The sequence below is a fragment of the Asaia bogorensis genome (assembly GCF_900465345.1).
GTDB classification, from domain to species: Bacteria; Pseudomonadota; Alphaproteobacteria; order Acetobacterales; family Acetobacteraceae; genus Asaia; species Asaia bogorensis_A.
The window spans coordinates 288232-345548 of sequence record NZ_UEGO01000012.1 but is presented as its reverse complement, the minus strand read 5'-3'; the positions used below and the strand labels follow the sequence as shown (position 1 = coordinate 345548).

The 57317-nt window shown below is 59.5% G+C and carries 54 protein-coding genes (2 of these 54 only partly in view); 21 read left to right on the top strand and 33 right to left on the bottom strand.

Going from position 1 to position 57317, the window contains the following annotated elements; all coding sequences use genetic code 11:
- The 6 genes from ED655_RS07220 to mtnK form a co-directional block, all read left to right on the top strand.
- A protein-coding gene (locus ED655_RS07220) for a hypothetical protein (protein ID WP_122049553.1) crosses the window boundary here: on the top strand, nt 1-270 show its end. It extends 918 nt beyond the left edge of the window; the window shows 270 of its 1188 coding nt (coding positions 919-1188); the start codon falls outside the window, past its left edge; its stop codon occupies nt 268-270.
- A 350-nt stretch (nt 271-620) separates the two neighbouring features.
- Nucleotides 621-2594, top strand: coding sequence for a discoidin domain-containing protein (locus tag ED655_RS07215; RefSeq protein WP_122049552.1), 1974 nt, complete (start codon nt 621-623; stop codon nt 2592-2594).
- Nucleotides 2594-4618: a discoidin domain-containing protein gene (locus ED655_RS07210; RefSeq protein ID WP_122049551.1), complete on the top strand. Its 2025-nt coding sequence runs from the start codon at nt 2594-2596 to the stop codon at nt 4616-4618. The genes ED655_RS07215 and ED655_RS07210 overlap by 1 nt, the downstream gene beginning before the upstream one ends.
- A 224-nt stretch (nt 4619-4842) precedes the next feature.
- A complete protein-coding gene (locus tag ED655_RS07205; RefSeq protein WP_122049550.1) occupies nt 4843-5823 on the top strand; it encodes an aldo/keto reductase in 981 nt (326 codons plus the stop codon).
- On the top strand, nt 5820-6536 hold the full coding sequence (locus ED655_RS07200; protein WP_122049549.1) for an NUDIX hydrolase: 717 nt from the start codon (nt 5820-5822) through the stop codon (nt 6534-6536). Before ED655_RS07205 ends, ED655_RS07200 begins: the two co-directional genes overlap by 4 nt.
- A complete protein-coding gene (gene mtnK / locus ED655_RS07195) occupies nt 6533-7726 on the top strand; it encodes an S-methyl-5-thioribose kinase (RefSeq protein ID WP_122049548.1) in 1194 nt (397 codons plus the stop codon). Before ED655_RS07200 ends, mtnK begins: the two co-directional genes overlap by 4 nt.
- Before the next feature lie 57 nt (nt 7727-7783).
- Here the strand turns inward: mtnK and ED655_RS07190 are convergent, their stop codons facing one another.
- Entirely contained in the window at nt 7784-8278 is a 495-nt protein-coding gene (locus tag ED655_RS07190) for a flavin reductase family protein (protein ID WP_122049547.1), read from the bottom strand.
- A 198-nt stretch (nt 8279-8476) separates the two neighbouring features.
- On the opposite strand from ED655_RS07190, the gene ED655_RS07185 reads away from it, so the two are divergent.
- The 3 genes from ED655_RS07185 to ED655_RS07175 are packed head-to-tail and all read left to right on the top strand — an operon-like array spanning nt 8477 to nt 10849.
- The gene (locus ED655_RS07185) at nt 8477-8794 is read left to right on the top strand and encodes a DUF2849 domain-containing protein (RefSeq protein ID WP_122049546.1); all 318 of its coding nucleotides are present in this window, start codon (nt 8477-8479) and stop codon (nt 8792-8794) included.
- Nucleotides 8791-10461: a nitrite/sulfite reductase gene (locus ED655_RS07180; RefSeq protein ID WP_122049545.1), complete on the top strand. Its 1671-nt coding sequence runs from the start codon at nt 8791-8793 to the stop codon at nt 10459-10461. Before ED655_RS07185 ends, ED655_RS07180 begins: the two co-directional genes overlap by 4 nt.
- A complete protein-coding gene (locus ED655_RS07175; protein WP_122049544.1) occupies nt 10448-10849 on the top strand; it encodes a DUF934 domain-containing protein in 402 nt (133 codons plus the stop codon). Before ED655_RS07180 ends, ED655_RS07175 begins: the two co-directional genes overlap by 14 nt.
- A gap of 72 nt (nt 10850-10921) precedes the next feature.
- Here ED655_RS07175 and ED655_RS07170 read toward each other — a convergent pair whose 3' ends face one another.
- The 5 genes from ED655_RS07170 to ED655_RS07155 all read right to left on the bottom strand — a co-directional run bounded on the left by ED655_RS07170 (nt 10922) and on the right by ED655_RS07155 (nt 16322).
- Entirely contained in the window at nt 10922-11569 is a 648-nt protein-coding gene (locus tag ED655_RS07170) for an alginate export family protein (RefSeq protein WP_408735660.1), read from the bottom strand.
- A complete protein-coding gene (locus ED655_RS15475) occupies nt 11503-12501 on the bottom strand; it encodes an alginate export family protein (RefSeq protein ID WP_162993421.1) in 999 nt (332 codons plus the stop codon). Before ED655_RS15475 ends, ED655_RS07170 begins: the two co-directional genes overlap by 67 nt.
- A gap of 131 nt (nt 12502-12632) precedes the next feature.
- Complete coding sequence (dctA, locus tag ED655_RS07165) at nt 12633-14012, bottom strand: C4-dicarboxylate transporter DctA (RefSeq protein ID WP_277302606.1); 1380 nt, start codon at nt 14010-14012, stop codon at nt 12633-12635.
- A gap of 367 nt (nt 14013-14379) precedes the next feature.
- Nucleotides 14380-15354 (bottom strand): glucokinase, encoded by a 975-nt coding sequence (gene glk / locus ED655_RS07160; protein ID WP_122049542.1) that lies wholly within the window; start codon nt 15352-15354, stop codon nt 14380-14382.
- 161 nt (nt 15355-15515) lie between these two features.
- Complete coding sequence (locus ED655_RS07155) at nt 15516-16322, bottom strand: SDR family NAD(P)-dependent oxidoreductase (protein WP_122049541.1); 807 nt, start codon at nt 16320-16322, stop codon at nt 15516-15518.
- Between the two features lie 80 nt (nt 16323-16402).
- Here ED655_RS07155 and ED655_RS07150 point away from each other — a divergent pair, with 80 nt between their 5' ends.
- A complete protein-coding gene (locus ED655_RS07150; protein ID WP_240993544.1) occupies nt 16403-17722 on the top strand; it encodes a GNAT family N-acetyltransferase in 1320 nt (439 codons plus the stop codon).
- A 145-nt stretch (nt 17723-17867) separates the two neighbouring features.
- On the opposite strand, the gene thiL is transcribed toward ED655_RS07150, so the two are convergent.
- Genes thiL through nrdR form a run of 3 tightly spaced genes read right to left on the bottom strand, consistent with a single transcriptional unit; the run spans nt 17868 to nt 19850 of the window.
- The gene (gene thiL, locus ED655_RS07145; RefSeq protein WP_122049601.1) at nt 17868-18836 is read right to left on the bottom strand and encodes a thiamine-phosphate kinase; all 969 of its coding nucleotides are present in this window, start codon (nt 18834-18836) and stop codon (nt 17868-17870) included.
- Nucleotides 18814-19347, bottom strand: a complete 534-nt coding sequence (nusB, locus tag ED655_RS07140) for a transcription antitermination factor NusB (protein WP_122049600.1) — start codon at nt 19345-19347, stop codon at nt 18814-18816. The genes thiL and nusB overlap by 23 nt, the downstream gene beginning before the upstream one ends.
- The gene (gene nrdR, locus ED655_RS07135) at nt 19347-19850 is read right to left on the bottom strand and encodes a transcriptional regulator NrdR (protein WP_023977360.1); all 504 of its coding nucleotides are present in this window, start codon (nt 19848-19850) and stop codon (nt 19347-19349) included. Before nrdR ends, nusB begins: the two co-directional genes overlap by 1 nt.
- Nucleotides 19851-19923: 73 nt before the next feature.
- On the opposite strand from nrdR, the gene ED655_RS07130 reads away from it, so the two are divergent.
- Nucleotides 19924-20406, top strand: a complete 483-nt coding sequence (locus ED655_RS07130; protein WP_152530107.1) for a copper chaperone PCu(A)C — start codon at nt 19924-19926, stop codon at nt 20404-20406.
- A 141-nt stretch (nt 20407-20547) separates the two neighbouring features.
- Here ED655_RS07130 and recQ read toward each other — a convergent pair whose 3' ends face one another.
- From recQ to ED655_RS07050, 16 genes are all read right to left on the bottom strand, one after another.
- Nucleotides 20548-22389, bottom strand: a complete 1842-nt coding sequence (gene recQ / locus ED655_RS07125; RefSeq protein WP_122049540.1) for a DNA helicase RecQ — start codon at nt 22387-22389, stop codon at nt 20548-20550.
- A gap of 17 nt (nt 22390-22406) precedes the next feature.
- On the bottom strand, nt 22407-22802 hold the full coding sequence (locus ED655_RS07120; RefSeq protein WP_122049539.1) for an OmpA family protein: 396 nt from the start codon (nt 22800-22802) through the stop codon (nt 22407-22409).
- Between the two features lie 99 nt (nt 22803-22901).
- The gene (gene cydC, locus ED655_RS07115) at nt 22902-24587 is read right to left on the bottom strand and encodes a thiol reductant ABC exporter subunit CydC (protein ID WP_122049538.1); all 1686 of its coding nucleotides are present in this window, start codon (nt 24585-24587) and stop codon (nt 22902-22904) included.
- Entirely contained in the window at nt 24584-26335 is a 1752-nt protein-coding gene (cydD, locus tag ED655_RS07110) for a thiol reductant ABC exporter subunit CydD (RefSeq protein ID WP_162993420.1), read from the bottom strand. Before cydD ends, cydC begins: the two co-directional genes overlap by 4 nt.
- A gap of 302 nt (nt 26336-26637) precedes the next feature.
- Nucleotides 26638-26952 carry a hypothetical protein gene (locus ED655_RS07105; protein ID WP_122049536.1) on the bottom strand — a complete coding sequence of 105 codons (315 nt, stop codon included), beginning with the start codon at nt 26950-26952 and terminating at the stop codon, nt 26638-26640.
- A gap of 131 nt (nt 26953-27083) precedes the next feature.
- Nucleotides 27084-27545 carry a type II toxin-antitoxin system RatA family toxin gene (locus tag ED655_RS07100; RefSeq protein WP_122049535.1) on the bottom strand — a complete coding sequence of 154 codons (462 nt, stop codon included), beginning with the start codon at nt 27543-27545 and terminating at the stop codon, nt 27084-27086.
- A complete protein-coding gene (lipA, locus tag ED655_RS07095; RefSeq protein ID WP_408735656.1) occupies nt 27545-28528 on the bottom strand; it encodes a lipoyl synthase in 984 nt (327 codons plus the stop codon). Before lipA ends, ED655_RS07100 begins: the two co-directional genes overlap by 1 nt.
- 8 nt (nt 28529-28536) lie before the next feature.
- A complete protein-coding gene (lpdA, locus tag ED655_RS07090; protein ID WP_122049533.1) occupies nt 28537-29940 on the bottom strand; it encodes a dihydrolipoyl dehydrogenase in 1404 nt (467 codons plus the stop codon).
- A 3-nt stretch (nt 29941-29943) separates the two neighbouring features.
- Complete coding sequence (locus tag ED655_RS07085; protein ID WP_122049532.1) at nt 29944-31206, bottom strand: pyruvate dehydrogenase complex dihydrolipoamide acetyltransferase; 1263 nt, start codon at nt 31204-31206, stop codon at nt 29944-29946.
- A gap of 12 nt (nt 31207-31218) precedes the next feature.
- The gene (locus ED655_RS07080; protein ID WP_122049531.1) at nt 31219-32565 is read right to left on the bottom strand and encodes a pyruvate dehydrogenase complex E1 component subunit beta; all 1347 of its coding nucleotides are present in this window, start codon (nt 32563-32565) and stop codon (nt 31219-31221) included.
- A 3-nt stretch (nt 32566-32568) separates the two neighbouring features.
- The gene (gene pdhA, locus ED655_RS07075; protein WP_023977373.1) at nt 32569-33591 is read right to left on the bottom strand and encodes a pyruvate dehydrogenase (acetyl-transferring) E1 component subunit alpha; all 1023 of its coding nucleotides are present in this window, start codon (nt 33589-33591) and stop codon (nt 32569-32571) included.
- Between the two features lie 104 nt (nt 33592-33695).
- Entirely contained in the window at nt 33696-34607 is a 912-nt protein-coding gene (gene trpC / locus ED655_RS07070; RefSeq protein ID WP_031239899.1) for an indole-3-glycerol phosphate synthase TrpC, read from the bottom strand.
- Nucleotides 34604-35722 (bottom strand): anthranilate phosphoribosyltransferase, encoded by a 1119-nt coding sequence (trpD, locus tag ED655_RS07065; protein WP_122049530.1) that lies wholly within the window; start codon nt 35720-35722, stop codon nt 34604-34606. Before trpD ends, trpC begins: the two co-directional genes overlap by 4 nt.
- Nucleotides 35723-36319 carry an anthranilate synthase component II gene (locus tag ED655_RS07060; RefSeq protein ID WP_122049529.1) on the bottom strand — a complete coding sequence of 199 codons (597 nt, stop codon included), beginning with the start codon at nt 36317-36319 and terminating at the stop codon, nt 35723-35725.
- Nucleotides 36320-36393: 74 nt separating this feature from the next.
- On the bottom strand, nt 36394-37872 hold the full coding sequence (locus ED655_RS07055) for an anthranilate synthase component I family protein (protein WP_122049528.1): 1479 nt from the start codon (nt 37870-37872) through the stop codon (nt 36394-36396).
- On the bottom strand, nt 37869-39788 hold the full coding sequence (locus ED655_RS07050; RefSeq protein WP_122049527.1) for a peptidylprolyl isomerase: 1920 nt from the start codon (nt 39786-39788) through the stop codon (nt 37869-37871). The genes ED655_RS07055 and ED655_RS07050 overlap by 4 nt, the downstream gene beginning before the upstream one ends.
- Nucleotides 39789-40042: 254 nt before the next feature.
- Here ED655_RS07050 and tpiA point away from each other — a divergent pair, with 254 nt between their 5' ends.
- The 5 genes from tpiA to ED655_RS07025 all read left to right on the top strand — a co-directional run bounded on the left by tpiA (nt 40043) and on the right by ED655_RS07025 (nt 44193).
- A complete protein-coding gene (gene tpiA / locus ED655_RS07045) occupies nt 40043-40792 on the top strand; it encodes a triose-phosphate isomerase (RefSeq protein WP_122049599.1) in 750 nt (249 codons plus the stop codon).
- A gap of 34 nt (nt 40793-40826) precedes the next feature.
- Complete coding sequence (gene secG, locus ED655_RS07040) at nt 40827-41183, top strand: preprotein translocase subunit SecG (protein WP_122049526.1); 357 nt, start codon at nt 40827-40829, stop codon at nt 41181-41183.
- A 91-nt stretch (nt 41184-41274) separates the two neighbouring features.
- Nucleotides 41275-42906: a CTP synthase gene (locus ED655_RS07035; RefSeq protein WP_023977381.1), complete on the top strand. Its 1632-nt coding sequence runs from the start codon at nt 41275-41277 to the stop codon at nt 42904-42906.
- Nucleotides 42903-43730, top strand: a complete 828-nt coding sequence (gene kdsA, locus ED655_RS07030; protein ID WP_062164444.1) for a 3-deoxy-8-phosphooctulonate synthase — start codon at nt 42903-42905, stop codon at nt 43728-43730. Before ED655_RS07035 ends, kdsA begins: the two co-directional genes overlap by 4 nt.
- Nucleotides 43720-44193, top strand: coding sequence for an OsmC family protein (locus ED655_RS07025; RefSeq protein WP_122049525.1), 474 nt, complete (start codon nt 43720-43722; stop codon nt 44191-44193). Before kdsA ends, ED655_RS07025 begins: the two co-directional genes overlap by 11 nt.
- On the opposite strand, the gene ED655_RS07020 is transcribed toward ED655_RS07025, so the two are convergent.
- Entirely contained in the window at nt 44181-44669 is a 489-nt protein-coding gene (locus ED655_RS07020) for a DUF3429 domain-containing protein (protein ID WP_122049524.1), read from the bottom strand. The genes ED655_RS07025 and ED655_RS07020 overlap by 13 nt on opposite strands.
- Nucleotides 44670-44769: 100 nt before the next feature.
- Between ED655_RS07020 and eno the strand changes: the two genes are divergently transcribed.
- Nucleotides 44770-46050, top strand: coding sequence for a phosphopyruvate hydratase (gene eno, locus ED655_RS07015; protein ID WP_122049523.1), 1281 nt, complete (start codon nt 44770-44772; stop codon nt 46048-46050).
- Nucleotides 46051-46182: 132 nt separating this feature from the next.
- The gene (locus ED655_RS07010; protein WP_062164442.1) at nt 46183-46512 is read left to right on the top strand and encodes an FtsB family cell division protein; all 330 of its coding nucleotides are present in this window, start codon (nt 46183-46185) and stop codon (nt 46510-46512) included.
- Between the two features lie 394 nt (nt 46513-46906).
- Here ED655_RS07010 and rpmG read toward each other — a convergent pair whose 3' ends face one another.
- Nucleotides 46907-47074: a 50S ribosomal protein L33 gene (gene rpmG / locus ED655_RS07005; protein WP_023977387.1), complete on the bottom strand. Its 168-nt coding sequence runs from the start codon at nt 47072-47074 to the stop codon at nt 46907-46909.
- 236 nt (nt 47075-47310) lie between these two features.
- Between rpmG and lexA the strand changes: the two genes are divergently transcribed.
- On the top strand, nt 47311-48024 hold the full coding sequence (gene lexA / locus ED655_RS07000) for a transcriptional repressor LexA (RefSeq protein WP_122049522.1): 714 nt from the start codon (nt 47311-47313) through the stop codon (nt 48022-48024).
- A gap of 980 nt (nt 48025-49004) precedes the next feature.
- Here lexA and ED655_RS06990 read toward each other — a convergent pair.
- From ED655_RS06990 to ED655_RS06975, 4 genes are all read right to left on the bottom strand, one after another.
- Entirely contained in the window at nt 49005-49460 is a 456-nt protein-coding gene (locus ED655_RS06990; protein WP_240993543.1) for a hypothetical protein, read from the bottom strand.
- Between the two features lie 189 nt (nt 49461-49649).
- Nucleotides 49650-50255 (bottom strand): CDP-diacylglycerol--glycerol-3-phosphate 3-phosphatidyltransferase, encoded by a 606-nt coding sequence (gene pgsA / locus ED655_RS06985; RefSeq protein ID WP_122049520.1) that lies wholly within the window; start codon nt 50253-50255, stop codon nt 49650-49652.
- A gap of 100 nt (nt 50256-50355) precedes the next feature.
- Nucleotides 50356-52263 (bottom strand): excinuclease ABC subunit UvrC, encoded by a 1908-nt coding sequence (gene uvrC, locus ED655_RS06980; protein WP_122049519.1) that lies wholly within the window; start codon nt 52261-52263, stop codon nt 50356-50358.
- A gap of 298 nt (nt 52264-52561) precedes the next feature.
- Nucleotides 52562-53551: a dipeptidase gene (locus ED655_RS06975; protein ID WP_122049518.1), complete on the bottom strand. Its 990-nt coding sequence runs from the start codon at nt 53549-53551 to the stop codon at nt 52562-52564.
- A gap of 78 nt (nt 53552-53629) precedes the next feature.
- Here ED655_RS06975 and ED655_RS06970 point away from each other — a divergent pair, with 78 nt between their 5' ends.
- The gene (locus ED655_RS06970; RefSeq protein ID WP_122049517.1) at nt 53630-54433 is read left to right on the top strand and encodes an exodeoxyribonuclease III; all 804 of its coding nucleotides are present in this window, start codon (nt 53630-53632) and stop codon (nt 54431-54433) included.
- A 141-nt stretch (nt 54434-54574) separates the two neighbouring features.
- Here ED655_RS06970 and ED655_RS06965 read toward each other — a convergent pair whose 3' ends face one another.
- Nucleotides 54575-55294: a response regulator transcription factor gene (locus ED655_RS06965; RefSeq protein ID WP_122049516.1), complete on the bottom strand. Its 720-nt coding sequence runs from the start codon at nt 55292-55294 to the stop codon at nt 54575-54577.
- A 201-nt stretch (nt 55295-55495) separates the two neighbouring features.
- Between ED655_RS06965 and ED655_RS06955 the strand changes: the two genes are divergently transcribed.
- Nucleotides 55496-55999 carry a L,D-transpeptidase family protein gene (locus ED655_RS06955; RefSeq protein ID WP_122049597.1) on the top strand — a complete coding sequence of 168 codons (504 nt, stop codon included), beginning with the start codon at nt 55496-55498 and terminating at the stop codon, nt 55997-55999.
- A gap of 37 nt (nt 56000-56036) precedes the next feature.
- On the opposite strand, the gene ED655_RS06950 is transcribed toward ED655_RS06955, so the two are convergent.
- Nucleotides 56037-57317, bottom strand: the 3' portion of a protein-coding gene (locus ED655_RS06950) for a cation:proton antiporter (protein WP_122049514.1). It continues 573 nt past the right edge of the window; only the last 1281 of its 1854 coding nucleotides appear in the window; the start codon falls outside the window, past its right edge; it ends in the stop codon at nt 56037-56039.

The following is a 57317-nucleotide window of genomic DNA, read 5'->3' as shown; positions in this document are numbered from 1 at the left end:
AAGTTCATGTGGAACGACCGAAGTGGTGCCGGGAATGCACCCAATCCCAGCCTGATATTCGGGCCAGACACAACCCGGCTTCTTGATCTGACACTTGTGGGTGACGGTCTGGACTCAGTCATGAAGCAGGCAAATGCCATCGAAACAGTGCCGGCAGATGTGGTGGATGGCGATTGTGTTGCAGTCGCCATTGTGCCGAATTCAGTCAATCCCGTGGTCAATGGTGCCGTCAACGTCGAGATACAGATCAAGGTCGTTTCCTCACCTTGATGCCCGACCCAAAAACAGAGAGGCTGTTCCCGGCTTTCGATAAAAACAAGTGCGCACAAGAGAATTCCACCACTCAGGTCGAATACAAATATAATGGCAGTTTCTCATCGCGCGATACAATATGCCCTCTCGACCCATTACCCATCTATGCAGGCATAACAGGGCCGGAACTCAAGGCATCAAATCCTGATCATGTCACGCATAGGTGTTTCATCATAAGTAATGTTCACGAACTTGCGTGATAAGCTGAGCAGGTGCTTTAATCCTCACAACATAGAAACACTTTCCCTTCACCTATAGGAGGGGTTTGGCGCGTTCATGTGGTTATTAGGGAAAGAGGGTCCTGCTTTATGAACGGAATATCCGGTGTCGCCACCATAACGGCAAGTTCGCATGGCTCTCCCAATCCTGCCAGCGGCTTCAGGTCCGAGCGGCAATGGTTTCCCTGGTGGCAGGTCGATCTCGCCAAGCCGATGCGTCTCGAAGGCTTCTCCCTCAAGGGGCTGCAGGGCGAAGACCGCCAACCTCCCCTGTTGACCATCATGATTTCCGATGACGGGGAACATTGGCTGCCTCTGTGGACGCAGGCGTTGCACGAGCCGGAAGATTCTCACAATTTCCAGGTGCGGTTCGACCGGGTTTTCGCTACGCGCTATATCCGCATACGGGCAGATGCGTATGGGTGCCTGGCGTTCAATACGGTTGTCTTTTCCACGCAGGAACTCCAGGGGCATGAACGCTCCGTGTCTGATGACATCACCATCTTCGAGCGTCAGGCAGATGATTCCAGAGTCGTATTCTCGACCCTCTTCAACGAGTCAGACGCGTTCCTGAGTCGCTATATTGACAATTTCCTGGCTTATACTTCCGAAAATATCTGCCTTGCTCTGAATTTCCCCAACGATCGCCGAATTCCTGATGACGCGCGTGGGCGCAGCCCGAGGATACATATCTTCAACGGTCAGACCAAAAGGGAGAAATGGGGCCACACCCTTCTGGTCGGTCATATCGAATCCTATGAAGAGGCGCGATCGGTCTTTCCGGACTTTCGTTACTTCGCAACCATGGCGTCCAATAGCCTCCTCGTCCGGCCCTTCGATGTCGCAGCTGCTATCATGCAGTTACCGCTCGCCTCTCCTGTTCCGGTCGCCTGCGAACGCGCCTATGAGCTCGACCAGGAGGTTGATCCGGTCAATCCGACCTATCACGGCACCTGGATGTGGCATCATCTCAGGAACAGCGAGGGGTTGGGTCAGTATCTCAGGAACAGCCTTGAGCTTGATCGCGTCTCGGTCACACAAATCGAGGGTCTGTTTGCCCGGCGTGAAGAGTGGGAACATATCCAGGAGAGGCGAAACCTTATCACCGGCCTGGAAAGATACATCTCTTTCGAAAACTTCATGGCTCTCGAAGAGCTGCTTCCCACCTCCATTTTCAACAAGTTCGGGAGTGGCGAATATACTCATATCTGCAGGGTTCTGTGGTCCGGAACCCGCCAGACGACGGTCGACGACCTCATCACTATGGTGCCCCATCTCCCCGCGCATCTATGCGCCATGAAATGGTTCGACCGGGCGCCGATTGCGCAGTCAACCATGGCGGTCACCACCGATTGGGGTCGTGCCCTCGTATCACGGACGCATCAGCAACATGCGACCCTTGCAAGCTTTCAGGAAACAACACTCATCACGACGCTCCTGAAAAGCATCACCAAATCGGAGCGTTTCGGTCCGATCACTGACAAATGGTGGGATTCGGAGACGCAGGGTCGACGCGGGTTTCACTGGTCGATGCGCGATATCGCCTGCGAGCGCCAGCAGATCTATCCCGATATCCCCGGTCTTCGGGACATGCGTGTCCCGCCTGCCATCCTGTTCATGGAAGCAACCGGGCAGCTGGTCTCACTCTCCATGTCGCTCTACGAGAACAGCGAGGGAGACACGACGCTAAGGCTATCGTGCAGCGCTGTCTCGAAAGATGGAGGTCCAGTCTCCGGCGTTCACCTGCAGGGTTACCTTTACCTGTCCGGAATGCAGGGCAGTTCCGTATTCCGTATGACAATCCGCAAGGATCGGTGTGTCCCTCATGATGTGTTCTCCCGCACCGTCTTCTATGATGAGTTCGGCTATACCGTCGATTATGCTGACAGGCTCGAGCGCGACCATGAAACCGAACGGCACTATTTCGTTCGTGAGGCACGCGGAAACGACCTCCAGGTCTGGATAGGTCTGCCCGTCTTTTGCAACGCTACGGCGGAAGTGTCTCTTGCTGTGGGACCCGACTTCAAGACCTGCCGTCAGAAGCAGAGCCACGAGGCAGAATAATGAGAAAGATAACAGACCTCGCGCTTGGCAAGCCTGCTACCCAAAGCTCGAAACATCCCGATTTCGTACTGCCACTGGAGCAGATCGCCAGTGAGGGCGTATCGGCACAGGACGCGTATTCCAGCTTCCAGACGGCGGCTGAATGGTTTCCCTGGTGGCAGGTGGATCTGGAACGCCCCTGCGCGATCGACAGTGTTCTGCTGGTCAACACCGATTACTGGCCGGTTCGCAGCCGCATGTTCACCGTCCTTGTCTCAATGGATGGCAATTCATGGGACGAGGTCTTTTCCAAGACAGACCACAAGGTTTTCGGTTGCAACGAGCAGGATGGTTACAAGGTCGAATTTCCCGGCGACGTATGCGCCCGGTTCGTGAGGATCAGACTGGATAACTGGGATCATCTCCATCTCAGAAGCGTCCGCGTCTTCGGTCATGAGCTGCAAGAGGCAGAGTGCCGTATCCAGCCGCGCCGACCAGCCATAGATCGGGCGCACAAGGTCGTATTCGCGACAAACTACAATGAGGAGGATGCGTTTCTCGCCGTCTATCTTCAGAACTTCCTGAACTACACCGACGAAAACTGTTCTCTCGTCGTGAATTTCCCGTCCGGTCGCGACATTCCCCCTCATCCCCTGCTATCTCACAGGCGCATCCATGTGTTCAATGGACGCGTGGAGCGCAAGAAATGGGGGGGCACGCTTCTCCTGGGTCACATGGAGTCATACGGCGAGGCGCTCCATGTCTTTTCCGGGTTCGACTACTTCTGTACCTGCGCTTCCAACGGTTTGTTCATCCGGCCATTCGATATTGCCAGGACCGTGGAGCATCTCACCTCAGGCAATGTCGCACCGGTCGGCATGACGCGGCACTATCTGATTGACGTACCACTCGAGAGCGTCCCCAAAGGTGAGGCCTGGGTTTGGGACAATCTGCAGGAAGCCGAGCCGTTTCGCCGCTACCTTATTGATGAGGCCGATATCCCCCTCATCTCGATCAATCAGATCGAAGGACTATTTGCAGATCGCGAGGAATGGGACGCGCTCTACCAGCGCATTGCCGTGCTCCGGCGATGCGATGGCTATTTCGCAAATCCGACACAGAAAACGCTCGCTCTGGAAGAGTTTCTGCCGGTCACGTTCTTTCGTCGCTTCGCCAAGGGACAGTTCACGAATATCTGTCATATGCTCTGGGAGCCGATCCGGGAACTCAGCTTCCCGGATCTGCTGGAATTCGCACAGAAGCTTCCTGCCCATATGTGTCAGGTCAAGTGGTTCAGCCGGAATCCCGACGCAATACCAACAGCCGCATTGTCCAATGCATGGAGCCGCGATCTGCTCGCTGATCTGGCAAAGCCCGGCTCGGCAAACACGCAGCATCAGCGCATTCTCGACCGCGCCCTCGCTGCGCATTTCAACGCAGCACTGCGTGCTTGCGAAACCTATACCCCCCTTACACGAGGGTGGCGTAGCGACGCACGCTGGGGGCGCGTGCAATGGATAGCTACCCAAACGATTGCCCATGCACCCCCAGGCGTGATCGGGGGCCATGATCTCTTTTCAGGTCTCCCTGTCACAGAATCCTCCCGAGGTGCGGCCTGGTTCCAGACCAAGCGCCACATTGACCACGAGACGCGAATACAGGCAGAGCTTGCCGAAGACGGGTCGACAACGACACTTCTCCTCGACACAGTTCCGGATTACGCCAACCCCGGGGATCACTGGTGGAGTGAAGTCTGGGCGGTTCTGTTCCTCTCCGCGCTCCAAGGCGAAAGGGCGGAAGTATTCCGCCTCACCCTGACGCGCCCCTTCGACCACGCTCATGAGCAGTTGCTCATGAACGTGAGGCGCTCAGATGGCAGTCATGACGAAGCGTGGCTTCCGATCCTTCAGGAAGACGAAGGCAACGAACGTCATTTCTACTTTCTGCGTCCGGAAAATCACAAGGGCGAAATCTGGCTTGGCGTACCCATGTTTGACAGGACCTCCATCAGGCTCAGACTGAGCTTTGGCGCTGTACCGGTTTGAGAATATCGAAAGGTATCGCGGCAGTGTCCCGATACCTTTCAGTCCGGGATGATTGTGCCTGAGAACCGGCACGCAGGTATTTTTCGGCCTCGTCACTGCATTCCACCCGGCCCGCCCAACGCGCTCCGTTGATTGCTTCACGTTTAAGGCCTTTCGCCGCCCCGCAGTGACCAGGATGGCCAAACGCAGTATAATCCTGCAAGACCAAGCCGCAGGAGTATCGTATGCGCTATCGCAGTCTCGGCCGATCGGGCCTCGTTGTGTCCGCACTCGGTCTGGGATGTAACAACCTCGGCGGGCGCATAGACCAGAAGCGGTCAAGCACGCTGGTCCACGCCGCGCTCGATCACGGTGTGACGCTGTTCGATGTGGCGGATGTCTATGGTCGACGCGATGCCTATGCGGGCGCATCCGAAGAGGCTCTGGGCAAGGCCCTGACCGGAAAGCGATCCGAATCCGTCATTGCCACAAAATTCGGCATGAAGATGTGCACGGGCGATGATCCGTCGGCCCGTCACTCCGGGGCATCGCGGCGCTATATTCTTGAGGCCGTGGAAGCCAGCCTGAAACGCCTCGGAACTGACTGGATCGACCTTTACCAACTCCACTGTCCCGATCCACGCACCCCGCTTGAAGAGACGCTTCACACACTCGACAGCCTCGTGACGGCGGGCAAGATCCGCTATGCTGGCGTTTCCAACCTGCCGGCGTGGCAGGTGGCCGATGCCTGTCATATCGCAAGGCGGGATAATCTTGCAGGCATCATCAGCTGTCAGGACGAACTCTCGCTTCTGGCCCGATCGGCCGGGAAAGAGCTTCTCCCTGCCCTGACGCATTTCGGTCTGGGCCTACTCCCTTACTTCCCCCTGGCCTCGGGCATGCTGACCGGAAAATATCGCCGGGATGCACCACCACCCGAAGGATCACGTCTGGCAGCATGGACCTATCTTCAGGAGCGCTATCATGATCCTGCCACATGGTCCCTTATCGAGGCACTGGCAGAGCTGGCAGCACGTCATGAACGTCCCCTGGCCGATCTCGCTTTCGGGTGGCTGCTGCACAAGCCACAGATCGGCAGCGTGATTGCGGGCGCCACATCCACAGCGCAACTCGAGGCCAACGTAACGTCCTGCGCAGCCCCTCTGGACGAACCGTTGCTCACAGCCCTTGAACATCTGCTCGAAGAACACGGAACATCCTCATGACCAGCGCCAGACACCCGGCAAACGCCCCATGGAGCGTTACCGCGCTCTCGACGGACATTCAGGTGACCTGCCACGAGGCCCCGACTCTGGTCGATCCCGAGCTTGAGATGGGCATCGAGGCAGTGTGGCAAGAGGCACTGGAGAAACATCCCAGGCTCTATAATGGCCGCGTATTCTGCCTCTCGCAGCTGCACCACGACCGATTGGACGGGTTCTGGTGCGAATATCGTTGGGTTCTGGCCCAGATGCGCGCGCCAGAACTGGCCGTCAGGCTTCAGCTGAGATCGCTCGCCGTCACCGGGCTCCTTGTCTGCCGCGACGGCATCGTTCTGGGCCGACGTAACCCGAACTCGCTCTATCTTCCCGGTTTCTGGCAGGGTGTGCCCGCAGGCAGTGTCGAGGCCCGCAGCGAAAAGGATCCGATCGACCTCCGCGCCCAGCTCCTCGCCGAACTCGAGGAAGAAATCGGCCTGACCGACGCGGTCACTCTGACCGGTCCGTTACTGGCCTGCGAACATGACACCACCCATATCGTCGATCTCGGCTTTCGCATCGATACCGATCTCCCCTTCGAGGCCATTCGCGAGGCCTGGCAGAAAAAGGCCAATGACGAATACGACCAGCTTGAATGTCATGCGCTGGATCGCATCGATCTGATCAGCCCGCAGGTATTGCCAACAACCCGCGCCATGCTGGAGCGCCTTGCCCAATGAGCACCTATCGCCCTCTAACGGCCTCAGGCCTTATCGATTATCTCGCAGCACACCCTGCCCTTGCCGCCCGCCTTGGTGGTGAGGCCGCAGGCTGGACAGCCCGCGAAGTCAGTGACGGTAATCTCAACACGGTATTCATCGTATCAGGGCCGGCTGGCAGCATGTGCTGCAAGCAGTCCCTGCCCTATGTGCGCGTCGATCCTGCCTGGGCCATGCCACTTGAACGAAATCTGTTCGAGGCGCGCTGGATGCAGAGCGTCACGGGTGCGGTGGGTCATCAGATACCGGCGCTCTATCATCTCGATGAAGGATTGTTCCTGATCGTGATGGAAAACCTCGAGACGCATCACGTCCTGCGTACCGCCCTGATTGCCGGTACGGCACCGGCCGGTTTCGCCGCCCGTATTGGCGAATTTGTCGGCCGCACCGGCTTTGCTACGTCATGGCGCGCCCTGCCCTTCGAGGACGTGCATGCCCTGCGTGATGTGTTCTCCCGCAATCTGGCCCTGACGCGCATCACGGTCGATCTGGTGCTGACAGACCCCTACCAGAGTGACTGCGCACGCAATCGCTGGCTTAGCCCGGAGCTCGACGACGCTGTCGCCTCGATTCAAAGCGACGCCAGCCTGCATGCAGCGGTCGAACGCCTGCAGGAGCGCTTCCTATCGACGGGGCAGGCCTTGCTTCATGGTGATCTGCATACCGGGTCCGTCATGATCAACGGCGACGATGTCCGTGTGATTGATGGCGAATTTTCGCTTTATGGCCCGATTGGCTTCGATATCGGGATGTTCATCGCGAATCTTGTGATGAATGCCTACGCGCAACCCGAGCATGATGAGTGGATGCGCGACGAGATCACCCTGCTATGGTCTGGTTTCAAACGCACCTATCTTGAGGCATGGAAGGCACCGGGAGCGAAAGGTGATCTCGGCGCATTGACTGGAAACCAGCCTGCAAGTGCTGAATATGCGCGGTTTTTCCAACAGGTCATGCACGATGCGGCCGGGTTCGCCGGTCTTGAGATGATCCGGCGCACCATAGGCTTCGCCCAGATCGATGATTATGACTCAGCGCCGGACCGTCAGAGCCAGGTCGAGGCCAGGCGACGCGGCCTGACGACTGGCCGAGGCCTGATCCAGCGCGCAGGGCAGATCGGAACAATCGAGACGTTCCTCGATCATATCTGACCGCCAGATCGTATAGTGGGCCAGACCAGGGCCCACAGACGAACCGAAGAGTCTCGATCAGGCCTTGCGATAGGCGCGGTCGAACCAGACAAGACCCGAGACCTCTTTGCGTGCAAACTCGGCGCAGAGGGGCTCGACGAAAAAGACGCTATGCGTACCGATTTCCTGTGTCAGGCTGATGCGACATTCCAGTGTGACCAGCGCCCCTTCAAGTAGCGGCATGCCGAGCTCGCCTTTGCGCCACGCGCCACTGGCGAAGCGGGTCTCCATGTCATAGCGCGAGCTACCGAATAGCGTTGAGAGCGCCTCCTGCTCGTGAGCCAGGATATTGATGGCCAACATGTTGTGACGCACCAGATGCGCATGAGTCGACGCCGATCGATTGACGCATACGAGCAGCGTCGCCGGGTCATCGGACACGCTGCATACCGCAGAGGCCGTAAAGCCATGACGGCCATTCTCGCCATCCGTCGTGATGATGGTCACGGCACTGGCCAGTCGCGCCATCGCATCGCGGAAGATTTCTTTGGACAGAGGGGCACGATCCGGCATCGTTCTGGCTCCTGGAATGTTTGTGTGAACCCGTATGCGGCAATTTCACGTGGCTGCAAGGGGGCAGAGCAGATTTCCACGGCCGGGTCACGGTTTGATGCCTTGCCCCCGAAGTGGTTCTCTGAGATATAATTACACGATCAGCGTGGATAGTTTATAAACCACGCCAGTCTCAGTTCAAGCAAGGCGGAATGGTGGATGAAACGGGCGATACGCATAGGCGCCGGAGAAGCTCTGGTGCTGACAGCCAACAGATTGCTGGATGGCCACATCGTATGGCGTGATGCCAGCGGCGCCTGGCAGCGTTCTATCGCTCATGCCGCCATTCTTGCCCCCGAGAACTACGAATCGGCGCTCGAAAACGCCATACAATCGGCACAGAAAGATGGCGTCGTCGGTGTTTACGAAGTCGTCGTGCGCCCGGCGAAGGTCGCTGAGCCAGTGAGCGTGCGCGAGCGTATCCGGGCCTTTGGCCCTACGGTTCACCCCCAGTTTGCCACGGAGTTGGACGCATGAACGCGCCTGTCGGTCTCTACCAGTATCAAACGGCTGATCGTGAGTTTCTCGCCTCCCGCATCGCGGAATTCGAAGGGCAGGTGCAACGACGCCTGAGCGGTGAGCTGAGCGAGGATGAGTTCAAGCCGCTTCGTCTCATGAACGGGCTCTATCTTCAGCTTCATGCCTATATGCTGCGTGTCGCCATCCCCTATGGCGTGCTGGATTCCCGCCAGATGCGCAAGCTGGCCCATATCGGCCGCCATTACGACCGCGATTATGGCCACTTCACCACGCGACAGAACATCCAGTTCAACTGGATCAAGCTGGAGAACACGCCGGAGATCCTGCGTCAGCTCGCTGATGTCGACATGCATGCCATCCAGACCAGCGGCAACTGCATACGCAACGTCACCTGCGACCAGTTTGCCGGCGCTGCCGCCGACGAACTGATGGATCCTCGTGTCCATGCCGAGATCCTGCGCCAGTGGTCCACGCTGCATCCCGAATTCACGTTCCTGCCGCGCAAGTTCAAGATCGCCATTTCCGGAAGCCCTCAGGACCGGGTCGCGGCGCGCTTCCACGATATTGGCATACTGGCGCGCCCCGGCGAGAATGGCCCCCTCTTTCGCATCTTCGTGGGTGGTGGTCTGGGGCGTACCCCGCTGGTTGGGCATGAACTGTTCGATGCCGTTCCCGAAGCGGATCTGCTGATGACCCTCGAAGCCATATTGCGCGTCTACAACGCCTATGGTCGACGCGATAACATCTACAAGGCCCGCATCAAGATACTCGTGCAGGCCCTGGGGGTGGATGGCTATCGCGATGCCGTCAGGCAGGAACTGGCCCGCATGGACCCCACCCATTATCGCCTTGCCCCGGAAATTGTGGCGGCCATACGGGCGCGCTTTGCAGCCCCCGATCTGACGGTCGCGCCAGGCGGAGAGGAAACACTCAGGCAGGATCGTGCCAATCACCCGGATTTCGATCGTTGGGTGCGCAGCAATACCATGCCCCATTTCGCCCCCGGGCGGATTGCCGTGACAGTTTCCATCAAACCGGCTGGCGGTATTCCGGGCGACGCAACCTCGGACCAGATGGACCGTCTGGCTGACCTTTCGGATCAGTTCTCTTTCGGCGAACTTCGCATCACCCATCTGCAGAATGTCGTGCTGGCCCACGTGGCGCAGGATCGGCTGCTTTCCCTGTGGCAGGCGCTCTGCGAGATCGGGCTCGGCGATGCCAATAACGAACTGATCGGCGATATCGTGGCCTGCCCCGGCCTCGATTACTGCGCACTGGCCAATGCGCGCTCGATACCGATCGCACAAAAGCTCAGCGCCCGTTTTGCCGATAACGCCCTTCAGGAAGAAATCGGCAGGCTGCGCATCAACATCTCGGGCTGCATCAATGCCTGCGGTCATCACCATGTCGGGCATATCGGCCTGCTTGGGGTGGATAAACGCGGTGAGGAATTCTTCCAGATCACCCTTGGCGGGCGCGATGACGACAAGTCGCGCACGGGCGACATTCTTGGCGCGGCCCTGCCGGAGGACGACATGGTGGACGCCATAGCACGTATCGTCGATCGCTATCTCAGCGTTCGGGAAAAGGGCGAGCAGTTCCTCGACACATTGACCCGTCTTGGTGACGCCCCCTTCAAGGAAGCGGCTTATGAAACTGTTTGAACTGGCCCCTGCGCGCCATCCAGCCCCCAAGACGCTTGATATCATCCCGGTGGCGGAGATGACGGAAGCCACGCGGGCCATCCGGCTTTCACCGGAATTCGACGTCGAAACGCTTGGCACCGCCATCGATCATCTTGATCTGATCATCGTCACCTTTCCCATTTTCAGGGACGGGCGCGGTTTCACGCAGGCGCGCGCCCTGCGCGAGTATCTCGGTTTTGCAGGCGAGATCCGTGCAGAGGGTCATCTGATCCCTGATCAGGCCCAGTTCCTGCGCAGTTGCGGCGTGGACAATGTGCAGCTTGCCGATGACGCCGACACGACACCGTGGCTACGGGCGCTCTCGCTCTTTCCCTTGACCTATCAGACCCGCCTCGGCCTGCGCTGAACACGATGCTGCGTCGGGGGAGGATCGCCCCCCGGCGCGCTTTGACAGACTCGCCCGGCAGCCGCCCTGCTTTCAGAAGCGGTAATTTGCCCAGCCAGCCACGAAATCCGAGCTGGTATAACCCGCCCGTGTCAGGGCAGGCCCTGCCTGAAGATGCTCATAACGCCCCGTGAAGCTCAAACGGGGTGTCCATGTCCAGACGGCCTGAGCGCGGGTAGACTGGGCCACGCGATAGGCCTTCGTGTTCTGCGTTCCCGAGAAGGCCGAGCCATTGGCCCGATAGACGGCATCGTTCAGGCTCGCTTTCCAGGCAAACTGATGCTCAAGCGTGAGACGCAGGCTCTCTATGGGTGAGACCGTGACGTTCGGCGCCAGCGCCACCAGATTGGTGGGCGTCAGGAAAAGCTGGTAGCTGTAGTAGATGTTGTTGCCAAACGGTGCGAGCGCACTGCGCAATGTGCCTTTGCCATAGGCCCCTCCGCCGCTCGCGTAATCGACATGAAAACCGATTCTTGGCGCGGTCGGCTTCGCCCCGAGACGCCATGTCTGCGCCAGAAAGAACTGCCAAGCAGCAATTGTACGGCCATCGTAATGGCCACCCTGATAATTCCCCACCCAGTCGATGGTCAGACGCTGGACATCTCCCCAGAGCCTCATACCGTAATACATCCGGTCCTCGCGTGCGGGGGCGCCGCCCCATACAGCGCGTCGGTTGCGCAGACGCCAGACAAACGGATCGAGATACAGCTTCGATTTTCCCAGAAAATCGTGGGGAATAACAAGCCCCCCGTCCCCCCTGAGAAGCGTATGCCGCGATCGATCACATCGTCTCGCGCTCCGCCCCGGCCGAGGCTTGTGTAGCGGAAGTCGAAAAAATCGCCGCGTATGATCTTGCCACGCACCCAGAACCGCGTACCGTTAAGGACGAAACGCAGCGTGTTGTTATCGCGCTGCGAGGTCATCAGGTTTGCGCCATCGGTAAACTCCTGCCGACCATATCGTGCCCCGAGATGAACACGGGACAGCGGCACATTCGCCTCGGCGAAATACTGCTGAAGCAGAAGCTTGTTACGCATGCTGGCAGCAGGCACGCCGATATTGGGCCCGGATACTCCGCCATGCGCCAGCTCGCCAAATGCGCGGAAATAACGCGTGACATGCAGATCGGCGCCCCCAACAAGGCGCATGATATCCTGTCTCTGCAGCGGGCCCTTCTTCAGATTGGGGTTGCTGGTCTGGTTGAGCCGAAGACGCATTTCCCCCGACAGGGTCAGGTAAATTGTCTGGGCAGGGTTAAGGGGCAGGAATTTCAGACGATCCAGCCAGTCTCGCCGGTTTTTCGCATAGCGCATCCGGCTCCAGTCCTCAGCCCAGCGCGACAGGTTGTAGCCCGAGGTCGTCAGCCCATCGCCCGCTGCGGGAGCAGGATAGGTGGTCACGGCAGGTTCGGCCGGTGCGCGGGTCTGGAAGGGGTCAGGTGCCGGGTTATAACCGACAGAGGGCGCTTGCACGGGAGCTTTCGGCGAGGATGTCTGACCCTGCTTCGCAACCTGTGCGCCAGCCGACGCCTTTGCCTGCGGACTTACCGGCGAAACGAGCCCCGAACTGCCCGTACTGGCATTATCAGCGTGCGACACCTTCACACGGGACATCAAGGGCTCATGCGCCTGCGGCTGAGACTGCGCCAAGGCAGGCTGAGCGCAAAGCGCCGACGAGAGACAAAGCAGGGCCGACAGACAGCGTCTTGTAGAGCCAACGCGTAGCATCACGAGGACAGCCCCGGTCAGTCGGTCAGCGCGGAGGAAGCGTTCGCCGATCCTCCACCGGGTTTGAGCGCCTCCGCCAGCTTGGCATCGTCCACCACGCCCTCCCATCGTGCCACCACGACCGTCGCAACAGCGTTCCCGATGAAGTTGGTGAGGCTGCGGCACTCGCTCATGAAACGGTCGACACCGAGGATCAGCCCGATCCCGGCCACGGGAATGGAAGGCACGATCGAGAGCGTTGCCGCGAGCGTGATGAACCCCGCACCCGTGACCCCTGCTGCCCCCTTGGATGAGAGCATGGCCATGCCGAGCAGCAGGATTTGCTGGCCGAGACCGAGATGGATGTCATAGGCCTGCGCGATGAAAAGCGCCGCCAGCGTCATGTAGATGTTCGTGCCATCGAGATTGAAGGAGTACCCCATGGGCACCACGAGACCGACAATGGCCTTGGGGCACCCTGCCCGCTCCATCTTGGCCATGAGGCTCGGCAAGGCGCTTTCGGAGGATGATGTGCCCAGCACGAGCAGAAGCTCTGCACGCAGATAGGCAATCAGCCGCAGGATCGAGAACCCGGCAAGACGGGCCACGACACCCAGAACCACGACAATAAAGACGATTGCCGTCAGGTAGAATGTAAGAACGAGGGTGGCGAGATCTGCTAGGCTCGATGCGCCGTATTTGCCCACCGTATAGGCAATGGCGCCAAACGCACCGATCGGCGCGGCTTTCATCAGGATACCAACAATTCGGAATGCCACGGCCGAAATTTCGTCAAGCACATCGAACATGCGCGCCCCGCGCTCACCCATCAGGGCCAGGCCGATACCAGTAAGAATGGCAACGAAAAGCGCCTGCAGGATGTTTCCTGTCGTCAAGGCCGAAACAAAGGTGTCCGGAATGATATTGAGCACAAAATCGACAAGGCTGCTCTCGTGAGCCTTGCCAATATAGCGCGCCACGCTTGCCGTTCCGGCAGGTGACGTATCAATCGTGGCATGAAGCCCAGCCCCCGGGCGTATGACATTGGCTGTTACCAGACCGACCACCAGGGCGAGCGTGGAGAAGAACAGGAAGTAGGCGAAAGTCTTCGCCGCGACGCGCGCCACCGCCCTCAGGTCACGCATCCCTGCAATACCCGTCACGATAGTCAGAAAGATGACAGGAGGGATGATCATCTTGACGAGGCGGATGAACCCGTCTCCCAGAGGTTGCAGGGCCTGCCCTGTCTGGGGAGCAAAATGACCGATCAGCGAACCGACGATAATCGCGACGAGAACCTGCATATAGGTATGCCGCCAGAGCGGAACACGCTTGGCATGCTCATGGCTCGGCTCGTCACCGTCTCGCCCGTGTTGACCCGTACCTGGGGTACCTGCGATGGAATTCGGCTTCATCATGTCTGGTGTCCGTGGCAAGGCGGCGGCGCAATTCAATATTACACAAATGTAATCAAGACAGCACTACGCTATCTCGTCCTGCACGCAATGCACAATTTTTTGACATAGGATGACAGTGCTGTCCCTGAAGGAACGATCACTTCTCGCAAGAGCGGTCAAAACAGCGAATACTGCCGGAGTTGAGCCGAACACTCATATAAGCGCTCGGAGGGTGCGACATCCGGGTTATCGGTTCGTATGACCCCAACCGACAGGCAGCAATCGGGAGAAGCTTCGGGTGCTGGGCATCGAAGCAGATGAAATCGGCTATTTCTTGTAGGAGAAAAGCGATGGTGCGCCCCGAACCACAGGGCGCACCCCATCAACCTCAGAGCGACGGATGGTCCGAGGCGAAGGCAGCGGCGGCACCGAACAGGCCGGGCTGAGGGTGAGTGATGATCTTGACCGGCATATCGCCCATCATGCTCTCGAAGCGTCCCTTCGCAACAAAGCGCTCGGCAAAGCCGGAATGGGGCAGACGGTCAGCCACGCGCAGGCCAAGCCCGCCAGCAATGACAACACCCTGGGCGCGATGGGCCAGGGCCAGATCACCCGCCACGGCACCAAGAGAGAGGAAGAAGCGCTCAAGAGCAGCGGCTGCCATCGAATCACGGCCCTCCATGGCCATTTCCCAGAGCGCCTTGTTGTCGCGCATGGTAATGGGCAGACCCTGCATCTCGGCGATGATTTCGTAGAGATTGGTCAGGCCGGGGCCAGATACGATGCGCTCGGCCGAAACACGGCGGAAGCGGCGGCGCAGCGCACGCAGGATCTTGTCTTCGAACTCGTCGAGCGGTGCGAAGTCGATATGGCCGCCCTCGGTCTCGATCACGAAATACTGGCCCTTGCGGCGCAGCAGACAGGCGGCACCAAGCCCTGTGCCCGGACCAACGATCGTCGTTGTGCCTTCGCTCGGCAATGGCCGATCGGGGCCGCAGAGATGTTCGAGATACTGCTCGTCGATCTGGGCCACGGCATGACCCACCGCCCCGAAATCATTGACGAGCGTGAAGTCTTCCAGATGCAGACGCTCTGCCAGCATGGAGGGCTGGATGATCCAGGGATTGTTGGTCATCTTGAGCGTCTCACCCTGGATCGGGCAAGCAATGGCGATGCCCGCATAACGGGGCAACTCACGACCAAGGGTACGACCGAAGGCCTCCCATGCCAGAGCAAGGCTCGCATGATCTGCCGTACGCAGGGTCGTGGCTTCACCCAGCTCGACCACACGCCCCTGATCGACCTTGGCGATCGCAAATCGTGCGTTCGTGCCTCCAATATCGACGGTGACAATATCCTGCATTTCTTGCTCCAGTTTCCGGGGGCGATGTCCGATCCGGTAAGGGTCCGGTCCATCCCGAACCCACCCTCGAACATTTCGTGAGGAAGCAGTCGCAGGCTATCATCCTTGCGTCAACACCCTTGCAGGAACAGCATCAGGCAAACACTCAAGCGCAGAACACATCACGCTGCGGTCTGCTTGACTTTCGCGAGCCGTAGCAAGCGATGCGCAAGGCGGCGGGGCACAACCGCAGAGAGCAGCTTGAGCAGCAGAAAGACACGAGGAAATACGAGAACCGCGTCATTGCGAGCGATCGCAGCAGCGATGCGGGCAGCGGCGGCGTCAGGGGTTACAAGAAAGGGTCTTGTGCCTTCGAGCCTTCGGCTCATGGCCGTATCGATATATCCTGGCTCGACGAGGGTTACGCCCACCCTGTGCGGAGTCATGGCCGCATGCAGACAGGTCGAGAAGCGAGCGAGACCCGCCTTCGAGCTGCTATAGGCGGTGGCGAAAGGCAGGTCGTGATGCGCAGCAACCGAACCGATCATGGCGATACGCCCCCGTCGACGCGGGGCCATTCGTGCGGCCGCTTCCGTGGCTAGAATGGCAGGCACAGCATAATTGACCAGTGTAGCCTCGCGCACCGCTGCCGTTGTCTCGGTCAGGGCGTTGGAGGGGCGTATATCCGAAACCCCGGCATTGAGCACAAGCAGGTCTACCGGCTTCCTGTCATCGCAAAGCCTGAAAAGCGCCAACGCATCATCAATCGCCGTAAGGGAGAGCACACTGACCTGCACGACACTGCCCCGCTGCCTGCACGCCTCTGCGACGGCCGAAAGACGGGATTCATTGCGCCCCCACAACGTGAGCATGACATTCGGGCCAGCATATTGCAGCGCCAGCGCCCGGCCCAAACCACCTGATGCTCCCGTGATCAGGACATGACTTGGTGCAAACTTCAGCTTTGCAAACGGCTCTGGACGTGACATTCAACGCGCTTTCGTAAATTAAACGGAAACCCGGTCGTGCCATGGGGGCGAACCGGGCAGACCGCGATTGAGAGTGAGCCTTGTCGGAAGCAGAAGATCTCCGCCAGTATGATGCCGGCCTGACCGGTTCCGCACAGGCCGATACAAACCATGTTATGGCAGAGCCCGGATCATCAAGGGTGGCTCGTCAGACTCATGATACACGATCTTCCTCCCCTGACTCATTCCACTCGGATGACAGCCAGAAAAATGGCTCCCTCACCATACGTCCTGTTCTCTCTCGCAAGGACCTGAAGCTCTTCATCAGGCTCCCGCGGATACTCTACAAGGGGCGCGATGGCTACGTCCCCCCGCTCGACATGGAGCAGAATGATCTGCTCAATCCTTCGAAGAACGGCATCTACCGTCATGCCTCTGTGCGCTGCTTTATCGCCTGGCGCGATGGGAGGCCTGTAGGACGCATCTCAGCTGTTGTGGACAGCAAGGCGCTTGAAGCCTGGGATGAGAAGATCGGCTGGTTTGGTGCGCTCGATGCCGTGTCTGACGCCTCTGTCGTGAAGGCGCTGCTCGATACAGCCGAGCTCTGGCTGCGCGATCAGGGGATGGTCCGTATGCGTGGCCCTGTCACGCTTGGCTATCACGGGGAATCAGGTCTCATGATCACCGGGCAGAATGAATCTCCGATGATCGGCACGCCCTGGCATCCGCCCGAACTCAACGAACTGGTCGAGGCGCAGGGATTTCAGCCGACCAGAGACCTGCTGACGTTCAAACTCGACCTGACGGAAGACCTGGACAAGCGTCATATCGTACCCGGCGCACTCAAGCCTGGAGAGGGCAAGCTGGGTGATGTCACAGTCTCGCACCTTTCCAAGAAGCAGATTGCGGCTCAGGGCGAAGTGCTGCGCTCGCTCTATAACGACGCCTGGGCAGACACCTACAATTTTGTCCCGCTGCAATCCTATGAGATGGAAGCGCTCATCCAGCAACTCAAGCTGGTGCTCAGGCCAGAGCATTATGTCCAGATCGACCACGCCGGTGAGCCAGCCGCCATGGCACTCGTGGTGCCCAATGTCTTCGATATCGCCCGAGGCATCGACGGGGCACCTTCACCACTCGGCTGGGCCAGACTGGGGGCGAGGCTGCTGGGCCATCGCTTTGACTCGGCCCGTGTGATCCTTCTCGGTGTATCCCACAAGGTGCGTGGTACGATACTCGGCGCGCTCATGCCCTCACTGGCCATTGACGAGCTTATCCGTCGTCGTGCGACCCTCCCTTACAAGTCGGTCGAACTGGGATGGATCCTCGACACCAACACACCGATGTTGAACCTTGTTCGCCGCCTGGTGCCAGAACCGAACAAGGTGCACCGCCTGTACGAAAAGGATGTCAGTATCTGATCCATTCCCGGGAAAAACACGGACTCTGCCAGGTTTTTCCCGACGGATTGAGGAGCGCTATCCTGCCGCTCGGTCTCTGGCGGCAAATGCCGGGACAAGCCGTGATCAGACGTGGTTTTCGAGTCAGCGAGGCCCGGAAAGTACCTCAGAAATGCTGCCATCCCGTGCGGGACAATTGTAGCTCACCCCCCTGCTGATCCAGAACCACGACCCCCGCACCCGGTTTGACACGCCCTATGCGGGTGACAGCAAGCGCTGCCTGTTTCGCCGCCTGCAAGATTGCGTCTGTCTGCGACTCATCTGCTGTAAACAGGAGCTCGTAGTCGTCACCACCCGTCAGGCATGTCTGGAACCATGCCTCGCCTGCCGCCCGGGCCTGGGAAGAAAGAGGGACAGCCGCCATATCAATCTCAAGACGCACACCGCTCTGGTGCGCAAGATGCCCGGCGTCCTGAACCAAGCCGTCCGAGATATCCATGCCGGCATGGGCAAAATCACCCATGGGGAACCCCGTACGCGGCTGTGGAATACGATAACGATCTGCCAGATATCCATCCACATCAGGAAGCTCGCCCAGAAGCGCCTGAAGGCCAAGGGCAGCATCGCCGATTGTGCCTGTCACCCATAAAACGTCGCCGGGCCGGGCGCCTCGGCGCCTCACAGCCTTTCCGCGAGGCACTTCACCCAGGATGGTCAGGCTCAGTACCAGCGGACCACGCGTGCTGGTCGTATCGCCCCCCAGCAGATGGACATCGAAAATGGCCTGATCCTGCACGAGCCCCGCGCTGAAACTGGCAAACCACTGATCGTCGAACGCCGCAGGGCGGCTGATATTCATCAGATAGCCGCGCGGCCTTGCGCCCATTGCTGCACAGTCTGACAGGCTGACACGCAGCAATTTGCGGCTGATCGTCTCGGCCGGGTCGTCAGGCAGGAAATGGACGGCCTCGACCAGGGTATCGGTCGAGAGTATCAGTTCGCGGTCCTCAGCCAGATCGATCAGCGCCGCATCATCGCCAAGCGCCAGAGCGCCCTCACCCGCCAGCGGACGAAAGAACCTGTCGATGAAGTCGAACTCGCCGCCGCTCATCTCAGGCCGGTTCTGATCCGTCATGCCCGGCATCATCGCCTTGCGCATTGTCCTGCACGGGGGCAGCCGGACGGGTCAGCGCATCGAGCACGCCATTGACGAGACGGGCTTCATCACCTGAGAAGAAACCGTGTGCTACATCGAGATATTCGTTGATGACAACACGCGCCGGGACGTCCTCACCGAGTTCCCAAGCGCCCGCACGCAACAGGGCACGCAGCACGGGATCCAGGCGGTTGAGTGGCCAGTTGGCGGGCAGAGCCGCCGCCAAGGTTGTGTCGATACGATCCTGAGCGAGCGTCACGCCTTTGACGATCAGACCGAAAAGGCGGAAATCGGCGTCAGGCACATAGCCATCCTCAAAGCCGCTGCCCCGGTCATCGGCCAGACGGTGACGCTGGAACTGGCTGATGACCGTCTCGGCATTCTCTCCCCCCTGTTCGCACTGGAACAGCGCCTGAACGGCGGCGACACGGGCTACGGTGCGCGAACGCTTCGGTTGGTTCTTGGTCTTGGTCTCGTCAGTCATCGTCATCATCCCTTGTCTTTTCCGCGCTTGACCGGCGGGAGCGGCAGTTCAGCCTCCTCACCGGGACGCATATCCGTCAGCAGCTTCGAAAAAGCTTCAACCTCTCGAAAATCGCGATATACACTTGCAAAGCGCACATAAGCGACACCGTCGATGCTGTGCAATGCATCCATTGCCAATTCGCCAATACGCGCCGAAGAAATTTCTGCTTCGCCCGAGGCCTCAAGCTGGCGCACCAACCCGTTGACGATCCGCTCCTGACGCTCTTCCTCCACCGGGCGCTTGCGCAGGGCGATACGGATCGAGCGGGCCAGCTTGTCACGGTCGAAAGGCACCCGTCGACCGTCCATCTTCGTCACGACCAGTTCGCGCAACTGTACGCGCTCGATCGTCGTAAATCGCTGGGCGCAGGCAGCACAGACACGCCTGCGCCGAATTGCCGCACCATCGTCAGTCGAACGACTATCCTTGACCTGCGTATCTTCATGGCCGCAGAACGGGCAGTTCATGAGAGTTTCCCCCTGATGGGCAGATGATGGCACGGGCCGGCCAAACGAGCCGGGCGCAGAAAGGAGCGTATCAGTGAAAAGAGTGCAAGCTATTCCAGCACTGCTCATGACAGTTTGCGTGACAGGGGCGCTGCTTTTCCCGGCGGGAGCACAGGCCCAGACAGACGACACCAACGTTCCCGGACAGAAGAACGCCAATCGCGATATCACCATCGAAGGATGGATACGCCGGGCCAAGCATTACCCGGGGCTGGCCGCCGCCTATTTCACAGTCGTCAACAAGGGGCATGAGGCCCACCTGATCTCAGGCGTCAGCTCCCCCGATTGCGCCGCCATCGAAGCATTTCACAGCGAGCAGGAGGTAACGAGTCACACTGCCAACCTGTTTTCGCATTTCACCATTCCAGCCGATATGACAATGGTATTCCCCGAGGGAGGTTACCATCTGATCTGCCGCAACTTCCCCGACACGATCAAGACGGGCGAGAGTGTTCCGCTGACCTTCAAGTTTCTTGGCGGCACATCGACGACGGTGAATTTCACGCTCAAGGACTAGAGGTAACAATTCGAGCACGGTGACGAGTGACGAGGAGCACGCGTGAGGGATACAACCTCGCTCAATGCCCCTCCCACCCGGGACCGGACTGCGGACCCGCGTTGTTCGGGCAGTCATGGAGCGGTCGTACCACGACTGCCTTCAATCGCCCTCCAGCGCGGCTATCACGGCATCACCGTATCGCTTGAGCTTTGAAGCCCCTACGCCCTTGATGTCTGAGAGCGCTTCGACGGAGTCGGGGTTTTCACGGGCGATCTCGGTCAGGACCGCGTCATGGAAAATGACATAGGGCGGAATTTCTTGCTCTCGGGCTTCCTCGCGTCGCCACCGGCGCAGAGCCTCGAAACGCGCGCGTTCCTCCTCGTCCAGCGCGTCCACAATCGATGCGGCGGGCGCATTACGCGCGCTGAAGCCTTGCGCCTTCATGGGGTCGCTGCGCAGACGCAGCTTTTCCTCGCCACGCAGGATCGGGCGAGCAGCATCGACATCCAGTCCTAATGTGCCGTGCTCGCCACTCATCCTGATGGCCCCGCGTGCAATGAGCTGACGGATCACACCGCGCCACCACTGCTCCGAATGCTCCTTGCCGACGCCGAACACGGTAAGATGCTGATGGGCATGACGTTCAATCGCCTCGGTCAGCTTGCCGCGCAGAACCGTGGTGAGATGAACGGCACCAAAGCGCTGGCCGGTACGATAGATGGTGGAAAGCACTTTCTGCGCGGCCTCAGTGCCATCAAATGTCTCCGCAGGCGTCCTGCAATTATCGCAATGCCCGCAGGGAGTCGGCAAGGCTTCACCAAAGCAGGCAAGCAGGGCCTGCGTACGACAGCCGACGGTTTCCGTAAGCGCGATCATGCTCTCCAGACGCGCCTGCATGACGCGCTTTTCTGTCTCTGGCGCGTTGGATTGCTCCAGCCAGTAACGCGCCCGCGCCATATCCTCTCCGCCATAGAGCAGTAGAGTATCGGCAGGTGCCCCATCGCGCCCTGCCCGACCAATCTGCTGATAATAGGCCTCGGGTGAAGCAGGCATGTCCAGATGCACCACGCAGCGGACATCCGGGCGGTCAATACCCATACCGAAGGCCACTGTCGCGACGATAACCATCGGCTCGCCACTGCGAAACCGCAGAAGCGTTGCGTGTTTTTCCTGTGGCGACAGCCCCGCGTGAAACGGCAGGGCGTTGAAGCCTTTCTCACGCAGGCTTTTCGCCATGCGCTCCGTACGATTGCGGCTTCCACAATAGACAATCGAGGCATCGTCGCGATGCCGGGTAAGTGCGTCCTGCACCTGCTTCGTCTCGGAGCCCTTTGGAGAGGCTGCAAGGAACAGATTGGGACGATGGAAACTCGATGTGAGACGACGCGCCTGGGGCATGCCCAGCGCCAGTAGGATATCATCCTGCGTTCGTGAATCGGCTGTGGCCGTCAGGGCGATACGGGGAACGCCGGGGAAGATCTCTGGCAGATCCGCCAGGGCCCGATATTCGGGACGAAATTCGTGGCCCCATGCCGAGACGCAATGGGCCTCGTCAATGGCAAGGACCGATACCGGGTTGCGTGCGAGCCAGCGCGCCGTACCGGGTGATACCAGCCTCTCAGGCGAGATATAGAGAATATCGAGCCGACCATCGCGCAGATCGCTGCGTATGCGCTCGAGCCGGTCAGGATCGAGCTCGGAGTGCAGGGCTGCCGCATTGACGCCGAGCTGCCGCAACGCTGCCACCTGATCGTCCATCAACGCAATCAGGGGTGAGATCACGATCCCCATGCCCGGTCGGCACAGGGCGGGAACCTGATAGCAAAGGCTTTTGCCCCCGCCTGTGGGCATGATGACGAGCACATCCTCGCCATTCATGACCGCTTCGATGACCTCTGCCTGCTGCCCCCGAAAACTCGAAAAACCGAAAACGCGGTTCAGTACCGCGTCAGGGGTTTCGCGCTCGTCTGAGACGATTGAGGAGAGGTCAGTTAAATCCAAGGTTCAGATAGAGCTTCTCAATGCGTGGCAGGATCGACTTCGATCGTCACCACGCGAGAAGCCACGGCCGCATCCTCGTTGTTCTTGGGCGGACGCGCCATCTGGGTGATCTGGGCGGCGCCAACGCCAGCCTTTGTCAGGGCTGCTGCCACAACCTTTGCACGCTCGACGGACAGCATTTCATCGGCGGAGAGGTTGCCATGGGCACCGGCGTGACCGATCACTTCAATCGTCTTGGCCTGCGTGTCGCGCGCGTCGGCTGCGGCCTGATCGATGATATTCTGAGCACTTGCCGAAACAGTGGTCGAGGCCGGCTCGAAGAAAACAGGGTAACGGTCGCGATCTGCACCGCCATTACAAGCAGAGAGACCCGTCAGGGCGAACACCGACAACATCACAGGCAGACGACGCATCTTTATTTCCTTCTCGAATCGCCGTGACATCCACGGAGCCGTGACGATGTCACTGCCTTGTGGCTTACCGCCCGTCAAGCAGACGCCCCAACTTGCTTCCTAGAGCGGCAATGGCGCGAGGGTCCCGGCCTCGATACGCCAGGCCCGGTCGAGGTTTTCAAGCCCCGTCAGACGATGCGCGATGAGGATGACAGTGCGCCCCTGCATCGTGCGACCCAGCGTTCGCAGAAAGGCGCGCTCTGTCACGCTGTCGAGCCCCGTCGCAGGCTCATCGAGAATGACAATCGGTGTGTCGCGCAGGAGTGTTCGGGCCAGAGCGATACGACGCCCCTGCCCGCCGGACAGACGCGTGCCACCCTCACCCATCCAGGAATCAAGCCCATCGGGCAGGGCTTGCACAGTCTCGGCCATTTCGGCGCGCTCGAGGGCCGCCCAAAGGGCCTCATCGCTCAAGCCTTCGCGACCGAGGAGCAGGTTGTTACGTATGGTATCGGCAAACAAATGGGTCGATTGGGACAGCCACCCGATCTGTCCGCGCAGACTTGTCGTATCGATCGTTGAAAGATCATGACCGCCAAACAGGATTTGTCCGGATTGCGGGCGCGCTACCTTGAGCAGCAGCGCTGCGAGACTGGATTTTCCTGCGCCTGACGGCCCGACCAGAGCGATATGCTCGCCTGCCCTGATTGTGAGATCGACGCCTTTCAAGACAGGCGCACGTGCCGGATCCCACCCGAAGGTCACATCGCGCAACACAAGGTCGCCAGCCTCAGGCGCCGGACAATGAGTGCCTGCCGCGCTCGGTTTCACCTCGGCGACCTCGACAACACGCTGGGCCGCCTGCCCAACCTGTGTCGCCAGCACACTGGTACGCGCCAGCGTCCCGATGCTTTCAAAAATCATCCCGGTTAGGAATATGAGTGCAATACCGGAAACGTAGTCGAGCGTCAGCTTCCCGAACCCGGCAAGCCCTACAAGAATGAGTACAAGTGCTGCCTGACCGCACAAATAGGACACGACCCCTGCACCAGCCATGGCGCGCGCCTGATCCAGCTGGGCACCATGAAGCCGCGCCTCCTCGATCTTGAGACGTTCTGCAAGACGGCTCTCACCGCCAAAGGCCCGTGCCTCGCGCAGGCCAGTTGCCAGATCAACCGCTGCGACGCGCAGGGACGATTCAGCGTGAAGAATGACTGCACTGCGTGATGCAGCGCGCCGAGCGGATACGACCGGTACGACACAGGCCGCGACAAGAAAGAGACCGGACAACGCCAGCCCGAAACGCCAGTTTGCATAGCCTGCGACAAGTGCAATGACCGGCAGGGACAGCGCGATACCCAGCATGGGCATGGCAATACGCAGATAAAGATTATCGAGCAGCTCGACATCGCCGACGAGACGATTCAGCAGATCACCTGCGCGCCGGAAGCCAAGACCTGCCGCAGCCCCGGAAGCGAGGTTGCGGAAGAACCACACCCGGAGCGCCGCAAGGGCGCGGAACATAGCATCATGGGCAAACAGACGCTCGGCATAGCGCAGCACGATACGCGCGCCACCGAACGCCCTCAGCAGACCGAGCCCAGCGCCAATTCCCAGCGCTAGCGACGTCACTCTGGCCCCTGCATTCCACATCAGCGCCATACCGCTCAGCAGGGCGAGCGCAGAGAGGATCAGGCCAAATATCAGACGGCCGCTATAAGGCCGCCAGACCCCGAGAATAACACCAAGCGCCTGCCCGACACTTGGCGTGGCAGAGGGCGAAGAAGGGGACGATCTCGTAGTCATGCCAGGACCTCCGCACTCACGCAGACCGTAGGGGCACCCGGCGACGTGACTGAAGGTGAGGCGCCAAGACGCAGCCTCGTGGTTGCGAAAGCCTGCATGGCAGCAGAATGACTGCTCACAATGACTGTCCGACCTTTTGCCAGATCATGAAGGGCCGCAATGATACTGCGCTCTGTATCCGGATCGAGATGCGCGGTTGGTTCGTCCAGCAACAGGAGCGGCGCATCCTTCAGATAGGCTCGCGCAATGGCCACACGCTGGGCTTGGCCGCCGGAAAGGCCAAATCCGCCTTCGCCAATCTCGGTATCCAGCCCCATCGGCAGGTCCTGCAAAAAAGCATCGACAGCCGAAGCTCTGATGGCGTCATCCAGCGCCGCCTGATTTGCGTCAGGTCGGGCGAAAAGCAGATTGTCGCGCAACGTGCCGGCAAAGATGACAGGCTTCTGCCCGATCCAGGCAAGATAGCAGGCAATATCTGCCCCCCGCATCGTCGAAATATCCTCTCCGTTGAACAGGATCGCTCCATGATCGGGCCGGATAAAACCAAGGATCAGCTCGATAAGGGTCGATTTACCTGCGCCTGAAGGCCCGTCGAGTAGCAGTGTTTCTCCCGGCTGCACCGTGAAGGAAATATCGTCAAACACCGCGGGCCGATCGTCGGCCCAGCGATAGCCTAGATGCTGCGCCTCTACCGTAAGAGGCCCCGTTACGACGGCGTTGGCAGCGTCCTGAGCCGCTTCAGAGATGTCCCCATCCAGTCCATGCATCGCCTCGGCAGCCCCGGCAGCCTGGGCCCGATCCTGATAGGCCAAGGCCAGCCCGCGGAAAGGCGCGAAGAATTCAGGGACAAGGAAAAGCGCAAAAAGGGTCTGGGCGAAATGTGGTGAAGGTCGGACATGACCCATCGAAGGCTGGTCCTGAACGCCGGTAACGAGATGGATGAAATGACCCTGTGTCAGAACGATCAGAATGATCGCCACCACCATCGCCACATCAATGGCCGCCGACGAGAAGAAGGCCACGCGCAGGATCCTGACCGTGCGTCGGCGCAACTCATCGGCAGAGCGTGCCAAAGAAGCGGCTTCAGCATCCGTTGCGTTCGAAAGGACAATGGTCGCAATACCGCGAACCCGGTCGAGAAACCGTGCCTGAAGACGCACCATCGCCAGAAACTGGTTGCGTGACGCCAGTGCGGCACCGATACCGAACACAGCCTGCGCTACCGGAACGAGCGCCCCGCATATTGCGAGGATCAGCGCTGCGCGGGCGTCGACCGCCAGTACCGCCATGAGAACCATGGCCGGAAAGACCATCCATGTCATCGAGGCAGGGAGCCAGCGGGCGAAATACCCATCCAGCGCCTCGATACGATCAACCAGCAAGGCTGCAATCTCGGCGGAGTGCTGACGTCGCAGCAGGGCTGGCCCGACATTGAAAACCGAGTTCAGGGCCGATCGGCGCAATCGTTCGCGTGACTTCACGCCTGCACGGGCAGCATAATGCTCCTGCGCAAACAGGCAGATTGCCCGCAGCAGGGAAAGCACGGCGAAAGCCCCGATGAGACCAGGAACCGATCGGTCGTAACCGACCAGAAGATGGCCGATTGTCGAGGCAAGGAACCAGGCCTGACCGATACCGACCACTGTCGAGAAGCAACCGATTGCTACGACTGGCAGGGCCGCACGTTTGGCTGGCCCCGCATATTGCCGCACCCAGGCCCGCACCAGTTTTTTATCAACACCGCTCATGATGGGGGCATATAGGCAATGCAAACGGCGAAACATAGGGTTTCAAGGGCCAGATTGCAGAACATTTAGGCAGAGACCTTGCCTGCTCTGGAAGCCCCCAATCGTCGGGGCTGATCGCAAGGCGCGCAAACATGGCAGCAAAAAACCCTGCCTCATCAGAGACAGGGTTCAAGACCCTCCGCGACAGAACGGGCAGATGTGTCAACACAGCTGCACCATGCCTGAGCAGGCGGGAGGCCACTATTCCTTGCCCATGATACTCAGGCCTCACGCCGGAGCCATGGGAAGGAACGCTGGATCAATTACTGACCCGAAGATGCCGGCATCGTCGAGGCAGGCATCTTCATGTTGTTGTCCATCGGCATCGGGGCGGGGGCCGGTGCCGTGGCATTGGCCATCGGTGCAGCGGTCGGGGCCGTTGCCGGGACGGGGGTCTGGGCCTGCTGGAGGCTGCGGGCGTTCAGGTCTTCGGTCGATGCCGAACCCTTGTCAGCCTTCTGGTGGTGCATGGCAGTCTTGCTGGCATGAGCCTTGTGGCCCGTGTGCTTGGCAAATGCCGGGGTTGCAACAGCAAAGGTAGCGGCCATCAGCGTGGCGCCCAGAGCGGAAATCTTCATCGTTCGTCCTTCCTTGATACGCAGATATCGGGGCCGGATTTGCGTATTGCGACGCAAACCACACCCGTCTCTAGGCAGGAAACGTAACGAAGGCGTTGCAGTTGCGGTGTAATCAAAAAACGTCCGCGTGATTACTGGCGGATCACCGCACCGGGTTGCGACGATACCCCGTAAGTATCGCGTGCCCGTTTGATGAAGGCTGATACCATAAGTCGGACGCCCTCATTGAAGACCACCCCGATCGCATTCTGCAGGAGGCGCGAGCGGAACTCGAAATCGACGAAAAAATCGACAAGGCAGCCCCGTGGCTCAGGCGTAAAGGTCCAGACATTATTAAGATATCTGAACGGACCTTTCTCGTAACGCACGCGTATGCGGTGTGGTCTTTCCAGCGAAACACGGCTCGTGAAAGTCTCGCGGAACGGCCCAAAGCCGATCGACAGATCAGCGACAAGCTCATGTTCAGTGCGTGACTTTACCACCGCTTTGACGCACCACGGCAGGAACTGCGGATAGGCACCCACATCGGCTACGAGATCGAAAAGCTGCTCAGGACTGTAAGCGATCAATCGTTGCTCGGCATGGGTGGGCATTATTGTCTCTCCGGCTGGAGCGCTTCCTGCTTCAGCCTGTTCTGTCGCGCCTCTCGAAGCGCTGCGAAATCGGAATCAGCATGATAGGACGAGCGTGTCAGCGGACTTGAGCTGACCTGCAGGAAGCCCTTGGCACGGGCCATGCGGGCAAATTCCTCGAACTCATCGGGTGGCACGAATTTTGCCACGGCAGCATGCTTGGGCGTTGGCTGCAAATACTGGCCCATCGTGATGAAATCGACATCGGCGATACGGAAATCGTCCATCACCTGTGCCACCTCCATCTTCTCTTCACCCAGGCCCAGCATCAGCCCGGATTTGGTAAAGATCGAGGCATCGAGCGACTTCACATCATCCAGCAGACGCACGGACTGGAAATAACGCGCACCCGGACGGATAGACGGATAAAGCCGGGGGACAGTTTCAATGTTATGATTGAAAACATCGGGTCGAGCCTTCACGACGACTTCCAGCGCGCCGGGCTTGCGCAGAAAGTCTGGCGTGAGGATTTCGATCGTCGTTTCGGGCGAGGCTTCGCGCACCCGTGCAATCGTATGGGCGAAATGCAGCGCGCCGCCATCGGCCAGATCATCGCGATCGACAGAGGTGATGACCACATGACGCAGCCCGAGCTTGGCTACCGCTTCTGCCACGCGCTGTGGCTCATCGGTATCTAGAACCTTGGGCATGCCTGTCGTGACGTTGCAGAACGAACAGGCGCGTGTGCAGATCTCCCCCATGATCATCATGGTGGCATGGCGCTGTGACCAGCATTCACCGATATTCGGACAAGCCGCTTCCTCACAGACTGTCACCAGCCTGTTATCGCGCATGAGCTTGCGCGTTTCCTGATAGACGGGGCTGTTGGGCGCCCTCACCCGTATCCAGTCCGGCTTGCGCTGGATCGGGTTGTCCGGCCGGTTGGCCTTTTCAGGATGGCGAAGCGAGCCTGGCTTGCGATGATCAATGGTAATGCGCTGCATGGTCATGACTAGAAGTGGAGTGCTCCACCCCAGGCTGCAAGGACCGACTCATGCATCGTTTCCGAGATTGTCGGATGCGGGAAAACCGTCTCCTTCAGCTCGGCCTCGGTAAGTTCGGATGTCCGTGCGATCACATAGCCCTGGATCATTTCCGTCACTTCGGCACCGATCATGTGCGCACCCAGCAATTCGCCGGTTTCAGCATCGAAGATGGTCTTGGTCAGGCCGTCCGGCTCGCCCATCGCCAGCGCCTTGCCATTGGCGAGAAACGGGAAACGGCCGATCTTGAGCTTGCGTCCGGTTGCCTTGGCTTTTTCCTCGGTCAGACCCACCGACGCCACCTGGGGACGGCTATAGGTGCAACCCGGAATATTGAGCGGATGGAGCGGCTCAGGATCGTGGCCTACAATCTTCTCGACGCAGATCACCCCCTCATGGCTGGCCTTGTGCGCCAGCCAAGGCGCACCCGCGACGTCACCAATGGCCCACAGGCCAGGCTCGCCGGTGCGGCAGAACTCATCGACAATGATATGGGTCTTGTCGACCTTGACCTTGGTCTGCTCAAGGCCGAGGTCTTCCACATTTCCGACAATACCAACTGCCAGAATGACCTTGTCGACAACAAGATCGGTCGTACCCGATGCTGTCGTGATGCGGGTCGAGACGGTGCCATCCTTCTTGTCGAGCGGGCCAACCTTGGCGCCGGTCAGCACCTTGATGCCCTGTTTCTCGAAGGCCTTCTGCGCCATGGCGCTGATTTCGGCATCCTCGGCAATCATGATGCGGTCGGCCACTTCGGCAATGGTCACTTCAGCGCCCATATTGCGATAGAACGACGCGAACTCGACGCCAATCGCCCCGGATCCGATGACCAGAAGACGCTTTGGCAGTTCCTTGGGCACCATTGCCTCGCGGTAGGTCCCGACCAGTTCCCCATCGGGCTCGAGCCCGGGGAAATGGCGGGCGCGGGCACCTGTTGCCAGGATCACGTCGGGCGCAGCAATACGACCGGTTTCCTTGCCATCCTTGCTGATGGCCACAATATGCGCCTTGCCATCGCGGCCGGCGAGCTTGGCGCGGCCATCGTAAACCTTGACCTTGGCCTTTTTCAGCAATCCGGCCACACCGCGAGACAGCTGACGCGACACGGCACGCGAGCGCGCCACCACCTTCTCGATGTCGAAGCTCACCTTTTCGGCGCTGAAGCCGAACTCGGCAAGATTGTGCAGCTGATGATTGAGCTCGGAAGCCCGCAGCAACGCCTTGGTCGGGATGCAGCCCCAGTTAAGGCAGATGCCCCCTAGATGGGTGCTTTCGACCACAGCGACATTCTTGCCAAGCTGCGCGGCGCGCAGGGCAGCGACATAGCCGCCCGGCCCGCCGCCCACGACGATCAGATCGAATTTGTCCATGGGTCAGATCACCAGTCGATAAGGGTTTTGCACGATGTCACGCAGGGCATTGAGCCATTTCGCACCGAGTGCTCCATCGACCGCACGATGGTCAACTGAGAGGGTGGCTGTCATGACAGTGGCAACCGCAAGCTGATCGCCACGCACGATGGCGCGCTTCTCACCAGCGGCAATGGCCAGAATACCGGCTTGGGGCGGGTTGATGATGGCGGCGAATTCACGCACGCCAAACATGCCCATATTGGAAATCGAGAACGTGCCGCCTTGGAATTCTTCCGGCTTGAGCTTGCCGTCACGGGCACGCTTGGCCAGATCACGCGCCTGTTCGCTGATTTCACGCAGGGTCTTGCGATCCGCCTGACGGATGATCGGTGTGATCAGGCCATCGGGAATCGAGACCGCCATCGAGATATCAATGTCGGGGAAATGCAGCGTCTCGGCTTCGGTGAACTGGACGTTCAGGCCGGGGCAATCGCGCAACGCGAGAGCCACAGCCTTGATCATCATGTCATTGACAGAGATCTTGAACTGCCCCTCACCCTCGCTGGGTGAGGCTGCATTGAGCTGGCCACGCAGGGCAAGCAACGCATCAAGCTCGATATCGACCGAGACATAGAAATGCGGGACGTTCTGCTTGGACTCGCTGAGACGACGCGCAATGACCTTGCGCATGGACGAGTTCGGCACGCGTCTGGCTTCAGCCGGAGTGGAACCCGCAGCCATCACCGTTGCCGAAGCCTCAGCAGGCTTCGCGTTCTCGACGTCGCGACGCAGAATACGGCCGTTAGGGCCTGTTCCCTTCAGCGCAGCGAGATCGATACCCTTCTGTGCGGCAATGCGACGTGCCAGCGGTGAGGCGAAAACGCGCGTGCCGTGAGATGCCGCCACCGGCGCGGCCTGAGGCTGCGCGGGCGCAGCCGGGGCTTGGGCGGGAGCCGATTGCACGGCGGTCTGTGAAGCCGTCTCGGGGGCAGGTGCGGCTTTCTGCGCAGGCGCCGACTCAACGGCGTCAGGCACAGCCTCGCCTTCCTCAACCAGAATGGCGATGGGCGAATTGACCTTCACCCCCTCGCTGCCTTCCGGCACGACAATACGGCCGAGAATTCCCTCATCGACCGCCTCGACTTCCATCGTGGCCTTGTCGGTCTCGATCTCGGCAATCAGATCGCCTGACTTGACTGTATCGCCTTCCTTCTTCAGCCAGCGCGAGAGCGTACCCTCGGTCATGGTCGGAGAAAGAGCGGGCATCAGGATATTGGTAGCCATGGTCGCAGCCCCTCAGAACAGTTTGCGAACCGCGTCCACCACCCAGTCAGGCTGCGGAAGCGCATGTTTTTCGAGATTGGCGGCGTAGGGCAGCGGAATATCCAGACCACAGACGCGCGCAGGCGGGGCATCGAGATAATCAAACGCCTGCTCACAGGCCACTGTGCAGATTTCGGCGCCAATGCCAGCGACCGGCCAGCCTTCCTCAACCGACACGATACGGCTTGTCTTCTTGACGCTGTTGATGATTGTCTCGGTATCGAGCGGACGGATGGTGCGCAGGTTGATCACCTCCGCCTCGATGCCCTGCTCGGCCAGCTTGGCAGCGGCTTCAAGCGCCACACCAACCATGATCGAGAACGCCACCAGCGTAACGTCCTTGCCCTCGCGTTCGATCTTCGCCTTGCCGATGGGCAGAATGAAATCCTCATCCACCGGGCACGGGAATTTCTGCCCGTACAGGATCTCGTTTTCGAGCACGATTACCGGGTTCGGATCGCGAATGGCGGCACGGAGCAGGCCCTTGGCATCTTCTGACGACCAGGGGGCAACGACCTTCAGACCGGGCACATGGGCGTACCAGCTGGCATAACACTGTGAATGCTGCGCACCCACACGGGCTGCTGCGCCGTTCGGGCCACGGAACACGATGGGACAGCCCATCTGTCCGCCCGACATGTAGAGCGTCTTGGCTGCGGAATTGATGATGTGGTCGATCGCCTGCATGGCGAAGTTCATGGTCATGAACTCCACAATCGGCTTCAGGCCCGTCAGAGCGGCACCGACAGCCATGCCGGTAAAGCCATGCTCGGTGATGGGCGTATCGATGATGCGACGCTCACCGAATTCGTCGAGCAGCCCCTGGCTGATCTTGTAGGCGCCCTGATACTGGGCGACTTCCTCGCCAAGCAGGAACACATCGTCATCACGGCGCAGCTCAGCGGCCATCGCATCACGCAGGGCTTCACGTACTGTGATAACCGAGGTTTCACCCCATTCGCGGTCCGGTGTCGCCACCAGTTCCTGCGGCTTCTGGGGAGCCTTTTCCTCAACTGCGGTCTGAGCCGGGGTCGTCTGGGCGGGGGCCGGGCCGTTTTCCAACGCCGAGATATCCTCGCCCTCTTCCGCGATGATCGCGATCTGCGTGTTCACGGCGACGTTCTCGGTGCCTTCCGGCACGAGGATTTTTGCCAGGATACCGCTATCGACCGCCTCGACTTCCATCGTAGCCTTGTCGGTTTCGATCTCGGCAATGACATCACCGGAATTGATCTTGTCACCCGCCTTGCGGGTCCATTTCGAAATCGTGCCTTCGGTCATGGTAGGCGAAAGAGCCGGCATGAGAACAGGAGCGGCCATAACTTACGCCTCCACCAGAATATCGGTCCAAAGTTCAGAGAGATCAGGCTCGGGGCTGTTCTGCGCGAACTCGGCAGCGTCATTGACGATCTGCTTAACCTCGGCGTCGATCTCCTTGAACGCCTCGTCTGTCGTGCCCTTTTCGGACAGCAGCTTGTGCAGCGCCTCGATGGGATCACGCGTGCGGCGCATTTCCTCGACTTCCGAGCGGTCGCGATAACGCGCAGGGTCAGACATGGAGTGGCCGCGATAGCGATAGGTTTCCATCTCGAGCAGGAACGGCCCCTTGCCTGCACGGCAATGCGCTACAGCTTCCTGAGCCGCCTCATGCACGGCAAACAGATCCATGCCATCCACCTTGCGGCCCGGAATCTTCCAGGGAGCACCGATTTCGGACAGGTTGTGAGCCGCAGCACTGGAACGCTCGACGCTCGTGCCCATACCATAGCGGTTGTTTTCGATCACATAGATGCAAGGCAGCTTGTGCAGGGCGGCGAGATTGAAGCTCTCATAGACCTGCCCCTGCTGGGCGGCACCTTCGCCGAAATAGGCAACGCCCACTTCATCAGTCCCGCGATATTTGTTTGCAAAGGCCAGACCGGTGCCGATGGCCACCTGCGCGCCCACGATGCCATGACCGCCATAGAAATTCTTCTCGCGCGAGAACATGTGCATGGAGCCGCCCTTGCCATGCGAATAACCGTCCTTGCGTCCGGTCAGCTCGGCCATCACACCGCCGGGGCTCATGCCCATCATCAGCATATGCGCGTGATCACGGTAGGAGGTCACGATCTTGTCGCCCGGCTTCATCGCCAGCGACATACCGACGATAACCGCTTCCTGACCGATATAGAGATGGCAGAAACCGCCAATCAGACCCATGCCGTAAAGCTGTCCGGCCTTTTCCTCGAAGCGGCGCAGCAAAAGCATATCGCGATATGCCGTGCGCACGGTCTCCAGTGGCAGGATCGGTCCGTTGTGATCGGCGAGCGGCTGAGCCGCTCCCTTATGGGCTTTGCCGGACATGCTGAGTATCTCCTGGGCCAGATCGTTGTGTCATGCACAACTCAGGGACCGGTATTTACCAGTCCCGTTGAGCAAGTCCACAACCCGGGCTGTTAATATGTGCGTTAGAGCGTGCCGAGCAGACGGCGGGCGGCGATGCCAGGATCCTGTTCGCGCAGGAGACTTTCGCCAACGAGCACGCCACTGGCTCCCACCTCACCCACACGCGTCACATCTTCGAGTGTGCGGATACCACTCTCGGAAACGAGGATACGATCGGGCGGCACCAGCGGGGCAAGCTTGGCTGTCGTGTCCAGATCGGTCACGAGCGTGCGCAGGTTGCGGTTGTTGATCCCGATAAGCGAGGTGTCGAGCGCAAGCGCGCGGTTGAGTTCGGCTTCGTCATGCACCTCGCACAGCACGTCCATATCGAGACCACGGGCAAGGGCGATGAGTTCGGCGGCCTCGGCATCGGTCAAGGCCGAGAGAATAATCAGGATGCAATCCGCACCGATCAGACGGCTTTCATGCACCTGCCAGGGCTCAAGGATGAAATCCTTGCGCAGGATCGGCAGCGGGCAGATTTCCTTGACCGCCTTGAGATCCTCGATCGACCCATGAAAACACGAGCCTTCAGTCAGGATCGAAAGGCAGATCGCGCCTGCCGCTTCGTAAGCCTTCGCAATGCCAACCGGATCAAAATCCGGCCGAAGAATTCCGGCCGAAGGCGAAGCCTTCTTGATTTCAGCAATCAGCCCGACACGCCGATCGGCCGCCATCTGCTTGAGCGCCTGACCGAAACCGCGGGTGGGCACACTCACCTCGCGGGCGCGTGCCGTGATTTCCTTGAGCGGCATGATCTGTGAACGCTGTTCAACATCGATGCGCGTCCGGGCACAGATACGCGCCAGAACATCCGGCATGTCCACGCCGGAAACGGGCAATGCGGTCTCTTCCTGCACAATGGTTCCGGGCACCTGGACATCAGGAAAGCCGGCGGGCGTGTCATGCGTGGGAGTGGACGAATGATCGGTCATTTCAAGCCTGACGTCTGGATCAAATGGGAGGGGTGCACCGCAACGGCAGAATCGGGCGCCTGCTTCTGCGCCTGAACGAGGGCCGACAGGGCCAGCCCTGTATCGATGGCATGTGCGGCGACCTCGACATTCCTGCGAAGAAGAGTGGGGACGATCGACGCGTTTTCAAGAATGGGGAAACGGCCAGAGACATGCAGGGCGACAGCCGTGTTGAGGAGCACGGTGTCACGATACGCGCCCTCCTGGCCGGAGAGCATGTCGAGCAGCTTGCTGGCATTATGGGCGGGGTCACCGCCCGCAATCGCTGCAATGGGGCGGTGAGGCAGTCCCGCCATATCCGGTGTCAGGACAAGATCGAGAAAGCGCCCTTCATCCCAGGCATGGATATGCGACAGGCCCGCGAGGGTGATTTCGTCACTCCCGCCAAGATCGGTCTCGCCATGTACGGCCCACACGCACTCCGCACCGAGCGATGCCAGTGTCTCGATCACGGGGCGCAGCCAACGCTGATCGTAGATACCGATCATCTGTCGGCGGACTTCAGCCGGATTGCAGAGCGGCCCGATCAGATTGAAGATCGTGCGAAAACCGAGTGCCCCCCGGACCGGCGCGGCATGGCGCATGGCCGGATGATGCAGAGGGGCCGCGAGAAAAGCCAGACGGCCCTCACGCAAGCGGCGCGCCTGCTCGTCCAGATCCTCGCATGGGGCGATCCCCAGCGCCATGAGCGTGTCTGTCGCCCCCGCCCGGGACGACAGAGCGCGGTTGCCGTGTTTGGCCACCGGCACACCGAGACCTGCAAGCACGAAAGCAACGGCGGTGGAAACATTGAGCGTGCCGAGCCCGTCCCCCCCTGTGCCGCAGACATCCATTGCCCCTTCCGGAGCATTGGGCAGGGCTGTCATGCAGGCCCGGACGGCACGCACCGCACCGCTCAGCTCGTCGACAGTCTCGCCACGCAAGCGAAGCGCCATGAGAATGGCTGCAAGCTGCTCGCCGGGCACTTCGCCCTGCATGATGAGGGTAAAGAGTGCTTCGGTCTCTTCCCCCGAGAGACGCCGCCCCTCGGCGAGCCGACCCATGACCTGTTTGAGACGACCAGATTGCATTGTCATTCAGGCTGCTTGCGACTTCTGACGTGCAGCACGGGCGATGTTGAGAAAATTGGCAAGCATCATCTGGCCATCTTCCGAAGCGATGCTCTCGGGATGGAATTGCACGCCATGGACCGGCAGGGTCCGATGCCGTACCCCCATCACCACACCATCCTGCGACCGGGCATTGACGATAAGGGTGTCGGGTATCGTCTCGGGCGCCAGGGTAAGACTGTGATAGCGCGTCGCCTGCGTCGGGCTCGCCAGACCATGGAACAGGCCGGTGCCGTCATGACGTATGCCGTCGACTTTTCCGTGCATCGGCACAGGCGCACGGACGACCGTCGCGCCAAAAACCTGCCCGATCGCCTGATGTCCAAGGCAGACACCCAGCACGGGCACGTTCGGCGCCGCTGCTGCGATCAGGTCACAACAGATACCGGCCTCGTTGGGCGAGCATGGGCCGGGAGAAATCACGATGGCCTCTGGGCGGAGAGCAAGGGCTTCCTCGACACTCAGGGCATCGTTGCGACGAACGTCACAGGCCTCTCCCAATGTCCCGAAATGGTGGACAAGGTTGAAGGTGAAACTGTCGTAGTTGTCGATCAGCAATATCATGGCACTAAGATGGCGATGTCTCGAGTGAAGGTCAAATTCCGTTACAATGCCTGACTTTCCGGCGGTTCAGCCCGTCAGCCACCATTCCCGCTGGCCTGGATCACGGCCAGCTCCGCTGCACGGAAAATGGCGCGCGACTTGTGTCGCGTCTCCATCTCCTCGCTGGCGGGGTCGCTATCGGCCACGACACCGCACCCGGCCTGTACATACATCCGCCCCTGGTACAGGATCGCCATGCGAAGGCCGATACAGGTATCCATGTCGCCATCAACGCCGACATAACCGATGCAGCCCGAATACGGGCCACGCCGGGTCACTTCCAGCTCGTCGATGATTTCCATGGCGCGGATCTTGGGAGCCCCCGTCAGTGTTCCCGCCGGGAAAGCGGCTGACAACGCATCCAGTGCGTCACATTCTGGACGAATCGTCCCCTGCACCGTGGAGGAGATATGCATGACATGGCTGTATCGCTCGACCACGAAAGACGACGGCACAGTGACCGACCCCATGCGTGCCACACGACCCACGTCATTACGCCCCAGATCGATGAGCATCAGATGCTCGGCACGTTCCTTGGCATCGGCAAGCAACTCGGCTTCAAGGCGTTCATCCTCCTCGCGATCCGCACCCCGCGGACGGGTTCCGGCAAGAGGGCGCACGGTCACGACCTGATCACGCAGCCGCACCAGAATTTCGGGAGATGAGCCGACGAGCGAGAAGCCATCCATTTCGACAAGGAACAGGAACGGCGCAGGATTGACCCGTCGCAGGGAACGATAAAGTGCTAGTGCAGGCAGCGGAAACCCTGCTTCGAAACGCTGGCTCGGCACGATCTGGAACGCATCGCCCGCTGCAATATAGTCCTGGGCCCTGCGCACCTTGTCCTTGAACACCTCCGCCGTCATGGTCGAAACCGGAGTGTCGAGAACGCTGCCTTCCGGCAGTTCAGGCGTCGTATCGAGGGGGGCTGCAATGAGTGCCCTGCTTGCACGCTCAAGCAGGGTCAGCCCTGCCTCGCGGCTCATCCCGCCCTCGCGCAGGGGAACGGCAAGGTGCAGCTCATCCCGTACCGAGTCGAACACGGCGAACAGTCCCGGACGCATCATCACGCCATCGGGCAGATAAAGATCATCCTGCGGCGCATCGGGCAGCGTTTCCATCTGCCGGACCATGTCATAGCCGAGATAGCCGAAAATGCCCCCGATCATGGTGGGCAGTGAGTCCGGCAGCACGGCGCGATTCTCATCGATCAGACGACGCAGGGAAACCAGCGGCGCCTCGTCGGTTTCGGTAAATACCGACCCCGCTTCATGCGGCGCAGTGTTGATTGAGGCAACGCCATGGGCACAGCGCCAGACGAGATCCGGCAGCAGGGCGATGACCGAATATCGCCCACGCGCGGCGCCGCCTTCGACACTTTCGAACAGCAGACGATAGGGACGCCCCTCACCGCCACTCGCCTGAGCGGGCACCAGCGAGGAAAGCTTCATGAATGCCGCGACCGGCGTCAGAAGGTCGGCGGCCTCGATACGCGTAAGAAATTCGGTCGTCATTCCTGTCCGGTTCCTGCCTTGAGCGCCTGCTGAAGCACCGGCATGTTCGGCACTGGCTTGATCTGCCCTTCCAGCGAATGGACGAACACCACCGGCACATCGGCGCGCAATGTGTCCTGCAGCTGAGACTGCATGGAGGCGCGAAGCGCCTTGGTGCTCTCAGGGCTTGCGGGCTTGGTCGCCTTGACCGTGAACACATACAGCTCGTCACCATCGGCCATCATGCCAGTCTTGCCAACCGGGGTCGAAAAAATCTGCGAAAGAAGAGCGGATGGCAGGTTACCATTCTGCATGCGCGAGATCATCAGATCCTTCTGCATCTGAGCTTCATCGTTCGTGCCCGCCACGGCCTTATCGAGACCACCCGATTTGCGGGCGGCCTGCATGAGCGTGGTGGCACGCTCGTCTGCCATATGCATCTGACGCTCGCGAAGCCAGTCATGCCCCACCTGCTCACGCACGGTGTCATAGGGCTTCACATGGCCAGGCTCGATCTCGTCCACGAGCACAGCAAAGGCGCTGCCATCCGGGCCGTTGACCAGCGAGGGCTTCTCGTCCTTCTTCTGACTGAAGATGCGCGCGATGATGGCCTTGCGGACGGCATCGCTTCCCGGCAGAGGCGCAACCTCACCATCTTTCGTCAGGCCCTGCGCATCGAGCGACCCCTGAGCCGGCACGGCGCCGATATCGGTCGGTATCTGCTCGAGGTCCGCGCTGCCCGCTATGGCATCCTGCAGCGAAGCCACGCGTCCACCGAGAATTTGCGGGGCCTGCGAGCGGGCCACCTCATCACGGATATCGGCTTTCGCATGGTCGAAATCGGTCTTGTGCGGCGCATTGATTGCCGTGACGCGGAAAACGATCCAGCCTGCGGGGCTCTCGATCGGCCCTTCGATTACGCCGGAGGGAGCCTCGAAGGCAGCCTTCGCCAGTTCAGGGCTCGGGATATCGGCCTTGCGCGCATTGGGGAAGGCAACAGCTGCGGCGGCCGGATTCTGCTTCTGAAGAGCGGCGTAATCGCCACTGGCTTTCCAGGCTGCCAGAACGGCCTCGGCAGCCGCCCGGTCCTGAAGCGTCAGCACCTCGAGACTACGCGTTTCCGGCACATCGTATTTCTGGATCTCGAACTCGTAGAAGCGCTTGAGATCGGCATCGGGAATGGTGAGCGTACGGGCGATCGTGTCTGCCGAGAGCAGGACAAGCTTGGCATGACGATATTCTGCCGAACGATAAAGCCAAGGATGCAGATCATAGAAGCGGCGAAGCTGTGCCTCCTCGGGGGCGACCGGCACGGCCACAGAGGCGCTGTCAAGACGCAGCAAATCTACCTGATGCGCAAGCGTATTGTAGGAAAGCAGCTGATCAAGAACCGAGCCCGGCACCTTCATCCCGTTGCCGAGCCCCTCCAGCAGGTTACGCGCACCGATATCATCACGCACCTTCGCCAGAAGATCGCGCTCCGTGATATGGATCTGGCTCAACTTGCTGTTGAAGAGCTTGCGGTCAAACTGCCCGTCCGTGCCATGAAATACGCTCATGCCAAAGATCTCGTTCCGAACGAGGGCATCGGGCACTTTCATGCCGTTGCGGTCCGCCAGGGCCAGAACCTCGTTCTGCGCCAGCATGCGCTGAAGTACACCCTGGGCGACCTGCTCACGCACAGCCGGGGTCAGTTGGGACGGGTTGCTCAGCCCCATCTGCTGCGCAACACGCGGCATCTCGTTCTGAATGGCATTGGCGAGATCCTGGGCCCCGATCTGACGGGTCCCGATCTTCACGGCAATATTGGCCTGGTCACCGTTATAGCTGCCGACCATATCGCCGACGCCCCAGCCAACAAAGGCCAGAAAAATGAGAAGCGCGATGATGCGCCCAAGCCAGGAATCGACAACAAGATGCCGCAAAGTCGAAATCATACGCGTCCAGGATCCGCAATTCGCAAGGGATTGAATGGCAGGACCATAGTCTGACACGCTTCACTTGACCAGACGGCGCCCTTGCCCGGGAAACATCAAGCGCTCATTCCCGATGCAACGCTTGTCATTCATCTGACGATAAGATGATGGAAAGATGACGGACAATCGCCGTTCCCCCCTGTCTCCGGTCCGAAAACTTCCGCTAAGCAGGAGCATCGCTCGCCGGTTAATGCAGGATCGTTGAAGGATACATGATGCACCAGATGATCATGGGCAACTGGAAGATGCATGGCCTTCGCGGTCGGGGTTCGGAACTCGCTGCCGAAATTGCAGACGCAATCGAGCCCGTTCTGGCTGAGCGCGATGTCGTTCTGGCCCCGCCCTTTACCCTGACGGCTCTCATTGCACCCATCCTGCAATCCTCTGGCATCGGGCTTGGAGCGCAGGACTGCCATGCGGAAGCCGAAGGAGCCTATACGGGGGATATCTCTGCTCCCATGCTGACAGATCTTGGCGTCAAACATGTGCTGCTTGGTCATTCCGAGCGACGAGAACATCATCATGAGGACAACGCCCTCATCCGACGCAAGGCCGTGACGGCACAGAAATTCGGTCTCTGCCCGGTCATCTGCGTGGGTGAGAGCGCAAGCCAGAAACGCGATGGACAGGCCGAGGACTGGCTGACACGCCAGATCGTGGAATGTCTGCCCAGAACATTCCAGGGCATCGTGGCCTACGAGCCGATCTGGGCCATCGGCACAGGCAAGGCGGCAACCGAACAGGATATCGAATCACGCATGACGCTGATTCATGAGGTGCTGGACCGCCATCTGGAAACGGATGACAAATCACCACGGGTCCTGTATGGCGGCTCAGTTAAGCCCGAAGATGCCGCGTCCATCCTCGCTGTTTCCGGCGTAGGGGGCGTGCTCGTCGGCGGGGCCAGCCTGTCTGCCGAATCCTTTCTCGGCATCGCAAAGGCGGGTCTCTCGTCGGCGTCCTGACGGCATATATATTGCGTTTACATGAAAGCCGGACATGACCACGCTGCTGCTCGTTCTCAATTTCCTTGTGACTATCGCCCTGATCGGCGTGATCCTTATCCAGCGTAGCGAGGGCGGTGGTCTTGGCATTGGCAGCAGCCAGGGCATGGGATCATTCATGACGGGACGCGGCACGGCCAATCTGCTTACACGCACCACATCAGTGCTCGCAGGCGTTTTCATGGTGCTGTGCCTTCTGCTCGCGGTACTGAACCGCGGCGCCTCGACGAACGCAGGCAGCGACATTCTGGCGCAGCCCCCTGCCCCGACGGCACCTGCCGCACCGGCCGCAAGCACGACCACTCAGACGCCCGCCACGACACCCGCTCCGGCGGCGCCTGCGAAGCAGTAACGCAACAGAACGAAAAATTTCTTCCGCCCGGGTCCTCGGGCGGCATTCTTCTCGTTCCCTCGGAACACGATCCGGTGTAGGAGAGCCTTCCATGACTCGGTTCGTATTCATCACCGGTGGCGTGGTTTCCTCTCTCGGCAAGGGCATCGCTTCTGCGGCTCTTGCGGCTCTCCTCCAGGCGCGCGGCTACAAGGTCCGCATGCGCAAGCTCGACCCCTATCTCAATGTGGATCCGGGGACCATGAGCCCCTATCAGCATGGCGAAGTGTTCGTAACCGATGACGGGGCCGAGACCGATCTCGACCTCGGCCATTACGAGCGTTTCACCGGGGTTCATGCCCGAAAGGCCGATAACGCCACGACGGGACGCATCTACTCTGAAGTGATTGCCCGCGAACGACGTGGCGATTATCTCGGCGCGACCGTGCAGGTCATTCCCCATATCACAGATGCCATCAAGGAAGCCGTCGTTGCTGGCACGGATGGCTATGATTTCGTGCTGGTCGAGATTGGCGGCACTGTGGGCGATATCGAAAGCCTGCCGTTCCTCGAATCGATCCGTCAGCTGCGCAACGATCTGGGCCCGGCGCACACCATGTGCGTGCATCTCACCCTCCTGCCCTATATCCCGGCAGCCGGTGAGCTGAAAACGAAGCCGACCCAGCATTCGGTCAAGGAACTGCAGAATGTCGGGATCCAGCCGCAGATGCTCATCTGCCGCTCGGACCGCGCGATTCCGACCAATGAGCGTCGCAAGATCGCGAGCTTCTGTAATGTGCGTCCCGAGGCCGTGATTGCCGCGCTGGACGTGGACACCATCTATGCCTGCCCGATTTCCTACCACAAGGAAGGCATGGACAATGAGGTGCTGCGCTATTTCGGCCTGCCTGTGGATGGCGAGCCCGATCTGAGCCGCTGGACCAAGATTGTCGAAACGCTGCGTCACCCCGATGGCGAGGTCCGTATTGCCGTGGTTGGCAAGTACACCGCGCTTCTCGACAGCTACAAATCGCTCATCGAAGCACTCCTGCATGGTGGCATTGCCAACAGCGTCAAGGTCCGCCTCGAATGGGTCGAATCCGAAACGTTCGAGAAGAATCCCGAATCGATCGCAGCGCTCGGTCGGGTCGACGGCATTCTCGTGCCGGGCGGATTTGGCGAGCGTGGCTCCGAAGGCAAGATCGAGGCTGTGCGCTATGCCCGTGAAAACGGCGTGCCCTTCCTTGGTATCTGCTTCGGTATGCAGATGGCCGTTATCGAATGCGCCCGCTCCCTAGCTGGTCTCGACAAGGCCTCTTCCACGGAGTTCGGCCCGACCGATGAGCCGCTGGTGGGTCTCATGACCGAATGGGCACGTGGCAACGAGATGCTGCGCCGCCGTGAGCATGGCGAAATGGGTGGCACGATGCGCCTTGGCGCCTACCCGGCCAAGCTCAAGCCTGGTTCACGCGCTGCCGAGATCTATGGCACGACCGAAGTGCGTGAACGGCATCGTCACCGCTACGAGGTGAACGTGCACTATCGTCAGCAGCTCGAAGCCACTGGCCTCGTATTCTCGGGTATGTCACCCGATGATGTTCTGCCGGAAGTGGTCGAATATCCGGATCACCCGTGGTTCGTGGGCGTGCAGTATCACCCGGAATACATGTCCAAGCCTTTCGCTCCGCATCCGCTCTTCGCAGGCTTCATCGAGGCTGCCGTCAAGAAGGCTCGCCTCGCATGAATGATATCACCCTTGGCTCGCTCACTATTGGCAACAAGCAGCCCTTCACGCTGATCGCAGGCCCCTGCCAGATCGAATCCCGCGCCCATGCACGCGATATGGCAGCTGGTCTCGCCGAGATCTGTGGCGATCTTGGCATCGGCTGGATCTACAAGAGCTCGTTCGACAAGGCCAATCGCACGTCTCTCAAGGCGCAAAGAGGGATCGGCCTTGCCGAAGGGCTCGATATTCTGGCGGGTATCCGTGAGGAATTCGGCTGTCCGGTACTGACCGACGTGCATGGCGCGGAACAGTGCAAGCCTGCTGCCGAAGCTGTCGATGTGCTGCAGATCCCTGCCTTTCTGTGCCGTCAGACCGATCTGCTGCTTGCGGCTGGCGAGACCGGTCGGGCCATCAATGTCAAGAAGGGGCAGTTTCTCGCCCCCTGGGACATGGCCAATGTTGCAGCCAAGATCGCATCGACTGGCAATGAGAAGATCATGCTTTGCGATCGCGGCACGAGTTTTGGCTATAATACACTGGTGAGCGACATGCGCGGCCTGCCGATCATGGCCTCCACCGGCTATCCGGTCGTTTTCGATGCCACCCACTCCGTTCAGCAGCCGGGCGGCCTAGGCGGTGCGTCGGGCGGGCAACGTGAATTCGTGCCTCCCCTAGCCCGTGCCGCTGTGGCCATCGGTGTTGCCGCCGTCTTCATTGAAACACATGAGAACCCCGACCAGGCGCCAAGCGACGGCCCGAACATGGTGCCGCTTTCCGAGATGCGCGAACTCCTGAAAACGCTTCAGGCTTTCGACAGGCTTGCCAAGTCCAATGGGTTCTAAGCGACACGTCTATTCGGTTCAGACCGAATGGACCGGCAATCACGGGCTCGGCACGCGCTCATGGCATGTTTATAGCCGCAACCATGACATTGTGGCGGAAGGCAAACCCGTGATTCACGGCTCGGCGGATCCCAGCTTTCATGGTGATCCGACAGGCTGGAATCCCGGTGAACTGCTTCTTGCCTCGCTGAGTGCCTGCCACAAGCTCTGGTATCTCGGCCTTGCCGCAGGTGCCGGCCTTGTCGTGACGGCCTATCGCGACGCCGCCGAAGCCGTGATGATGGAGAACCCGCAGGGGGATGGTGAATTCGAGAGCGCTGTTCTGCGCCCCGTGATCACCTTGGCGAGCGGAAGCTCGGTCGAGCAGGCACAAAGCCTGCACGATCAGGCTCATGCCCATTGCTTCATTGCCCGTTCGGTAAATTTCCCCGTGATCTGCGAGCCTGTCTTTCAGATCGTGTAAGGCTGGAGCGGTGCGCTAAGGCAGGCACCCAGACAAAGCACCACGACAGCCGTCAGCAGGGCGCGGAATGGGAAGTATCCGGCTGGCAGGGCGCCCTTGCGATAGGCAGCGCGCTCGGCCATCAAGACAAGAACAAAGCCAATCATTTCCATCAGGATACCGCCGCGCGGCGCCCAGACGACGCCAGCATAGATGGCGATCCAGCTCCAGAGCGACGGCATGACGCCGAGAAACAGCCTGCGTCGGTTGATTACTCCCATGCCCTGTGCCGGCATGATGGCAGGCTGCTCAAGCGCCAGCCCCCAGTGAACCGCCCCAAGGAACGACAATATGCAGCCGCCATAGGCCAGCATCGCCACGCCAATATGGGTGACTGGCCCCAGACTACCCCAGAACAAGGCCGCCATAGCGAGGGTGATAAATGGCACCAGACCGGCGATACCAAGGAAAATGACGAGCGGTGACAGGGGTCTCACGGAATATCCATCCTCATTTCACATAACGCCAGTTGACAGCGCCGGTGTCTCGACGCCTTGTGATGCCCGAAGTTCGAACGTTCAAACAGGGAGCCCCCAAATGAGCGCCATTATTGATATCATTGCTCGCGAGATTCTGGATAGCCGTGGCAATCCGACTGTAGAAGTCGAGGTTGAACTGTCCTCGGGTGCCAAGGGCCGCGCTGCTGTTCCGTCCGGTGCCTCCACCGGTGCCCATGAGGCTGTCGAGCTGCGTGACGGCGACAAGTCGCGTTATGGTGGCAAGGGCGTTCTCAAGGCTGCCGCCTTCGCTGAAGGCGAGATCCTTGACGCCCTGCAGGGTGCCGAATCGTCCGATCAGATCGCCATCGACGAAGCCATGATCGAGCTGGACGGTACGCCAAACAAGGCGCGTCTGGGTGCCAACTCGATCCTTGCCGTCTCGCTGGCGACCGCCAAGGCAACCGCGCTTGAGCTCGATATCCCGCTTTATCGTTATGTCGGTGGCGTTTTCGCGCACACCCTGCCCGTGCCGATGATGAACATCGTCAATGGTGGCCAGCATGCCGATAACCCCATCGACATCCAGGAATTCATGATCCAGCCGGTCGGCGCACCGACGATCATGGACGCCGTGCGTATGGGATCGGAAATCTTCGCGCACCTGAAGAAGAACCTGCATGCAGCTGGCCACAACACCAATGTGGGTGACGAAGGCGGCTTTGCTCCGGGTCTGAAGTCGGCAGACGAAGCCCTCGGCTTCATCTCGAAGGCGGTCGAAGGCGCCGGTTATCGCCTTAATGAAGACGTAACCTTCGCGCTTGACTGTGCCGCCACCGAATTCTATCGCGATGGCCGCTACAAGATGGACGGTGAAGGTCGCGACCTCGACTCATCGGGCATGATCGACTATCTGGCCGATCTCGCAGCACGTTACCCGATCGTCTCGATCGAAGACGGCCTTGCAGAGGACGACTGGGAAGGCTGGGCAGAGCTGACAGCAAAGCTTGGCCACAAGCTGCAGCTCGTTGGGGACGACCTGTTCGTGACCAACACCGAGCGTCTGGTGCGTGGCATCGAGAGCAACACAGCCAACGCGCTGCTGGTAAAGGTCAACCAGATCGGCACGCTGACCGAAACGCTCCGCGCCATGGAAACCGCGCATCGCGCCGGCTACAAGTGCGTCATGAGCCATCGCTCGGGCGAGACCGAAGATTCGATCATCGCTGATCTCGCCGTGGCGACCAATTGCGGTCAGATCAAGACGGGCTCGCTGTCACGCTCCGATCGTACGGCAAAGTACAATCAGCTGATCCGCATCGAAAACGAGCTGGCAACCGCCGCCCGTTATGCAGGCCGCTCGATCCTTCCGCGCGCCTGAACCTTTTCTGCACTACGCAAACATGAGGGAGAGAGTCATTCTCTCCCTCGTTGCGTTTATACGATTGTCAGCGATGGCAAGCTGAGGCTACTCTCTGCCCAATCTGGTTGTGCCTGGATTGATGGAGTTACCGTGCAGATCGTTCGTGCTATTCGTCGTTTTGTACGTGCCGTCGTCCCTCCAGCGCTGTTTCTCGGTCTCACAGCCTATTTCGGCTGGAACGCGCTTCAGGGCGACCACGGAATCAAGGCCTATCATCAGCAGCTCAAATTGATGGATCAGGCGCTTCAGGCCCAGAAAGATGCGGACGCTGAACAGGCCGTCTGGAAGCGCCGTATCGGCAGCCTGAACGAGCGCGCCCTGGACGCCGATATGCTGGATGAGCGCTCACGCGCCATGCTGAATCTGGCCCGTAATGGCGATACGGTCATTCCGTATGGCCCGCACGAAAAGCTCTACTGAAAACTCCCAGAGACGGGTTTCTCCCGCCGGATCTTTTGTGACTACACGCCGAACAGCGCGGGTTCTGTAACGCTCGCGCCCTCGGGACGAAGTGGCGATACATCTCGGCTCAACCAGCGCCCACGCGCCTGAGTTCAACACGACGGCCTTACCGAACGGCCTGCATGCACTTCTACCGTATCGTTGCCGAAATATGCATCGGCAACCTTGCTCGTAAAAGGGTACTCCCCAACTTCTCCTTCAAGCTCACGGCCATCAAGCCGGACCAGGCGTCGACTGGGTGAGTCACGGCCCCGCATGAAGTCTGCACCGCCCCTCTCCCCGATCGACAGCGAGCAGGCACAAAAAAAGCGGCCCGAAGGCCGCTTTTCTTTTCCGTCAGCGTCAGCCGATCTTACTTGATCTTCGCTTCGCGGAACGCAACATGCTTGCGGACGACGGGGTCGTACTTGCGCACTTCCATCTTGCCGGTCGCCGAGCGGGCGTTCTTCTTGGTGACGTAGAAATATCCGGTATCCGCGGTCGAAACGAGACGGATCTGGATGACGTTGGTCTTGGCCATTGGGTCCTCGCAAACTGATCTGTCGCTGCGCGCGACATGAACGGCAGCGTTTTCAAGCTGGGCGCATAAATGCTTCTATTACGCCTGCGGGTCAAGTGTTTCCGCTCGAACGGTGGATAATTTTTGATGTTCCGGGGAAAAAATCTTGAAGAGATCGAACCAAGAACTTATTAAGAACATTGTGATTCCGGGCAGTTCCGGTCGAGTGCCGCCCCTGCCACGGAGAGAGGGACCCCATGCTGACACGCAAGCAACACCAGCTCCTGCTTTATATCGACGGCTATCTGAAGCGGACAGGATTTTCGCCTTCTTTTGACGAAATGAAGGAGGCACTCGAACTCCGGTCCAAATCCGGCATTCACCGGCTGATTTCAGCACTTGAGGAGCGTGGATTCCTGCGGCGCCATCATCACCGGGCCCGTGCGCTTGAAATACTGCGCATGCCGGTTGTTGAAGCCCAGCTATCACCCGCCACGGAGGTAAAGCCGAGCGACACAAGCTATCCTCGCCTGGCTCACGTGCAGGACAGCAGCCCCGTGGCCTCCTTGCAGGGCGTAGAGAGCCAGGTCGTCGGCGTGCCGCTTTATGGTCGTATCGCCGCTGGCCTCCCCATCGAGGCGTTTGGCGACCAGGGAGAACATATCGATATCCCGGCTGCTCAGCTCACCAACGGCCAGCATTATGCTCTGCATGTCTCCGGTGATTCGATGATCAATGCTGGCATTCTTGATGGCGATATCGTGGTCATTCGCCAGACCGAGACAGCCGAAAATGGCAAGATCGTCGTAGCACTGGTCGACGGACTCGAGGTGACACTCAAACGCCTTCGCCAGAAGGGGCAATCTATAGCGCTGGAGCCCGCCAACCCGAACTACGAGACGCAAATCTTTCCTCGAGATCGCGTGAATATACAGGGCATCCTGATCGGACTCTATAGACAGTACAACTGAGTCTCAGCGCGCCCAGGACCCGGGAGCAAGGCCGGAAGGGCTACCAAATCAATTGCCGGGCGGCCTGTCCATCTTGGCTATGTCGCCGCCTCACAGATGATTCCCTCTGCCCTATTACGACATGCAGCCATGGCAGTAGCGAGGTATTGAGCCAGTCAGACCGCGAGCATGACCATGTCACGATACCATGGCAACTGGCTCACGCTCCCGCTCTTAACGCGCTGACCGGCCCCAGCAAAATATCGGCCGGCGACCCCCTCGTGAGCAGGCCAAGGCTGTCGATCCCTCGAGGAATAGAGTGCCTCCGGTATTCTTCCGGGATCGGGTGCCGAACAGGGCACAAAGCTGTCGCTGTTGCCCTGCACAGACGAGTCTCAAGCGTCGATCCAGATGGATTTGATCGCCTCAGAATCCAGGCACGTATCGTTTATCATTGTGCGCCGTTGATTGGGATACCTGCGGCAGGTTCCGGTGCCCGAATGACAGAGCTCATCAGGATCCGAACAGAGTAAGAACGCTGACAGGGTTGCGCGTAGTCAACTCTGACGTCCGTTGACGCGAATATCCCAGACCATGAAAATCAGTCGGGGTGGGTATTCGAAGCAAATCTCATGCATGCCAGAGACATCTTGGGATTATCCCTCATTGTCACCATTCTGATGATCACGATCCGCCTACTCCAATCGAGGCATATGCTTCGTCGATTTCGGAATGTTCAGATCAGCAATTCTGATCCTGCCGCCATGAAGGACGCAGCAAATTCTGCCAACAGTGTGATGGCTTTGACGATACTGGCACAAAGCAGCAACACGGCGGCTTAATCGTCGGCAACGCCAGGTCGCTGACCAGTTCGGCGTCGGCTCACGAGAGCCGTCGCAGATAGGCCCGGGGACTCTTCCTTCAGCACTCTCCACAGCGGTAACATGGCAGCAGCAACGAAACGACCTACCGCCATGAGACTGGGTGCGAGTCCGACGTATTTAGTGCGCCGCTTTTTCTTTCACGACGCGCACCGTGCCATCCGGGGCGATGAGTGTACTTGTACCGTCTCCATTGGGAATCACGATAGTGCCATTATGGGTCGGTGTGAGGTACTTATGTGCGTTATCCTCGACAGATGAGGAGAGCGAAGGCCTTGATGATTGATGAACCCCGTTCACCACACCATCATGTTCGCCCATCTGGATCGTACCACCATCCCCCAGTTGGATGCTGCTATCGTTACTGGCACCATGACTTTTAGTCATGGAGCCGAAATAGCTGTTCGTGTCTGAAAGGGCGTCACGCAGGCCATTGGGCGACGCCATGACATCACGGAGGGTCGGCAGAGGCTGAGGGGCACCGGGCCAGATATCTCCCCCTTCAGCGACAAGCGGCATCGCCATATAGGCGTGACCACGCACCTTCTCCATGTTTTCGGAGATGCCATCCGGCATATTCGGATTGGCTCCAGGAAGCGTCACTGTGTCATGCAGCGATTTCCCGAGCCCGGAACAGCCACTCAATAAAACAGGGATCGCTAGAAGAGCGGCCTTTCTCATCATCTACTCCAGGGGTGTGTACAGGCTTCTTTTAGGGCGACCCGTTGCACAACACCAGATACAGAACATGTATAGCGCACAATACTAGTGCGTAACCTTGGGCGATGAGCGATTGGTGTCAGTACCGAGCATTTTTGCCAGGCCGGTCGCCAGATAGCCCCAGCCACTCATGACGGTTGGCACCACAGAGACCCACAGCATGACAGCACCAATTTGGGTGAACGAGATCGGGCCGAAGCCGATACGCTGCGGCATCACGTCTCCGGCCAGCAGGCAACCGATGGCCACCATCTGGATTCCGGTTTTCCACTTCGCCAGGCGGGTGGATGGCAAAGTTGCACGCTGGCTCGCCATGAATTCTCGCAAGCCGCTCACCATGATCTCACGTACGAGAATGATGATCGCAGCGAAAAGGGCGCCATCGACAAGTCTGCCATAGCCTGCCAGGGCAAGAAGCAGGGCACCGACCAGCAGTTTGTCAGCAATGGGGTCCATCATCCGGCCCAGTTCCGACCCCTGCTTCCATCGCCGCGCCAGCATGCCGTCCAGATAATCGGTAATGCAGGCCGCAATATACAGGACGCAGGCGATCCCATCGGTCAACGGGGTGCTGAATGCAATCAGAGCGATCAACACCGGAATCGATGCGATACGCAGCAAGGTCAGGATATTAGGCAGATCTGTCAGCATGAATCTTTCCCGGAACTGCCTCTAGGTTGTGAAACGCGCAAAACCGCTATCAACTGCCATGATAGGATGGTCGGATCGGTTCTTCATAGCTTCTCACGCATCATTGCGGGTGAAAAAACTCATAAATTGTCCGAGCAGTCTCCGAGTTGATGCCCGATACAGAGATCAGCTCTTCGAGACTCGCGCTGCGCACACCGCGCACCGATCCGAACCGCGTCAGGAGAGCGCGCTTGCGAACAGCACCGATACCCGGCACGCTGTCGAGTTCCGAGACCTTGATCGCCTTGCTGCGCCCGGCTCTGTGCGTTGTGATGGCAAAACGATGAGCCTCGTCGCGCAGGCGTTGCAGGTAATAGAGAACCGGATCGTTCGGCGGCAACTGGAATGGTGCGCGTCCCTCCTGAAAGAACCACTCACGCCCCGCGTCGCGATCAGGCCCTTTGGCTATCGCAATGATAGGAATATCGCGCACGTTGAGTTCTTCCAGAACCGTTCGTACTGCATTGAACTGTCCCAACCCACCATCAATCAGCAGCAAGTCAGGCCAGTCTTCAGGGCGTGCCTCAGGTGATTCGGGATCACGACGGCCGAAGCGGCGCTCCATCACCTCACGCATCATGCCAAAATCATCACCCGGCGTGACCGGCCCCTTGATAGCGAATTTGCGGTAGGCACGTTTGACGAACCCTTCAGGACCACCCACGACCATCACACCATAGGCATGCTGACCCATGATATGTGAGTTATCATAGGTTTCGATCCGCTTCGGCGACTCTGCCAGCCCGAAGACGCTTGCCACACCGTTGAGCAGCTTGCTGACGCCGGCGCTCTCTGCCAATCGTCGCTCCAGCGCTTCGCGGGCATTGGTCTCGGCGTGGCGGACCACGTCGCGTCTCTCGCCACGCTGTGGCTGCAGCAATTCCACCTTGCGCCCGCGCTTGAGACTCAGCGCCTCTGAAACAAGGTCGAGCTCCGAAGGGTCGCTGTTGAGCAGGATCTGGGGTGGTGGCGGTTTGTCGTCATAGAACTGCAGCAGGAAGGCTGCGAGAATGTCAGCCGCACTCTCTTCCTCCGCATGATCAGGGAAGAAAGCCCTATTTCCGTTGTTACGGGAATTACGGATGAAGAAGACCTGGATGCAGGTCCGTCCCGCCTCCTGCCAGAGTGCAATGATGTCAGCATCGCCAATCGAGGCCGGGTTGATAATCCCCGATTCCTGCATGCTGGAGAACCCACGGATACGATCACGTATGGCCGCTGCACGCTCAAATTCGAGCGCTTCAGAGGCTCTCTCCATCTCCTCGACAAGCGTCTTGTGCACATCCGTGCTCTTGCCTGAGAGGAACTGTTTCGTCTCATCCACCAGCTCGGCATATTGCCCCGGTGTCACCCTGTCCACGCAGGGTGCGGAACACCGACGGATCTGGAACAACAGGCAAGGTCGCGTGCGTGACGACAAGACGGCATCGCTGCAGGAACGCAGCAGAAAACTGCGCTGGATCAGGTTCAGCGTTTGATTGACAGCCCAAGCCGAGGCAAACGGACCCCAGTAGGTAGCATTCTTGACCGGGCGGCCACGCTGCTTGGTAATCTGCGGAAATTCATGCCCCTCGGTCAGCATGATCCAGGGATAGGATTTGTCGTCGCGCAGAAGGATGTTGAAGCGTGGCTTCATCTTCTTGATGTAGTTCGCCTCAAGAAGCAGCGCCTCGGCCTCGGTGCGCGTCGTCACAATCTCCATTGATCGTGTAAGACTTACCATACGACGTAGCCGCTCAGGCAACTGGTTGAGCCGGAGATAGGACGACACACGCTTTTTGAGGCTCAGCGCCTTGCCAACATACAGCACCTCTCCCTTCTCTCCCAGCATGCGATAGACGCCGGGCGTGAACGGGATGGTTTTTAGTGCTTCTCGTATGGCCTCTGCGCCCTCCTTGCGGGTAGGCGGTTCAGCGGTACCAACAGCCTGATCATCACGAACAGAGGGGTCAGTTTGCGTGGTCTTCATGACAGGACACCATTGCCCAGGCTGAACACAGGTTCATCCACGGAACATGTGGATAAGTCTGTGGGGCATCGCGTGACAAATTGATGACGGGCGCAGTTTGGCGCGCTTTGCGACGCTTTGCCTAAATTTTGGGCATTTAATGCTAAGATGTTGAAAATCAACAATTTTGCCTATCCGGATCGAAGAAACAGCGCCAAGACGTTGGAAATACAGGGAGTCAATCCCGGAACTGCCCTGAAAGTGGACAAATTTCCGGGGTGCTTCGGCTAGAACGATCCTGTTTTGTTCGAAGTTGCCTTCAGACCCGCTCGGCTTGCGCGAGAACGCGCAGGAAATTGCCGCCCCATATCTTCGCCAGTTCGGCTTCGCTGAACCCCTGTTCGACCAGTGCCTCGGTCACCGCCGGGGATTGTCCAGCATCGGCCCAGCCCTGAATGCGTCCGCCACCATCAAAATCGGAGGACACACCCACATGGTCCACGCCAATCAGGTCCGCAACATAGCGCACGTGACGCGCCAGATCGGCAACACCTGCCTTGCCGGTGGCAGCGGGAACGAGAAACGAGGACATGGCCGTGATCTGGATCACACCACCCGTATCACGCAGCCGCAGAAGCTGCTCGTCATCCAGATTGCGCGGGTGGTCGCAAAGGGCGCGGGCACAGGAATGGCTCGCCACAATCGGCACAGCCGAAATTTCGGTCGCCTGCATCATGGTCGTCTTCGCCGCATGGGAGACATCCACCACGATCCCATGTGCGTTCATCAGGGCAATAGCCTCTCGCCCCAGGGGGGAAAGTCCCTGATGAAGGCTCTTGTCATTCCCTAAAGCCGGCAGGGGAATGGCGGCATCCGCCAGATCGTTATGTCCGTTATGGGTGAGCGTCATATACCGCACGCCCAGTGCCGCCAACGCACTGATGCGGGAGAGGTCACCACCCAGCGCGTGACCGTTCTCCACTGCGGGCACGATGGCGACATTGCCCCCTGAGGCTGCTTCTTCGATCGCTGATGCCGTCCGGCAAACCGTAACGCCGGGTCCTGAAAGACCGTTGATCACATTGAGCATGGCCTGGGCCCGCTCCCAGGCAGCCTGCCGCTCTGCCGGCTCAAGCACAGTCTGTGGGATATAGGCGGCCAGACAGACAGCCTTGAGACCGCCCTCACGCAGCTTTGGCAGATCGACCTGGCGATCAGGTGACCCGGTGGCGAAATCGCCCCGGTCGGGCCACGGAATATCGATGTGAGAGTCGAGCGTGAGGAGATGGTTGTGAATCGCAGGTGTCATGCCTGTTTAAATGGTTTATTGCAGCCGTACAGCAAGAGGCTTTGCTGCACTTCCTGCCAAATTGAAGGACACTGCGCCATGCGGGTGATGACGTGGAATATCAATTCGTTGCGCCTGAGGCTGCCCCTGCTTCAGCGCCTTGGTGAGGAACAGGCGCCCGATATCATCTGCCTCCAGGAAACAAAGGTCCCTGACGCACTGTTCCCGGCAGCCCCCTTGCGTGAGCTCGGCTACGCTCATCAGCATTTTCTGGGCATGAAGGGATATAACGGGGTCGCGATTCTCTCGCGCCATCCCATCAGGCCGATCGAAGCGACGCCCGACTGGTGCGGCAAGAGCGATACACGGCATATCGGTGTCGTCATCGACACCACAACCGGCCCTGTCATGCTCCATGATTTCTATGTCCCGGCGGGTGGCGACATTCCCGATCCGGCGGTCAACGACAAATTTGCCCATAAACTGGCTTTTCTTGATGAGGTGACGGCCTGGTTTCGTGAGAACCCGCCGATACGGTCCATCGTGGTTGGTGACCTGAATATCGCCCCGCTCGAACATGACGTGTGGAGCCACAAGCAGCTTTCGACCGTGGTAAGTCATACGCTACCCGAGATCGAACGGCTTGATGCCTGGGTGGCGACCGGGTTTATCGATGCCATGAGGCTGGTCGTTCCACCCCAGGAAAAACTCTATACGTGGTGGTCCTATCGCAATCGCGACTGGAAGCTTTCAAACCGGGGGCGGCGCCTCGACCATGTATGGCTGACGCCAGATCTGCGGCCGGCGCTTACGAGCCTCAACGTGTTGAGAGATGTAAGAGACTGGGACAGCCCGTCGGATCATGTTCCGGTGGTGTTTGATCTCGATCTCACTGCCGCATGACCCTGAGATAACCGGTCGGGCCTTCCTCTTAATGGGGATGTCCCTTCCATAGTGCGGCGCGCAACCAAGCAGCGCGTCAAACAAAAACCCCGGCCTTTGCAGGACCGAGGTTTTGAATCGCGTGTTATGCAGACAGAGCGTTCAGCCCATCAGAACATCACTGCCTTCCGGGTTCAGACGGTAGCCACCGCCTTCAGTCAGCAGAAGCGATGCGTTTGCCGGATCGGGCTCGATTTTCTGACGCAGACGATAGATATGCGTCTCAAGCGTATGGGTTGTGACAGCTGCATTATAGCCCCAGACCTCGTTGAGGAGCACCTGTCGGGCAATCGGGCGATGCCCGGCACGATACAGATATTTCAGGATCGCGGCTTCCTTCTCTGTCAGGCGAATACGGCGGTTTTTGGCCGGCTCCTGGAGAATCTTGGAGGAAGGACGAAACAGATACGGCCCGATCGGAAAAACGGCATCTTCGCTGTTCTCGAACAGACGAAGCTGGGCACGCAGTCGAGCCAACAACTCAGCAATACGGAATGGCTTGGCCACGTAATCATTCGCGCCTGCATCCAAACCACGTACCACGTCGGCCTCTTCGTCCGAACCGGTCAGAATGATGATCGGCATGCGAATACCCTGACGGCGAAGCTCGGCACAGAAATCGCGGCCGTCGCCATCGGGGAGTGTCACATCGAGCAGGATCGCATCGACACGCACATCGGGAACGCCGAGTTTCTCCTTGGCATCGGCAACGGATACTGCCTGAATCGGTTCGAACTCGCCTTCGAGCTTGAGCTGTTCGACCAGGAGTTGGCGAAGCGTATCGTCATCGTCAACAATAAGGACAGGACGCGGACCAGGCATGTATAACCTTCTCTCTCCAGCTGGGGACGACACCCCTGAGCCAAGACCTGACTTCTCGAGGAAGAAAGACCCTTGTTTTGCCCGTGAGCCTTACACGGATATCGTGATAACGCCAATCCGATCGGACGCGTCCGCCAGCGGGATACCGGCCTTTAAACGGTTATTACTCATAAATTAATGTTCAGACGTGAGGTTTGTGACATGACTGTCATCCTGAGACACTCAAACCGATCGCGCGCGACCCTTCTCCTTGAGGGAGAGCCCCTCCCTGCCCTGATCGGCGCCGCCGGCACAAGGCAGGACAAGAGTGAGGGTGACATGGCAACGCCAGTCGGCTTTCTTCCCTTCAGGCATGTTTTTTACCGGGCTGATCGCGTTGCGAGACCTGTTACTACGCTGCGTGTCGAGGCGCTCGCGCCGGATGATGGCTGGTGCGATGATCCCTCTCATCCTGACTACAACCGTCAGATAACGCTGCCTCATCCGGCGCGACATGAAAGGCTTTGGCGCGAGGACCATTGCTACGATCTCTGCGTCGTACTGGGATGGAACGACAGCCCGGCAGTTCCGGGCCGTGGCTCGGCCATCTTCCTGCATCTTCCTCCCACCAGCGGCGCAACGGAAGGCTGTATCGCGCTCGAGGAACGCCTGTTGCGCCGTGTTATTGCCTCTTGTCATGTCGGCATTGAGGTCCGACCGGACTAGCGCCCATTGCGGCCCTGCGCGTCACAGGGCCGAAACGTCATGCGGGTAGCGGCGTCCCCTCGACTGGCGCGGCAACGGGCTCCGCTTCGGCAGGCGGTGCAGGGGGCGTCATGAACACAAGCATGTCGCCAATGGCGGGACTGACGGGAAACTCGTCTTCCGCCGAGCGTATGGTAATGGACTGACCACGACGAATCGAGAGGAAATCGAGGCGGTTCGACACGGCGCCGAAGCTCGCTGCGCTCGCCTCATCCGCCATTGCCGTTGCAAACCGCCACCCCTTGTCAAACAGCATGTCGATCAGGGTGAAGTTCCATGACGGATCACCCAGCAGTTTGCCGCGGGCATCACGTGAGAGGCCGTGATAGAAATCAAGGCGCGCCACGCCGGGGCTGATCTGGAACACGCGCTGACGTCCCATATGAGGCGCCATATGGGCACAGACCAGCCCGTTATAAATGGCATCCGCCGTGGTCGAGATCAGATAATCCGCCGGACGCTCCTCCAGGGCTTCCTCGCCGTACTGTGAAAGCAGTTCAGCCCGCAGGACCGGCACGCCCTGGCGCATGGCGGAGATAAGCGTGTTGGAGCGGTTATCAACCAGGAGAATTGGAATACCGTTTTTGCTCAGGCATTTCGCCAGATCAATTGACCAGGGTGAAGCGCCCACAATAGCCAGGGCCGGTTCATTGGAGAGGGTGAGCTTGAGATAGCGGGCGATCGGCCGGAGGGAGAAGCCGTGAAAGATCATGGTTCCGCCGATAATGGCGAAAACGGCGGGCATGATCAGATCAGCACTGTGATACCCGGCATCGGTCATACGATACCCCGCGGCACCAGCCACAGCGGCGGCCACAATACCGCGCGGTGCAATCCAGGCGACAAACAGCCTCTCCTGCCATTTGAGCCCCGTCCCTATGGTGGAGAGGAAAATGGCAAGCGGCCGCACGCCGAACATGACAGCTGCGGTCAGCAGGCAGATTGGCAGGGACAGATGCGCCAGCACCTCGCGATGCAGATCGGCGGTCAGCATGATGAACAGCACGGCCACTACCAGAACCACCAGGGATTCCTTCATGCGTCGCAGTTCAGACAGGCCGGGAACATGCAGATTGGTGAGCGCCATTCCAAAGACGGTCGCGCCCACAAGGCCTGCGCCCTCCATGCTCATATTGCAGATGCTGAAAATCAGCAGTGCCAGCGTGAGCAGCAGAGGCGTCTTGAGCGGCTCTGGCATGAGGTCGCGCACAAACAGATAACGCACCAGATAAGCCGGCAGGATACCGACGGCGAGGGATTCCGCCGTCGAGGCCAGAAG

Bases quoted from the DNA above. Each gene is read 5' to 3' on its own strand.
- ED655_RS07215 (WP_122049552.1), top strand. From the start codon at position 621: ATGAACGGAATATCCGGTGTCGCCACCATAACGGCAAGTTCGCATGGC.
- ED655_RS07210 (WP_122049551.1), top strand. From the start codon at position 2,594: ATGAGAAAGATAACAGACCTCGCGCTTGGCAAGCCTGCTACCCAAAGC.
- ED655_RS07205 (WP_122049550.1), top strand. From the start codon at position 4,843: ATGCGCTATCGCAGTCTCGGCCGATCGGGCCTCGTTGTGTCCGCACTC.
- ED655_RS07200 (WP_122049549.1), top strand. From the start codon at position 5,820: ATGACCAGCGCCAGACACCCGGCAAACGCCCCATGGAGCGTTACCGCG.
- mtnK (WP_122049548.1), top strand. From the start codon at position 6,533: ATGAGCACCTATCGCCCTCTAACGGCCTCAGGCCTTATCGATTATCTC.
- ED655_RS07190 (WP_122049547.1), bottom strand. From the start codon at position 8,278: ATGCCGGATCGTGCCCCTCTGTCCAAAGAAATCTTCCGCGATGCGATG.
- ED655_RS07185 (WP_122049546.1), top strand. From the start codon at position 8,477: ATGAAACGGGCGATACGCATAGGCGCCGGAGAAGCTCTGGTGCTGACA.
- ED655_RS07180 (WP_122049545.1), top strand. From the start codon at position 8,791: ATGAACGCGCCTGTCGGTCTCTACCAGTATCAAACGGCTGATCGTGAG.
- ED655_RS07175 (WP_122049544.1), top strand. From the start codon at position 10,448: ATGAAACTGTTTGAACTGGCCCCTGCGCGCCATCCAGCCCCCAAGACG.
- ED655_RS15475 (WP_162993421.1), bottom strand. From the start codon at position 12,501: ATGTCCCGTGTGAAGGTGTCGCACGCTGATAATGCCAGTACGGGCAGT.
- dctA (WP_277302606.1), bottom strand. From the start codon at position 14,012: ATGATGAAGCCGAATTCCATCGCAGGTACCCCAGGTACGGGTCAACAC.
- glk (WP_122049542.1), bottom strand. From the start codon at position 15,354: ATGCAGGATATTGTCACCGTCGATATTGGAGGCACGAACGCACGATTT.
- ED655_RS07155 (WP_122049541.1), bottom strand. From the start codon at position 16,322: ATGTCACGTCCAGAGCCGTTTGCAAAGCTGAAGTTTGCACCAAGTCAT.
- thiL (WP_122049601.1), bottom strand. From the start codon at position 18,836: ATGACGGATCAGAACCGGCCTGAGATGAGCGGCGGCGAGTTCGACTTC.
- nusB (WP_122049600.1), bottom strand. From the start codon at position 19,347: ATGACGATGACTGACGAGACCAAGACCAAGAACCAACCGAAGCGTTCG.
- nrdR (WP_023977360.1), bottom strand. From the start codon at position 19,850: ATGAACTGCCCGTTCTGCGGCCATGAAGATACGCAGGTCAAGGATAGT.
- ED655_RS07120 (WP_122049539.1), bottom strand. From the start codon at position 22,802: ATGCGTCGTCTGCCTGTGATGTTGTCGGTGTTCGCCCTGACGGGTCTC.
- cydC (WP_122049538.1), bottom strand. From the start codon at position 24,587: ATGACTACGAGATCGTCCCCTTCTTCGCCCTCTGCCACGCCAAGTGTC.
- cydD (WP_162993420.1), bottom strand. From the start codon at position 26,335: ATGAGCGGTGTTGATAAAAAACTGGTGCGGGCCTGGGTGCGGCAATAT.
- ED655_RS07105 (WP_122049536.1), bottom strand. From the start codon at position 26,952: ATGAAGATTTCCGCTCTGGGCGCCACGCTGATGGCCGCTACCTTTGCT.
- ED655_RS07100 (WP_122049535.1), bottom strand. From the start codon at position 27,545: ATGCCCACCCATGCCGAGCAACGATTGATCGCTTACAGTCCTGAGCAG.
- lipA (WP_408735656.1), bottom strand. From the start codon at position 28,528: ATGCAGCGCATTACCATTGATCATCGCAAGCCAGGCTCGCTTCGCCAT.
- lpdA (WP_122049533.1), bottom strand. From the start codon at position 29,940: ATGGACAAATTCGATCTGATCGTCGTGGGCGGCGGGCCGGGCGGCTAT.
- ED655_RS07085 (WP_122049532.1), bottom strand. From the start codon at position 31,206: ATGGCTACCAATATCCTGATGCCCGCTCTTTCTCCGACCATGACCGAG.
- ED655_RS07080 (WP_122049531.1), bottom strand. From the start codon at position 32,565: ATGGCCGCTCCTGTTCTCATGCCGGCTCTTTCGCCTACCATGACCGAA.
- pdhA (WP_023977373.1), bottom strand. From the start codon at position 33,591: ATGTCCGGCAAAGCCCATAAGGGAGCGGCTCAGCCGCTCGCCGATCAC.
- trpC (WP_031239899.1), bottom strand. From the start codon at position 34,607: ATGACCGATCATTCGTCCACTCCCACGCATGACACGCCCGCCGGCTTT.
- trpD (WP_122049530.1), bottom strand. From the start codon at position 35,722: ATGACAATGCAATCTGGTCGTCTCAAACAGGTCATGGGTCGGCTCGCC.
- ED655_RS07060 (WP_122049529.1), bottom strand. From the start codon at position 36,319: ATGATATTGCTGATCGACAACTACGACAGTTTCACCTTCAACCTTGTC.
- ED655_RS07055 (WP_122049528.1), bottom strand. From the start codon at position 37,872: ATGACGACCGAATTTCTTACGCGTATCGAGGCCGCCGACCTTCTGACG.
- ED655_RS07050 (WP_122049527.1), bottom strand. From the start codon at position 39,788: ATGATTTCGACTTTGCGGCATCTTGTTGTCGATTCCTGGCTTGGGCGC.
- tpiA (WP_122049599.1), top strand. From the start codon at position 40,043: ATGCACCAGATGATCATGGGCAACTGGAAGATGCATGGCCTTCGCGGT.
- secG (WP_122049526.1), top strand. From the start codon at position 40,827: ATGACCACGCTGCTGCTCGTTCTCAATTTCCTTGTGACTATCGCCCTG.
- ED655_RS07035 (WP_023977381.1), top strand. From the start codon at position 41,275: ATGACTCGGTTCGTATTCATCACCGGTGGCGTGGTTTCCTCTCTCGGC.
- kdsA (WP_062164444.1), top strand. From the start codon at position 42,903: ATGAATGATATCACCCTTGGCTCGCTCACTATTGGCAACAAGCAGCCC.
- ED655_RS07025 (WP_122049525.1), top strand. From the start codon at position 43,720: ATGGGTTCTAAGCGACACGTCTATTCGGTTCAGACCGAATGGACCGGC.
- eno (WP_122049523.1), top strand. From the start codon at position 44,770: ATGAGCGCCATTATTGATATCATTGCTCGCGAGATTCTGGATAGCCGT.
- rpmG (WP_023977387.1), bottom strand. From the start codon at position 47,074: ATGGCCAAGACCAACGTCATCCAGATCCGTCTCGTTTCGACCGCGGAT.
- lexA (WP_122049522.1), top strand. From the start codon at position 47,311: ATGCTGACACGCAAGCAACACCAGCTCCTGCTTTATATCGACGGCTAT.
- ED655_RS06990 (WP_240993543.1), bottom strand. From the start codon at position 49,460: ATGCCGGATGGCATCTCCGAAAACATGGAGAAGGTGCGTGGTCACGCC.
- pgsA (WP_122049520.1), bottom strand. From the start codon at position 50,255: ATGCTGACAGATCTGCCTAATATCCTGACCTTGCTGCGTATCGCATCG.
- uvrC (WP_122049519.1), bottom strand. From the start codon at position 52,263: ATGAAGACCACGCAAACTGACCCCTCTGTTCGTGATGATCAGGCTGTT.
- ED655_RS06975 (WP_122049518.1), bottom strand. From the start codon at position 53,551: ATGACACCTGCGATTCACAACCATCTCCTCACGCTCGACTCTCACATC.
- ED655_RS06970 (WP_122049517.1), top strand. From the start codon at position 53,630: ATGCGGGTGATGACGTGGAATATCAATTCGTTGCGCCTGAGGCTGCCC.
- ED655_RS06965 (WP_122049516.1), bottom strand. From the start codon at position 55,294: ATGCCTGGTCCGCGTCCTGTCCTTATTGTTGACGATGACGATACGCTT.
- ED655_RS06955 (WP_122049597.1), top strand. From the start codon at position 55,496: ATGACTGTCATCCTGAGACACTCAAACCGATCGCGCGCGACCCTTCTC.